Annotated in this window: 55 protein-coding genes and 2 pseudogenes (2 of these 57 only partly in view); 25 read left to right on the top strand and 32 right to left on the bottom strand. The window is 56.1% G+C overall.

The window, feature by feature from the left end; translation table 11 throughout:
- Window positions 1-97, bottom strand: partial view of a hypothetical protein gene (locus ACIOYV_RS10895; protein WP_401323573.1) — the 5' end (the start) only. Its footprint begins 452 nt before the window's first position; 97 of the gene's 549 nt are visible here — the first part of the coding sequence; it begins with the start codon at window positions 95-97; the stop codon falls past the left edge of the window.
- Window positions 98-286: 189 nt separating this feature from the next.
- Between ACIOYV_RS10895 and ACIOYV_RS10890 the strand changes: the two genes are divergently transcribed.
- The 4 genes from ACIOYV_RS10890 (at window position 287) to ACIOYV_RS10875 (ending at window position 2,876) form a co-directional block, all read left to right on the top strand.
- Entirely contained in the window at window positions 287-634 is a 348-nt protein-coding gene (locus ACIOYV_RS10890) for a hypothetical protein (RefSeq protein WP_401323572.1), read from the top strand.
- 30 nt (window positions 635-664) lie between these two features.
- Window positions 665-1,006: a hypothetical protein gene (locus tag ACIOYV_RS10885; protein WP_401323570.1), complete on the top strand. Its 342-nt coding sequence runs from the start codon at window positions 665-667 to the stop codon at window positions 1,004-1,006.
- Window positions 1,007-1,370: 364 nt separating this feature from the next.
- The gene (locus tag ACIOYV_RS10880) at window positions 1,371-1,994 is read left to right on the top strand and encodes a YbhB/YbcL family Raf kinase inhibitor-like protein (RefSeq protein ID WP_401323568.1); all 624 of its coding nucleotides are present in this window, start codon (window positions 1,371-1,373) and stop codon (window positions 1,992-1,994) included.
- A gap of 33 nt (window positions 1,995-2,027) precedes the next feature.
- On the top strand, window positions 2,028-2,876 hold the full coding sequence (locus ACIOYV_RS10875; protein ID WP_401323566.1) for a helix-turn-helix transcriptional regulator: 849 nt from the start codon (window positions 2,028-2,030) through the stop codon (window positions 2,874-2,876).
- A gap of 132 nt (window positions 2,877-3,008) precedes the next feature.
- On the opposite strand, the gene ACIOYV_RS10870 is transcribed toward ACIOYV_RS10875, so the two are convergent.
- Both ACIOYV_RS10870 and ACIOYV_RS10865 read right to left on the bottom strand, forming a co-directional pair.
- A complete protein-coding gene (locus tag ACIOYV_RS10870; protein ID WP_401323564.1) occupies window positions 3,009-5,075 on the bottom strand; it encodes a TonB-dependent receptor family protein in 2,067 nt (688 codons plus the stop codon).
- Window positions 5,076-5,752: 677 nt separating this feature from the next.
- Window positions 5,753-6,058: a helix-turn-helix domain-containing protein gene (locus ACIOYV_RS10865; RefSeq protein ID WP_401323562.1), complete on the bottom strand. Its 306-nt coding sequence runs from the start codon at window positions 6,056-6,058 to the stop codon at window positions 5,753-5,755.
- Window positions 6,059-6,209: 151 nt separating this feature from the next.
- Between ACIOYV_RS10865 and ACIOYV_RS10860 the strand changes: the two genes are divergently transcribed.
- Both ACIOYV_RS10860 and ACIOYV_RS10855 read left to right on the top strand, forming a co-directional pair.
- The gene (locus ACIOYV_RS10860) at window positions 6,210-7,148 is read left to right on the top strand and encodes a hypothetical protein (protein ID WP_401323561.1); all 939 of its coding nucleotides are present in this window, start codon (window positions 6,210-6,212) and stop codon (window positions 7,146-7,148) included.
- 35 nt (window positions 7,149-7,183) lie between these two features.
- Complete coding sequence (locus tag ACIOYV_RS10855) at window positions 7,184-7,624, top strand: hypothetical protein (RefSeq protein ID WP_401323559.1); 441 nt, start codon at window positions 7,184-7,186, stop codon at window positions 7,622-7,624.
- 338 nt (window positions 7,625-7,962) lie between these two features.
- Here the strand turns inward: ACIOYV_RS10855 and ACIOYV_RS10850 are convergent.
- From ACIOYV_RS10850 to ACIOYV_RS10840, 3 genes and pseudogenes are all read right to left on the bottom strand, one after another.
- Window positions 7,963-8,244 (bottom strand): annotated as a pseudogene (locus ACIOYV_RS10850) (thioredoxin reductase); the annotation flags it as partial.
- A 356-nt stretch (window positions 8,245-8,600) separates the two neighbouring features.
- Complete coding sequence (locus ACIOYV_RS10845; protein WP_401323558.1) at window positions 8,601-8,750, bottom strand: hypothetical protein; 150 nt, start codon at window positions 8,748-8,750, stop codon at window positions 8,601-8,603.
- Window positions 8,751-9,091: 341 nt separating this feature from the next.
- Window positions 9,092-9,697 (bottom strand): TetR/AcrR family transcriptional regulator, encoded by a 606-nt coding sequence (locus tag ACIOYV_RS10840; RefSeq protein ID WP_401323556.1) that lies wholly within the window; start codon window positions 9,695-9,697, stop codon window positions 9,092-9,094.
- A gap of 160 nt (window positions 9,698-9,857) precedes the next feature.
- Here ACIOYV_RS10840 and ACIOYV_RS10835 point away from each other — a divergent pair, with 160 nt between their 5' ends.
- From ACIOYV_RS10835 to ACIOYV_RS10820, 4 genes are all read left to right on the top strand, one after another.
- The gene (locus ACIOYV_RS10835; RefSeq protein ID WP_401323554.1) at window positions 9,858-11,027 is read left to right on the top strand and encodes an ATP-NAD kinase family protein; all 1,170 of its coding nucleotides are present in this window, start codon (window positions 9,858-9,860) and stop codon (window positions 11,025-11,027) included.
- Window positions 11,028-11,061: 34 nt separating this feature from the next.
- Window positions 11,062-12,462: an aminomethyl-transferring glycine dehydrogenase subunit GcvPA gene (gcvPA, locus tag ACIOYV_RS10830; RefSeq protein ID WP_401323552.1), complete on the top strand. Its 1,401-nt coding sequence runs from the start codon at window positions 11,062-11,064 to the stop codon at window positions 12,460-12,462.
- Window positions 12,462-14,018: an aminomethyl-transferring glycine dehydrogenase subunit GcvPB gene (gene gcvPB / locus ACIOYV_RS10825; protein ID WP_401323550.1), complete on the top strand. Its 1,557-nt coding sequence runs from the start codon at window positions 12,462-12,464 to the stop codon at window positions 14,016-14,018. The genes gcvPA and gcvPB overlap by 1 nt, the downstream gene beginning before the upstream one ends.
- Before the next feature lie 123 nt (window positions 14,019-14,141).
- Window positions 14,142-15,764, top strand: a complete 1,623-nt coding sequence (locus ACIOYV_RS10820) for an acyl-CoA synthetase (RefSeq protein ID WP_401323548.1) — start codon at window positions 14,142-14,144, stop codon at window positions 15,762-15,764.
- A 148-nt stretch (window positions 15,765-15,912) separates the two neighbouring features.
- Here ACIOYV_RS10820 and ACIOYV_RS10815 read toward each other — a convergent pair whose 3' ends face one another.
- Window positions 15,913-16,530 carry a nuclear transport factor 2 family protein gene (locus tag ACIOYV_RS10815; RefSeq protein WP_401323547.1) on the bottom strand — a complete coding sequence of 206 codons (618 nt, stop codon included), beginning with the start codon at window positions 16,528-16,530 and terminating at the stop codon, window positions 15,913-15,915.
- Window positions 16,531-17,271: 741 nt separating this feature from the next.
- On the opposite strand from ACIOYV_RS10815, the gene ACIOYV_RS10810 reads away from it, so the two are divergent.
- From ACIOYV_RS10810 to ACIOYV_RS10790, 5 genes and pseudogenes are all read left to right on the top strand, one after another.
- A complete protein-coding gene (locus ACIOYV_RS10810) occupies window positions 17,272-19,170 on the top strand; it encodes a potassium transporter Kup (protein ID WP_401323545.1) in 1,899 nt (632 codons plus the stop codon).
- 175 nt (window positions 19,171-19,345) lie between these two features.
- Window positions 19,346-19,645: a CHAD domain-containing protein gene (locus ACIOYV_RS10805; protein WP_401323543.1), complete on the top strand. Its 300-nt coding sequence runs from the start codon at window positions 19,346-19,348 to the stop codon at window positions 19,643-19,645.
- 17 nt (window positions 19,646-19,662) lie between these two features.
- On the top strand, window positions 19,663-20,133 hold the full coding sequence (locus ACIOYV_RS10800; protein ID WP_401324014.1) for a CHAD domain-containing protein: 471 nt from the start codon (window positions 19,663-19,665) through the stop codon (window positions 20,131-20,133).
- 588 nt (window positions 20,134-20,721) lie between these two features.
- Window positions 20,722-20,880, top strand: a pseudogene (locus ACIOYV_RS10795) (LysR family transcriptional regulator); the annotation flags it as partial.
- Window positions 20,881-20,897: 17 nt separating this feature from the next.
- Window positions 20,898-21,929, top strand: coding sequence for a hypothetical protein (locus tag ACIOYV_RS10790; protein ID WP_401323542.1), 1,032 nt, complete (start codon window positions 20,898-20,900; stop codon window positions 21,927-21,929).
- 183 nt (window positions 21,930-22,112) lie between these two features.
- Here the strand turns inward: ACIOYV_RS10790 and ACIOYV_RS10785 are convergent, their stop codons facing one another.
- The 10 genes from ACIOYV_RS10785 to ACIOYV_RS10740 all read right to left on the bottom strand — a co-directional run bounded on the left by ACIOYV_RS10785 (window position 22,113) and on the right by ACIOYV_RS10740 (window position 32,089).
- On the bottom strand, window positions 22,113-22,532 hold the full coding sequence (locus ACIOYV_RS10785) for a TetR family transcriptional regulator (RefSeq protein ID WP_401323540.1): 420 nt from the start codon (window positions 22,530-22,532) through the stop codon (window positions 22,113-22,115).
- The gene (locus ACIOYV_RS10780) at window positions 22,525-24,336 is read right to left on the bottom strand and encodes a tyrosine-type recombinase/integrase (protein WP_401323538.1); all 1,812 of its coding nucleotides are present in this window, start codon (window positions 24,334-24,336) and stop codon (window positions 22,525-22,527) included. Before ACIOYV_RS10780 ends, ACIOYV_RS10785 begins: the two co-directional genes overlap by 8 nt.
- 23 nt (window positions 24,337-24,359) lie before the next feature.
- A complete protein-coding gene (locus tag ACIOYV_RS10775; RefSeq protein WP_401323536.1) occupies window positions 24,360-25,925 on the bottom strand; it encodes a hypothetical protein in 1,566 nt (521 codons plus the stop codon).
- Complete coding sequence (locus tag ACIOYV_RS10770; protein WP_401323535.1) at window positions 25,903-27,075, bottom strand: tyrosine-type recombinase/integrase; 1,173 nt, start codon at window positions 27,073-27,075, stop codon at window positions 25,903-25,905. The genes ACIOYV_RS10775 and ACIOYV_RS10770 overlap by 23 nt, the downstream gene beginning before the upstream one ends.
- Window positions 27,076-27,781: 706 nt before the next feature.
- Window positions 27,782-28,174, bottom strand: coding sequence for a response regulator (locus ACIOYV_RS10765; protein ID WP_401324012.1), 393 nt, complete (start codon window positions 28,172-28,174; stop codon window positions 27,782-27,784).
- A 179-nt stretch (window positions 28,175-28,353) separates the two neighbouring features.
- Window positions 28,354-29,685, bottom strand: coding sequence for a deoxyguanosinetriphosphate triphosphohydrolase (locus ACIOYV_RS10760; protein ID WP_265039988.1), 1,332 nt, complete (start codon window positions 29,683-29,685; stop codon window positions 28,354-28,356).
- Between the two features lie 68 nt (window positions 29,686-29,753).
- Entirely contained in the window at window positions 29,754-30,917 is a 1,164-nt protein-coding gene (locus ACIOYV_RS10755; protein WP_054052072.1) for an EAL domain-containing protein, read from the bottom strand.
- Window positions 30,918-31,045: 128 nt separating this feature from the next.
- Window positions 31,046-31,387, bottom strand: a complete 342-nt coding sequence (locus tag ACIOYV_RS10750; RefSeq protein WP_163913238.1) for a hypothetical protein — start codon at window positions 31,385-31,387, stop codon at window positions 31,046-31,048.
- Window positions 31,384-31,773: a phage holin family protein gene (locus ACIOYV_RS10745; protein WP_054052077.1), complete on the bottom strand. Its 390-nt coding sequence runs from the start codon at window positions 31,771-31,773 to the stop codon at window positions 31,384-31,386. The genes ACIOYV_RS10750 and ACIOYV_RS10745 overlap by 4 nt, the downstream gene beginning before the upstream one ends.
- Before the next feature lies 1 nt (window position 31,774).
- Window positions 31,775-32,089 (bottom strand): YqjD family protein, encoded by a 315-nt coding sequence (locus ACIOYV_RS10740; protein ID WP_054052078.1) that lies wholly within the window; start codon window positions 32,087-32,089, stop codon window positions 31,775-31,777.
- A gap of 306 nt (window positions 32,090-32,395) precedes the next feature.
- Here ACIOYV_RS10740 and ACIOYV_RS10735 point away from each other — a divergent pair, with 306 nt between their 5' ends.
- The gene (locus ACIOYV_RS10735; protein ID WP_401323532.1) at window positions 32,396-33,604 is read left to right on the top strand and encodes an ammonium transporter; all 1,209 of its coding nucleotides are present in this window, start codon (window positions 32,396-32,398) and stop codon (window positions 33,602-33,604) included.
- Here the strand turns inward: ACIOYV_RS10735 and ACIOYV_RS10730 are convergent.
- Window positions 33,601-35,313 (bottom strand): cation:proton antiporter, encoded by a 1,713-nt coding sequence (locus ACIOYV_RS10730; RefSeq protein ID WP_401323530.1) that lies wholly within the window; start codon window positions 35,311-35,313, stop codon window positions 33,601-33,603. The genes ACIOYV_RS10735 and ACIOYV_RS10730 overlap by 4 nt on opposite strands.
- 208 nt (window positions 35,314-35,521) lie before the next feature.
- Here ACIOYV_RS10730 and ACIOYV_RS10725 point away from each other — a divergent pair, with 208 nt between their 5' ends.
- The 3 genes from ACIOYV_RS10725 to ACIOYV_RS10715 all read left to right on the top strand — a co-directional run bounded on the left by ACIOYV_RS10725 (window position 35,522) and on the right by ACIOYV_RS10715 (window position 37,192).
- Window positions 35,522-35,758, top strand: a complete 237-nt coding sequence (locus ACIOYV_RS10725; RefSeq protein ID WP_054052084.1) for a glutaredoxin family protein — start codon at window positions 35,522-35,524, stop codon at window positions 35,756-35,758.
- A 151-nt stretch (window positions 35,759-35,909) separates the two neighbouring features.
- A complete protein-coding gene (locus ACIOYV_RS10720; RefSeq protein ID WP_054614016.1) occupies window positions 35,910-36,230 on the top strand; it encodes a hypothetical protein in 321 nt (106 codons plus the stop codon).
- A gap of 71 nt (window positions 36,231-36,301) precedes the next feature.
- On the top strand, window positions 36,302-37,192 hold the full coding sequence (locus tag ACIOYV_RS10715; protein ID WP_401323529.1) for a pseudouridine synthase: 891 nt from the start codon (window positions 36,302-36,304) through the stop codon (window positions 37,190-37,192).
- Window positions 37,193-37,270: 78 nt separating this feature from the next.
- Here ACIOYV_RS10715 and ACIOYV_RS10710 read toward each other — a convergent pair whose 3' ends face one another.
- Together ACIOYV_RS10710 and mobA are read right to left on the bottom strand one after the other, a co-directional pair.
- Window positions 37,271-37,492, bottom strand: coding sequence for a YgdI/YgdR family lipoprotein (locus ACIOYV_RS10710; protein ID WP_054052090.1), 222 nt, complete (start codon window positions 37,490-37,492; stop codon window positions 37,271-37,273).
- A gap of 77 nt (window positions 37,493-37,569) precedes the next feature.
- Window positions 37,570-38,172, bottom strand: coding sequence for a molybdenum cofactor guanylyltransferase MobA (gene mobA, locus ACIOYV_RS10705; protein ID WP_265039978.1), 603 nt, complete (start codon window positions 38,170-38,172; stop codon window positions 37,570-37,572).
- Window positions 38,173-38,253: 81 nt separating this feature from the next.
- Between mobA and moaB the strand changes: the two genes are divergently transcribed.
- Window positions 38,254-38,793, top strand: a complete 540-nt coding sequence (moaB, locus tag ACIOYV_RS10700) for a molybdenum cofactor biosynthesis protein B (protein WP_401323527.1) — start codon at window positions 38,254-38,256, stop codon at window positions 38,791-38,793.
- A gap of 22 nt (window positions 38,794-38,815) precedes the next feature.
- A complete protein-coding gene (gene glp / locus ACIOYV_RS10695) occupies window positions 38,816-40,003 on the top strand; it encodes a gephyrin-like molybdotransferase Glp (protein WP_401324011.1) in 1,188 nt (395 codons plus the stop codon).
- Window positions 40,004-40,057: 54 nt separating this feature from the next.
- Here glp and ACIOYV_RS10690 read toward each other — a convergent pair whose 3' ends face one another.
- The gene (locus ACIOYV_RS10690) at window positions 40,058-40,321 is read right to left on the bottom strand and encodes a hypothetical protein (protein ID WP_401323525.1); all 264 of its coding nucleotides are present in this window, start codon (window positions 40,319-40,321) and stop codon (window positions 40,058-40,060) included.
- 234 nt (window positions 40,322-40,555) lie between these two features.
- Here ACIOYV_RS10690 and yegS point away from each other — a divergent pair, with 234 nt between their 5' ends.
- Window positions 40,556-41,473: a lipid kinase YegS gene (yegS, locus tag ACIOYV_RS10685; protein WP_401324009.1), complete on the top strand. Its 918-nt coding sequence runs from the start codon at window positions 40,556-40,558 to the stop codon at window positions 41,471-41,473.
- On the opposite strand, the gene ACIOYV_RS10680 is transcribed toward yegS, so the two are convergent.
- The 3 genes from ACIOYV_RS10680 to ACIOYV_RS10670 form a co-directional block, all read right to left on the bottom strand.
- Window positions 41,457-42,116 carry a response regulator gene (locus ACIOYV_RS10680; RefSeq protein WP_401323523.1) on the bottom strand — a complete coding sequence of 220 codons (660 nt, stop codon included), beginning with the start codon at window positions 42,114-42,116 and terminating at the stop codon, window positions 41,457-41,459. The two genes, yegS and ACIOYV_RS10680, sit on opposite strands and share 17 nt — an antisense overlap.
- Window positions 42,113-43,006, bottom strand: coding sequence for a sensor histidine kinase (locus ACIOYV_RS10675; RefSeq protein WP_401324007.1), 894 nt, complete (start codon window positions 43,004-43,006; stop codon window positions 42,113-42,115). The genes ACIOYV_RS10680 and ACIOYV_RS10675 overlap by 4 nt, the downstream gene beginning before the upstream one ends.
- Window positions 43,007-43,520: 514 nt before the next feature.
- On the bottom strand, window positions 43,521-43,991 hold the full coding sequence (locus ACIOYV_RS10670) for a hypothetical protein (protein WP_290024955.1): 471 nt from the start codon (window positions 43,989-43,991) through the stop codon (window positions 43,521-43,523).
- A 443-nt stretch (window positions 43,992-44,434) separates the two neighbouring features.
- Here ACIOYV_RS10670 and ACIOYV_RS10665 point away from each other — a divergent pair, with 443 nt between their 5' ends.
- A complete protein-coding gene (locus ACIOYV_RS10665) occupies window positions 44,435-45,370 on the top strand; it encodes a chemotaxis protein CheV (RefSeq protein WP_133838221.1) in 936 nt (311 codons plus the stop codon).
- Window positions 45,371-45,554: 184 nt separating this feature from the next.
- Window positions 45,555-46,361: an MOSC domain-containing protein gene (locus ACIOYV_RS10660; protein ID WP_401323520.1), complete on the top strand. Its 807-nt coding sequence runs from the start codon at window positions 45,555-45,557 to the stop codon at window positions 46,359-46,361.
- A gap of 73 nt (window positions 46,362-46,434) precedes the next feature.
- Here the strand turns inward: ACIOYV_RS10660 and ACIOYV_RS10655 are convergent, their stop codons facing one another.
- The 8 genes from ACIOYV_RS10655 to ACIOYV_RS10620 all read right to left on the bottom strand — a co-directional run bounded on the left by ACIOYV_RS10655 (window position 46,435) and on the right by ACIOYV_RS10620 (window position 55,775).
- Window positions 46,435-46,719: a pyrimidine/purine nucleoside phosphorylase gene (locus ACIOYV_RS10655; protein ID WP_054614024.1), complete on the bottom strand. Its 285-nt coding sequence runs from the start codon at window positions 46,717-46,719 to the stop codon at window positions 46,435-46,437.
- Between the two features lie 70 nt (window positions 46,720-46,789).
- The gene (locus tag ACIOYV_RS10650; protein ID WP_054052111.1) at window positions 46,790-47,332 is read right to left on the bottom strand and encodes an exonuclease domain-containing protein; all 543 of its coding nucleotides are present in this window, start codon (window positions 47,330-47,332) and stop codon (window positions 46,790-46,792) included.
- A gap of 71 nt (window positions 47,333-47,403) precedes the next feature.
- Window positions 47,404-49,365 carry an acetyl/propionyl/methylcrotonyl-CoA carboxylase subunit alpha gene (locus tag ACIOYV_RS10645; protein ID WP_401323518.1) on the bottom strand — a complete coding sequence of 654 codons (1,962 nt, stop codon included), beginning with the start codon at window positions 49,363-49,365 and terminating at the stop codon, window positions 47,404-47,406.
- Between the two features lie 127 nt (window positions 49,366-49,492).
- Window positions 49,493-50,290 (bottom strand): enoyl-CoA hydratase/isomerase family protein, encoded by a 798-nt coding sequence (locus ACIOYV_RS10640; protein WP_401323516.1) that lies wholly within the window; start codon window positions 50,288-50,290, stop codon window positions 49,493-49,495.
- Entirely contained in the window at window positions 50,287-51,444 is a 1,158-nt protein-coding gene (gene atuD / locus ACIOYV_RS10635) for a citronellyl-CoA dehydrogenase (protein ID WP_265039968.1), read from the bottom strand. Before atuD ends, ACIOYV_RS10640 begins: the two co-directional genes overlap by 4 nt.
- Window positions 51,445-51,467: 23 nt before the next feature.
- Window positions 51,468-53,084 carry a geranyl-CoA carboxylase subunit beta gene (gene atuC / locus ACIOYV_RS10630; protein WP_401323514.1) on the bottom strand — a complete coding sequence of 539 codons (1,617 nt, stop codon included), beginning with the start codon at window positions 53,082-53,084 and terminating at the stop codon, window positions 51,468-51,470.
- A gap of 3 nt (window positions 53,085-53,087) precedes the next feature.
- The gene (locus ACIOYV_RS10625) at window positions 53,088-53,972 is read right to left on the bottom strand and encodes an SDR family oxidoreductase (RefSeq protein ID WP_054052121.1); all 885 of its coding nucleotides are present in this window, start codon (window positions 53,970-53,972) and stop codon (window positions 53,088-53,090) included.
- Between the two features lie 12 nt (window positions 53,973-53,984).
- On the bottom strand, window positions 53,985-55,775 hold the full coding sequence (locus ACIOYV_RS10620; protein ID WP_401323513.1) for an acyclic terpene utilization AtuA family protein: 1,791 nt from the start codon (window positions 55,773-55,775) through the stop codon (window positions 53,985-53,987).
- Window positions 55,776-55,965: 190 nt separating this feature from the next.
- Between ACIOYV_RS10620 and ACIOYV_RS10615 the strand changes: the two genes are divergently transcribed.
- Window positions 55,966-56,571, top strand: partial view of a TetR/AcrR family transcriptional regulator gene (locus tag ACIOYV_RS10615; protein WP_401323512.1) — the 5' portion only. 21 nt of this gene lie beyond the right edge of the window; 606 of the gene's 627 nt are visible here — the first part of the coding sequence; it begins with the start codon at window positions 55,966-55,968; the stop codon falls past the right edge of the window.

Here is a 56,571-nt window from a genome sequence, read left to right as displayed (position 1 = left end):
ATTCTGGAGGAGTGATCGCAAACGCTGCGCTGAGGAAAACAACAGAAAGTCTCAGTGACTTTTTGAGCGAAGCCAGAGGCGTGTAAACATTTATCATGATTCGACCGATTAGAAGTTAGATAATTAGCCGCAAATGGTCCTAAGCCCCCATCCATTCTACCGGAATAAACGAAATCGCTCCTCTCGCAGATAGCACGTCTGGTGGGCCCCAATAGTTTTCTACCTGCACTCGAAAAACATTTGCCGAAATAACGCATTACTTCGTCGCTGGCGCGTACTGCGTGGAATGAGAGAGCCGCGAGCTGGTGCCAACTATTCACCAGAGCAGACCTTAGGAAAAAAAACAGCGCTGGTGATCCAGGCACCTGATGCCTGGATGACCGCCCAGCCGCTGCTTGCGCCCAAGGAATCAGTTATTAAAAAAGCGTTGGTTTGCAGCCTCAAAATGCCTTATCCGCTACCGCATCTCCCCGTGAAATTATGGATAAATCAGCTTGATGTATCTGCACGAGCGTTCATGTCCGCACTAATATTGACTGCAAGAATCGATAAAAATGCAGGTAATTCCGACCATTCGACTTTTCTGCGCGTCTTTATGATGGGCTGGCAGGCCGCTGCGCCTGTTCACGTCTAGACCCATTACAAGAAAAAAAGGTAGTCGCAGATGAACAAGTTGAAAGCCGTTCCCGTGTCGGCGTTAGTGCTGTTCCTGACCGATCGCAGAAGCTTCATGATCATCTCGGGAGGGGTGAACATCTACCCGCAGGAAATTGAAAACCTGTTGGTTACTCATTCCGATGTCGAGGACGTCGCTGTCATCGGTGCGCCTGATGAAGAGATGGGCGAAAGGGTGGTCGCCGTTGTTCAGCCACGGCTCGGTGTCGAAAGCGGACCCGGGCTAGCTGAAGCGCTGCGTAGTTTGTGCGCGAAGGCTTGGGCAGCATCAAATGCCCGCAGCAGTTTGATTTTCGCGCAACACTCCCGCGTGAACCGACCGGGAAGCTGATGAAGCACCTGCTTAAGGTCGAATATGAGGCTCGATAAACTCGAGCACAACGTCTTGCAGCGATGCTTTTAATGGCGAAATCCGCATTACTGGAAACGGCATTTGCAAGGAGGGAATAGGGGACAATCGGCTCATATATTACGCGTGGGGGTAGGCCATTGCAGATAGCGATGATGGTGTAGACATGTGAGCAAGTTGACTGGATCGGTGCGGTTTCTGATTGGCTGTGTCAACGGTGAAACTCACTTCCGCTCTAACATTGCTTCTGCTACTTCTCCAAGGTTTTCAAATACTCAGACCCCGGAGTCGACGCTCAAACTATGAGTCAGGCGACCTATACCTATCCGTTAATTCAGGCCCAACCATGAAACTGACCAGTAACGCATTTGATGACAACGCCACCATACCGGGGGAGTACGCCTTTGCTGTTCCGAACGCGCAAAGCCGCTACAGTCTCTCGACCAACCGAAACCCGCATCTGGCTTGGGCAGACGTTCCGGAAAACACTCAATCATTCGTTCTAATTTGCCACGACCCCGATGTCCCGAGTGTGGGCGATGATGTGAATCAGGAAGGTAAATTTATTGCTGCGTCCTTGCCGCGTGTGGATTTTTACCACTGGTTATTGATCGACGTTCCGGCAAGTCAGCGGGAAATTACGGAAGGGAGCCATAGCACCGGTATCACCCCACGAGGCAAAAACGGCCCGCAAGCAGGTGATGGACAACGCCATGGCCTCAATGACTACACTTCATGGTTTGCATCGGACCCGCAAATGTCCGGCGAATACTATGGGTACGATGGTCCGTGCCCACCGTGGAATGATGAGCGGCTACACCGCTATGTGTTCACCGTCTACGCGCTGGTTGTACCTCGCCTTGCAATACAGGGCCCATTTGACGGCGCCAATGTCCTTAATGCGCTTGAAGGGCATGTACTGGCCAAGGCCAGCCTTACGGGCACCTACACTCTCAATATGAACCTGTAATTCACAGCCAACTTCAGGAAGCACACTCTCTTCATGGATCCAACCGAGTCAGTGACTGACCCCCTCGACGACAGCCGATGGTTGCCATCGGGCGGCACTCTAAAGGCACAGGCTTTGTGCTCGCTTGCAATGCCACGTCTGATGCAGGCTCAGTATGCTACCGACTTCCGCTTTTTTGAGGCAACGCTGCTGGTAGTAATATCGGGCCGTTTAACACTAGGAAGAGATGAAAGAACCTGGGAGTTGGCTGACTCTCACTCCTTGATGGTTGTTGCAAAAAATTCAATTACTAATATCCGAAAAATGCCCGACAAAAATAGTTTGGCGTTTTCCTCTATTTTTTTTACGTTCGCCCCCAGCATCATTACTGAGTTCCACCAACGCTACGGGCACGACGTCAATCCCGGATCTACGGTCTATGATTGCAAAACGACTGATCTGGATGAAGATTTGAATGATGCGTTACAGTTTTGCATTCGAGGAGTTAACTCGCCGACTGTTTCCCAGGCACAACAGACAACCCGGTTGTTGGGACTTCTATTGGCATTGCAAGAGAGGGGCGTCGTATTCCTTCGCCCTTCAGCCCCCGGATTGGTCGAAAGGCTGACCCAACTACTGGCCAAAGCTCCGGAAAAACGCTGGACGGCGGCTGAAGTGGGTCGTGAATTGGCAGTTAGCGAAGCCACTTTGAGGCGGCGCCTCGCAGAGGAAGGTATCAGTTTTAGCGCAGTACTGACCGAGATCAGAATGCACAATGCGATAATGCTCCTACAAACGACGCAGTTTAGTCTTTCACAAATAGCCGACGCGTGCGGATATCGTGCCGTATCGAGATTCTCGATGCGTTTTAAAAGTCGTTTTGGCTTCTCCCCAGCTCGATAAGCAAGGACCCGATTTCTCTGTTTTTTATTCATTTTGCTAGTGCTTGCGACTATCAAGCGGATTCAGTCAACCAGTTCACGAATGAGTTCCAGTTGTTGCTCATTATCAAAATACGGAAAATCCCCCACGGATTTATTCCATCCGCCATTCAAGACCTACGTACATCGATCTTTCATCGCCTGGGAAATAATAAGCGCCATCAATGCCACGAGCATCCGCCACAACGTTAGTCGTTGAGACATATGTGCGGTTTGCGAGATTACGACCATCAACGAACCAGTTGAGCCCTTTTGTTAATTCTCCACCCACGGTCAGGTTCCACAATAGATATCCGTCAGTGGATTTGGTGTTTGCGTGATCAATCCAGGTTTTACCCTTGGATATCTCTACCGCGGGTGCTACGAACAGGTGAGGGGAGAATGCAAATTTTAACTCACTTCGAAGTAGCTGGGGGGGAATGCCTGCCAGTTGATTATTGCCGTAACGCGCGTCATCGTCGAAGCGGAAGTCGTTGTATAGATAATTTGTACGCCAGCGAATCGAGTTGGTTATCGGTAGAGTTGCTCCTAGTTCAACCCCTCGATGGATCGTTCTATCGGCATTGACTGTGCCCAAGTCAACTCCCTGAGCGTTAGTAAGCGATAACAATTCACCCCGAATATTTGCTTGATAAATTGAGACGTCCCACTCCATTTGCTTTGTATGCTTCCTAAAACCTACCTCATAGGTGGTAGCACGCTGCACATCTGCCATCGGAAAATTAGGAGAAACGACCAATTCTCCAAATGGCGGCGCCTCAAAACTTCGGCTTATGTTTGCATAAACCTGTGTGTCTACGTCAGGGCTGTAAATCAATCCGACTTTCGGCGACGTGTTGTTATAATCCGTTTTGTAACCTCTGGATGGCTGGGTGAGGTTATCCATTTCGCGCGTCGCATGGACAGCCTGTAGCCCCCCTTGGACGGCCCAGTGGTCGACGATTCCGTGCGTGTACTCTGTGAAAATTGTTTGCTGACTAGCTTTAAGTTTGTTCTCGCCAGTGCTCCTGCCAGGGTGTCCAGACACATTAGCGAAGCGATCCTCGGTGCCACTCAAGCGCGACATCATTACACCGAATGTAACGCGACGAGGGAGTGATTCGCTCCCCAGTTCGCTAACCACTCTGGTATTAACGCCTACGTCGCGAATCTCTTGATCGAGGATTCCATAAGTCATCGCATGGTAGCGATCCCTGTCTGCAACAAAAGCGGTAGAGATGATTTTAGTTTGCAATCCCGGCTGCCATGTCAACTCGAGAGCGGTGCGGCGCAAGGTATAATTATTTGTTGCACCTAAGCGCGCATAATTAGGCGCGGCTTGTTTGGGGTCTTTATCCATGGCAGCATGAGTCAGTGCGCCTGGCATTTCCATAGTGGTATCAATGTTCGTGTAGTAAAGGCGTGCGGACAAGTTGTCGTCAAGTTGAGCACCAAGATTTCCAAAAAAGCGGTTAGCATGAGTTGCAGAGTGATCACGGTAACCTTCTTGATCATTCGTACCCGCACTGACAAAACCGTCGAGAGTGTTGTTCGCGCCACCTGCCGTGAAATGTGTTAGGTGTTCGCCGAAAGAGCCTTCCTGTACACGCAATGTCATTGGTCGAGCGGTTAATCCAGTAGGCGACACAAAATTCACTGCACCTCCTAAGCTATTGGCGCCGTATTCCAAGGCGTTCGCACCCCGCCACACTTCACTGTATAGAAAGGCTAGAGGGTCAATAGCCTGAAAATCACCACTGCCGTCAGTATGATTTAGCGGCGTGCCATCTTGATACAATTGAATGCCACGCATCAAAAAACCGCGCTGAATACCTGAGCCGCGTATGGAAAAACGTGTCTCGTCACCGTGCCTGCTCTGCACCAATACCCCTGGCGCATACGCCAAGGCATCGGTCAGCGTGCTGGCTCTGCTATTTCGGTAACTATCAGCATCAACCACTGCTGTTCCTCCAGCCCTTTGTGACAGTGCGTCGCGAGCGGCATTAATCGCGTTTGCGGCGTTATCTTCGCTTCGCTGCTCGGCATGTATAGAAATGGCTGGCAGATTGAGTGCCACTGGCTCCGGAGCGTTGCTCGCTATCGCGTAAGTCGAAACGCAGAGAGGCCAGTAAGCGATCAGTGTAGTAGTCGGCTTCTTTATTATACGTGAGATTTTATTCATTGCTGATCACTTAAATTTTTGGTGAAAGGCGCACGCAGGAGTTGAGTTGATATCTACGGTATCAATAAGGTTTTTCGTTGATGCGACGATTATTCTTAATTGCTTGATCGCTAGCGCTGCAGTATTCATTGCAGCAGGACACCCTCGGTGGTGTTTACCTTGAAGCTAAAACCACTATTTATTATGGGTTTTGTAGCCTAGGAAATTTCAGAAGCTAAATTTGCCCGGCAGAAGTCGAACTGCGTGAGCCTTGGAAGCTTCGCCTTAGCTGTAATGACAGAATATTAATGCAGTTTATTCTCTGCGTGATCCTGCGACATTCTGCCGCACAATTAGCACGGACCGTGACGTTTGGTTACTAATGGTTGGGGTGCGACAGAACGTCTCATCTAAAAGTGTTTTGGCTCTAAAGCATTTCTGGGATGAAGCTGAAGAATCGAGTTTTTGCGGCGGGATTTCGATGCTGATAATAACGCTATCACGACGGCGATCAGCTTCAAGCTCGTGGAGCTGTGCTGTTTCGAGAATTACGTTCAGTTTGACGGATTGTTCACGGATGAGGCATCTGCGCCCAAGGCTTTAGAAACGTTCGACAGATCTGCCTAGCTTTAGCAGGAGTCGGCAAACCGCCCGAAGTGTTGGCGAAATAAGCGATCGTTAAAATCAAAGGTGCAGGCCTATTCCAACTTGTAAAGATAGGCCATCAGCTTGGCTTTGTTAGCATCATTAAGGCGGTGAAAGCGCTCGAGCAGATCCGCTTCGTCGTGGTGATAGGCATAAAAATAAGCTGCAGGAAGATCAAGTTCGGTAGCGACGCGTTCGATCAGTTCGGGGGCGGGAACGCGTTTACCCAGCTCATAGCGATTCATCCTCGTGCTAGCCGACGCAGGCTCAAGGCCAATCCGTATCCCCAACTCTTCTTGAGATAGCCCCGCGGATAATCGCGCGTGCTTGAGCCGTATGCAAAGCGTACTGGTGGTCATGACGTCTTCTAGTGAATCAGTGGCGCCATGGTGCAATTTGCTTCTAGTCGAAATGCTACCGTTTTGGTAGTTTTGGCCGGCGATGGCAAAAGAGTGGCTTGGAAGCGCTCAAGTCGCCGCTAACTTGAAGAGCAAGGTAGGGATATTTTTAATGATTATTAAGCAAAAAATGATGCTTGGGCGCCGTGTGCTTGCATTCGTGGTGCCTGTCGGCGGTCTGTTATTAGCCGCCTGCGGCAGCGGCAGTGAAACGCCCAAAGCCAGCAATTCGACGGCGAAACAGGTTTCAGAAAGCGATGCTTCGAGTAATGCAAAGGCAGCTGACAAAGCGCTGCTGCAACAACTGGAGCAGGAAAATGCTCCACGTATGGTGACGTTTTCGGACCCGGGTAGGGCAGAGCCAAATGCCTACCTCGACGCAAAACAACCGATGACCGCTTTTAATTTGTACAACGCCAAACGCGATTGGGCTGAAACCCCTGAAGACATTGCTGACGCCATGGCTGATGCGTTCAACCTTCGTAAAGCGAACCCCGAGCTATATCGTTTGGCTTCCCAAAGGCAGTCCGAAGGCGATGCTTTTAAGAAGAAGGATTTGACCGCTGCGTTGGGCATATTGGTAGCGGAAGAGGCTGCCAAGGTGAAGTCCAACGATCTAGTAAAGCTGAGTTCTGATGACTGGACGCCGATTTCACTAAGCAATTACGACCCACAAGCGAAAGGTTTTCGAATAGATAATTGCTTATTTTCGGACAAGCTGGACTACTCCGATGAAGAGAAGCGCAACGCGACCACCATGGCAAGGGCACCTAAGCTCCGCTGCTATTTGAATCCTGGTCCGACGAGTTACTACATCGGCTTTCAGGGAGGTTCTGATCTACTCCTTGAGGTTTCAGACGAATCACTTGCTCGCCAGATTGAATCCTCTCGAGAAAAGCTAGGCATCGATATCTACGGGTACGTTAAGTCAGTTGAACGTGAGCGATTTGCGGGTGAATTTGGTCCTCAACGATTCGTACTGATAAGTCCTCAGCGCATTGATCTAAAAGACGGTGTGACCGGAAAAACAATCTACTCGAAAAATATTTAATAACTCTTAAGGATTTCTTCGAAGGTGGTTGAAATATGGCACTTATAATTTTAGATGGTGTAATTCAGGAAATCGGTTTCGGTTCAATCGTCGATGGCCAGCGAGTCATTTCGTTCGTGAAATTAAACGGCGTTCGAACGAGAGATATCGTGTGTGATGACTATATGCGTTCGTTTTTGGTGGTAGGCAAAAAAGTGAAGCTTGCTTTAGTTCGGCGTCTGCTAGGCATGAGCATTTTATATTCCGTTAAACTCGAAGACGGAGAAGTTTTTTACAAAGATAAAGGCCTGCCGGTCGTCATGGTGTTCATGCTTGGGGTAGGCTTCTCACTTTTGCTAAGTCCCATATTCATGATGATAATCCATGCCACCCATTCGATCTTGGTCTCCTTACTGATCCTCGTGGGCGCGGGAATGGGGATGGCGTATGTGGTCATGCGGGATCATTTCAAGGCGCGTAAGGTTTTCCAGGTTTGATCTCGCAATAGACTGGTTTTCTAGGATTTCCAATCAGGCTTTTGCGGTGGTGAGATTGTCTTTACCTAGTGCGGTCCTCAGATTTCTCGCGCGCTCGTTGTTTCGATGCCGGCGATTACGCTTGAGAGCCTTTAGGATACTTAGCAGACGTCGCGTCAATTTCTAGGGTATCGCACGCAGGTAATCCTGAGTTCAGGGGCAGGGGAGGGCAAGTCTAAGTGCGCCGGAGGGAGATGCTCATAGGTTGGCTCAAACTTCCCGACGGCGTCGGCTATTGATCGGAAGCAGTCAAATGATGGTTACGTAATTGCTGAACCTACTCAGGATATTATTAGTATTCAGTGAAAGATCAGCGACTGGTGTGCCGCGCCGCCCGTGCGAGCGCCGTCCCCCACTGCGATGTCGACATTGCCTGCGGCTATTGCCGCATCGCCGCAGGCAAACTCACCAGTTACACTTGTTTCGAGCAACGCATCGACTTTGACGAACTGACCCGTCGGCCCGTCTTCAAACGCGCAACCCAGTTGCGCTGCCAATGGGCTGGCCATGCGTGTGCGAGGCTGAGTGAACAGTCCTGTCAGTTTGATCACACGACCGGTAGCAAGTGTCACATCAGCTAATTCCTCGCAAACCGACACGAAGGGTTCGTGCTCTACCGCAACCCACGCTTGGCGAGCAGTGCAAATTGGTCGCCATCCGGCTCGAATACCTCGTTCAAAAACAACGTTGTTGGTCCCCAGTCGAGCAACATCACCGCTAGTGCGGTTGGGTGATCGCCTAAGGCTTTGGTTATGCAGTGCCCGCAGGGTAGGCGAGATTCTATCGACGTGTGCATTGCTGCTGGCGTTGGCTTCTGGCTGGCTCACCTTGCCAAGCGCAAGGTAGCCCTCGCGCATTCTAAGGGTCGAGCTGGTGAATCCGCGCTTACCTTTTAGTCGCCTACGAGAACGGTAAGCGTATTGGCGGGCAGGTGAAGCTAAATAATCTCCTCGGACACCACCGCGCCCGAACCGTTGAGTTGACTGACGAACGACTCCGCGTCCCCTAGCAGTTCTGGCAGATACAGTCCCGACGGATGAGTTGAACGGCCATCGAGGCCCAGCACGGAAGCTAGCGTCAGGACCACACATAGACCTGTCACTCAACGTCAGCGCCTACCCAGCGCGCGTGGTTCTGCCGATAATTCCTCATTAAATACTTTGCTACATGAGGCGCGCCCTGGAAAAACCCAGGGCTTATAACCCTTCGTGCAAGGTGATAGGGTCAGTACCCGAACAAGTATGTCTAATCCCGATGAAGCCAAATACGCAAGAGGTGCGGTAGAGGACGTGCCATATCCAACAGAGGATGTGCATCAGCTGAACAACGCCGTCGATCCACTTGATTGATTATTCAGCCACGGTTTGCAAAGGCTATGTAAGCAGTACCGTTTTGCGTAGAAACGGCGTCTGCCGAATTGCCGGATTCTTACTGATCCGCCGTTTTATTCTCCATTAGCAATCCGGAAGCCAATGCCAGGAAGCTTTCGGCTACATCCTCAGACGCCGTTTGCGGATCCTGGGCATTGGCAATCCACAAGGACGCGCCGAGCAGGGCACCCATGATCAGGCGTGCCGTCGCTTCGGTGTTGACCGCACGGATCGTGCCTTCATCGATCAGCTTCTGGATGCTGCGCTGAGTGCTGCGAATACAGGCATTCTGGCTTGGCCATTGCGACGGGTCGCCCAGCACAGAAGGGCCGTCGAGGAACACAATGCGCTGGATTTCGGGCTCCAGAGACATCTTGATGTAAGCGATCGACTCATCGATAAAGCCGTCCCAGGCCGTGCTCGCCTCCGCAATGATGACCGACAGTCGCGCCATCATCTCTTCATCGATCTGGGCGATGACCGCCTGTAGCAATCCCTTCTTGTCACCAAAGTGATGGTACAACGCGCCACGGGTCAGCCCCGCTTTGGCAGTCAGATCATCCATCGAACTGTCCGCATAGCCCTTCGCAGCGAATGCGTCCCGCGCCGCCTTGATCAGCTTGCCGCGGGTCTCGGTAATCATGTCTGCACGCTTCTGCGCCATCAATCCTGTTCCTATCAAAAAAATAACATTCGCGGCGTATGTGAGTTGACATACGCCGTGTATGTCGTATTGTGGCTGACATACGAGGCGTATGCAATGTGTCTGGGCAGTGTACTGCACAGGTTCTGAAACGCCGTCATTCAGCACAGGATACCGAGCAATGCGTGAGCAGCGCGACTCCGATATTTCACGCCTCAGTGCCAGTCAGGGCAACAAAACCATCGGCCTGATCGTCAACCCTGTCGCCGGCATGGGCGGGCGTGTCGGCTTGAAGGGTACCGATGGTGCTGAAGTCTTGCAGGAAGCGATACGCCGCGGCGCGCGACCGGTCTCAAGCGAGCGGGCCACGCTTGCGCTCAAGCGTCTGGCAGCCTCGGCCACGCCATTTCGATTGATAACCGGAGCAGGGGAGCTGGGCGAAGACATCGCTCGCGCCGCCGGACTTGACCCTGTCGTTGTGTACCGACCATCACCTGGATCGAGCCGGCCCGAAGACACGCGAAAGGCTGCCGTCGTCATGGCAGACGCCTGCGTCGATCTGCTGCTGTTCGCCGGCGGCGATGGGACCGCGCGTGACGTGCTGGAAATGGTCAGCGATCGAGTACCCATCCTTGGCATCCCGACGGGTGTGAAAATGTATTCCGCCGTCTTCGCTACCAATCCGCAGAACGCCGGAAGCCTTGCGGCACGCGTTATGGCTGGCGACTCCAAAGTGCGCTTTCGTGAGGCCGAGGTCATGGACATTGATGAGGCTGCCATGCGCAGCGATCAGGTGTCGGCGCGTCTATATGGCTACGCACTCAGTCCGCACGAGCGTCATATGGTGCAAAACGCCAAGGCCGGTTCCGTCCCCAATGAAAACCTGGCGCTCGACGCCGTGGCCCGACAGGTCGTCCACCAGATGCAAGCTGGCTGGCTTTACCTGCTGGGGCCCGGCACCACCACACGGCGGGTAATGACTGAACTCGGCCTGCCGTCGACCCTGCTGGGCGTCGACGCAGTCATGGACGGCGCGCTGGTTGGAGCCGACCTCAACGAGCAAGCGTTGATCCGCCTTATGGAAGGCCATGCGAACCGGATCATCGTCGGTGTACTTGGCGGCCATGGCAGCTTGTTCGGACGCGGCAATCAGCAGATCAGCGCCGAGGTGATCCGCCGCACCGGGCGCGAAAATATCATCGTGATCACTTCGATGGACAAGCTCATTTCCCTCGACGCCGGCTGCCTGCGCGTCGACACCGGTAACGTCGAAGTCGACGCCATGCTCAGCGGCCATATTCGCGTGCACACAGGACCCGACCGGTCCGTCTTTTTCAGGGTTCGATCCTGATCATTTGTTCCATCCGAAAAACGAGGATAACCCCATGAGTACTCATGTCGCCCACCCCTACATGGCGAACTCTGTTCCCGCACTCAAGCAGGAGATGCTCGACTCGATCGGCGTCGACAGCATCGAGGAGCTGTTCCAGCAAATTCCCGAGGGCCATCGCCTGCAACGTCCGATCAACCTGCCGCCGGCACTGAACGAAAGCGAATTGCGTCGACACCTGGTAAGTACCCTGTCGAAGAACAAAACGTGTGAGCAGAACCTCAACTTTCTGGGCGCCGGCTGCTGGCAGCATCACGTTCCGGCGGCGTGCGACGAGGTTGTGCGCCGCAATGAGTGGCTGACGTCGGTGTTCGGCGAGCCAAGCTCCGACCATGGCCGCAACCAGGCTTGGTTCGAGTTCTGCAGCCAGCTCGGCGAGCTGCTTAACATGGACCTGGTGGGCCTGCCGGTGCGCAGCTGGGGCTGCGCTGCGGGCCACGCCATTCGTATGGCCACGCGCATCACCGGGCGTAACGAGGTGGCGGTGGTCCGTGCCATTGACCCGGAACGGCTTTCGATCATTCGCAACTACTGCGAACCGGTCGACATGCCGAGCCACATTGTTGTACGCCTCGTCGACTATGATCCGGCAACCGGCTTGCTCGATCTTGATCACCTTCGCGCCTCGATCGGCGAGCAAACGGCTGCCGTCTATTTCGAAACCCCGTCCTACTTCGGGGTGATCGAACAACAAGGCGCCGAAATTGCCGCCATTGCCCATGTGGCGGGTGCCGAAGTGATTGTCGGTGTGGACCCTATTTCGCTGGGCGTCCTGGCTGCACCGATCGATTTCGGAGCGGACATCGTGGTGGGTACCACGCAGCCGCTCGGCGTGCATATGAATTGCGGTGGCGGCGTCAGCGGTTTCATCGCGACGCGCGACGAAGAACTTTACGCCCACCAGTACCCAACGCTGTTCATCAGCATCGGCGAGACCACCAAGCCTGGTGAATATGGTTTTGGCCTGAGCCTGTTCGAGCAATCTTCATACGGCTTGCGTGACAAGGGAAACGATTGGACTGGGCACTCGGTGTACATGTGGGCCATCGCCAATGCCGTTTACATGGCAATGATGGGGCCCCAAGGCTTTGAAGACGTGGGCAATGTCATCCTGCAGCGGGCTCACTACGCCACGAAGCTGCTGGCTGACATTCCAGGCGTGCGCGTGACGTTTCCAAGGGGTTTCTTCAAGGAATTCGTGGTGAATTTCGACGCGACCGGACTCAGTGTGAAGGACATCAACAAGCGGCTTCTCGCCCTCGGAATCTTCGGCGGCAAAGACCTGACACAGGACTTCCCGGAGCTGGGCGCCAGCGCCCTCTACTGCGTCACCGAGATTCACACCCAGGCCGATCTCCAGCGTCTGACGGCTGCACTCAAAAAGGTAATCGCATAATGAACATTACACTCAAGGAATACCACGCTCCCGTCTGGAGCGAACCGGTCATTCTGGAGATGGGCTACCCCGGCCGTCGCGGAGTGATCTTTTCTGACGTGGAAGCCGAGGTGCAAGCCGCTGTTGGCAATGCCGACGGTTTGATTCCCGCGAACATGCGCCGCACGCGCAAACCGGCGTTGCCGGAAATGTCCGAGCCCGAGGTGCTGTACCACTACCTGCGTTTGTCGCAACAGACCTTGGGCATGATGAACATCAGTCTGTTCGGCACCTGTACCATGAAGTACAACGCCCAGATCAACGAGGCGATGGCCTGGCGCCCGGAAATCACTCATGTGCATCCGTATCAGGACGAAGACACCCTGCAAGGTGCGCTGGAAGTGGTGCATGGCATGGACACGATCCTGCGCGAGTTGTCCGGGATGGATCAGTTCATCTTCCAGGCGGGCGGCGGTGCCGACGCGGCCTACACCAACTGTGCCGTGACCCGCGCCTACCATGCGTCCCGTGGTGAACTGGCTCAGCGCGACGAGATCATCACCACCATCCAGACTCACCCCAGCAGTGCCGCAACGGCCGCGGCAGCGGGGTTCAAAGTCATCACACTGATGCTCGATGAGAACGGCTATCCGTCGCTCGAATCCCTCAAAGCCGCCGTGTCTAATCGCACCGCAGCGCTGATGGTGAACAACCCCGATGACATGGGCGTCTACAACCCGGAAATCCGCGAGTGGGTGCGGGTGGTGCACGAGGCGGGTGGTCTGTGCTTCTACGACCACGCTAACTTCAACGGCGCGATGACCAAAATCCGTGCCCGAGAACTCGGTTTCGATGCGTGCATGTTCATGTTGCACAAGACGTTTGGCGCACCGAAAAGCGGGGTCGGCGGCCCGGCGGTGGGTGCCTATGGTTGTTCGGCGGAACTCGCGCCGTTCCTGCCGGCGCCGGTGGTGGCGTTCGACGGTGAGCGCTACAGCCTTGATTACGATCGTCCGCAGAGCGCCGGCAAGATCCGTGAATTCTGGGGCAACGTTCCCGTCATCCTCAAGGCCTACGCTTGGTCGCGCGCCATGGGCGCGGAAGGCATGGCCGAAGCGTCCGATATCTCGGTTCTGGCCAACAACTACATGGAAAAAGGTTTGCTGGCGATACGCGGCGTAACCCGTTCACACCCCGAGGCCACAAGTCCGCGGATGGAGATGACGCGCTACAGCCTTGAGCAACTCAAGGAAGACACCGGGGTCGACGTCCACGACGTGCAGAATCGCATGAGCGATTTCGGCATTGATCCGATGTGGAGCAGCCATCACCCGTGGTTGGTGCCGGAGCCTTTCACGCCCGAGGCGGGCGAGATGTATGGCAAGGAGGCGCTGGATACCTGGATCGCCGTGCTCGCGCACATTTCCGACGAGGCCTACTCGAACCCGGAGATCGTAAAGACGTCGCCGCATAACCAGGCGATCCACCGGTTGAAGGCCGCACCACTGGAAGACCCGCTACGCTGGGCGATGACCTGGCGCTCGTACCTGCGCAAAAACAACAAGCAGACTGCCTGAGCCGTTGCAGCGTCCCCGTCGATGAGGCGGGGCGTTATCGAAACCTGATCAGAGCTAACAATCAGCCATCGGAGGTTGCCAGCATCGCTACACGGCTGGCGACTTCCCCACAGGAAAAACGTCATGTCGATTTTCGAAACGGGCCTGGCGCCCTCGTCAGTCAACCATATTGCCCTCTCGCCGCTGAGCTTCATCGAGCGTACGGCCTCTGTCTACGGTCAGTATCCGGCGGTGATCCACGGTGCTGTACGGCGCAACTGGCAACAAACTTATGAACGCTGCCGACGCCTGGCCAGCGCACTCAGTGGGCGAGGCATCGGCAAGGGCGATACGGTGGCGGTCATGCTGCCTAACATCCCGGCGATGCTCGAGGCGCACTTCGGTGTGCCGATGATCGGCGCGGTTCTCAATACCCTGAATATACGCCTGGATGCGCAGGCCATTGCCTTCATGCTGGAGCACGGCGAGGCCAAGGTGTTGATCACCGACCGTGAGTTCCACGCGGTGATCCGTGAGGCCTTGAGCGGACTTTCCAATCCGCCGCTGGTGGTGGATGTGAACGATCCGGAGTACGGCGAAGGCAGTGCCGTCAGCGCGCTGGACTACGAAGCGTTCCTCGCTGAGGGCGACCCGCAGTTCGCTTGGCAATGGCCCGAGGACGAGTGGCAAGCTATTTCCCTCAACTACACCTCCGGCACTACCGGTAACCCCAAGGGCGTGATTTATCACCACCGTGGTGCCTATCTCAATTCCCTGGGTAATCAGATGACCTGGGCCATGGGCAACCACCCGGTGTACCTCTGGACGTTGCCGATGTTCCACTGCAATGGCTGGTGCTATCCGTGGACCGTCACCGCGTTGGCCGGGACTCATGTGTTCCTGCGTCGGGTCGACCCGCAAAAAATTCTCACACTGATTCACGAGCACCAGGTCAGCCATTTGTGTGGTGCGCCGATTGTACTCAATGCGCTGGTCAACCTGCCGGACTCGGCCAAGACCGCCATCGATCATCCGGTCAATGCCATGGTGGCGGGCGCGGCGCCACCGGCCAAGGTCATTGGTGCGGTCGAGCAAATGGGCATCAAGATCACGCACGTCTATGGCCTGACCGAGGTTTACGGCCCGGTGACGGTTTGCGCCTGGCATGCGCACTGGGATGAACAGCCGCTGAACGAGCGCGCGAAGATCAAGTCACGCCAGGGCGTACGCTACCCGACCCTCGAAGGGCTGATGGTCGCCGATCCGCAAACCCTGGAACCCGTGCCTTGCGACGGCACCAGCATGGGTGAGATTTTCATGCGCGGTAATACGGTAATGAAGGGCTATTTGAAAAACGCCGAAGCTACAGCCGAAGCCTTCAAGGGCGGCTGGTTCCATACCGGCGACCTGGCGGTTCGGCACCCCGACGGCTATGTCGAAATCAAGGATCGCCTCAAGGACATCATCATCTCGGGCGGCGAGAACATTTCCACCATCGAAGTCGAAGACGTCCTCTATCGCCACCCGGCGGTATTGGAAGCGGCAGTGGTTGCACGCCCGGATGACAAATGGGGCGAAACACCCTGCGCGTTTATCACGCTTAAAGTCGGGCATGAGGACACGCAAGAGGCTGACGTCATTCAGTTCTGCCGGGAGCATCTGGCGGGTTTTAAGCTGCCCAAAACCGTGGTGTTCGGCGAGCTGCCGAAAACCTCGACGGGCAAGATCCAGAAGTATTTGCTGCGCGATTCGGCCAAGGCACTCTGAAAAGAGCGCCCCTTGGAAACACCTGCGTGGATCGTATGTTGCCCATTGCCGAGATCGGCCCACGCCGGTATGGCAACGGAGCAGGGCTGGGGACGTGCCGGCTCGGCTCTCAGGGTTCCCCCGAGTGTCCGGAACATCCCGCTATCGTTCAGCCGCAATCAGGTGATACTGCTTGTGGACCTTGTCGTGGTCGGGCGGGGAAGGTCGGTAATTCGCAGGGTTCATTGGACTGCGTAGCGTCACCCGCGTCGGTGTCCTCTTGTATCAAGGTATCGCAGGCAAAAAAATCTGCGGGGCGGCACTTCTCGATAGAAGCACCGTTAATATGAAAGGCATACGTTCTGAAAAAAGGCATCTCTGGTCTCCGGGGTAATCCTAATGGCGGGTTGATGTACAGCGGCTGGCTGAGGGCATCTTTCTGCGGTTCACTGGCACCCCAATACAGCCACGTCCAACCGTCACCCTTGCGCTGGAAGATCCCGGTCGCAACATATCGGACGACCGTTGGCTTTTCATTTTCAATCGTGTGTCCGTCGATGCGGATCTGTGCCCAAGCAATGTCCCCGCGCATCCAGGACACCACGAGCCGTGATTCCCAGCGGATGTTCAAAGTGGTCACCCAGGTCACTCCATTCTGTACTGCCTCGGCCCCCATGAAGTTCTCGTCCAGGCCGGAACCGGCGATCGCAACGTCAGGATCGGCGAAGCACTTGGACGTCCGATCCTCGAGTAAAAAAGCCCTGCAGAATTTTCGTAATAAACGCATTGAGAGATTCCCGAGTTGCCGTGTCGGTGATCATGGATGGCGAATGGTATTCGGCGAGGCGTTCGATCATAGAAACTCCTGATTACTTGTGCGTTATTGGGGAGTCTTCGGCTGATGGTGATGTGTCTGTGCGTAGCTTTTGGGACTTCATACGCTGCGTATGTATTATGTTGCTTTGCATACGCTGCGTATGTCAAGTTGCGTGCCGTATGTTTCCTTAAGTCCCAAACGAGGAAGGCGGAGAACTGGTGTAAGCATTTGGAATTGGCGAGAAACACAACTGAGTCCTCTCCGCCGCGGCGGCTAGCGGTGCTGTCGGCCTGAATTGGCTAGTATTTTGGCCACTTAGCACGGTAGCTGTGGTGTTGGGCGCTCCCAGGCCCTAGTGATGTTCCGCAGAACTTGTTGCGAGCAATCACTCAGCAAACAACTGTCGGCGCTGCGCGCCGACAGTGCATCTGCGCGTTTTGCACATTCGGGGCCGATTATTGCCTGAAACCAGGATTGAAAACGAACGATGCCTTACAGTTGGATTCAGCCAATAGTCAGCAAGAACGCCAGATACTTCTGTTGCGGTGCCGCAGTATTTTTACGCTTTCTTTACAGTAGGCATTTCCGTCCACAACGATACTGGCCGCGTTTTTTATAGTGTCCATGCGCTTGGCGTCTTCAAGGGCCGTGGAAAAATTTATGCCCAAGGATGGCGTGAAATTACTCCCTGCTAATTGAGAGAAGCGCCCCTTGAGTGAGACATCCATTCCAAACGAAAACTCTCCATCCAAAACGTCCGGAGTGGGCTTGCTCGTTGCTGCTGTCGGAGTGGTTTACGGTGATATTGGTACTAGCCCCCTCTACACGCTGAAAGAGGTGTTTTCCGGTCACTACGGCGTTCAGGTAAATCATGACGGCGTTCTGGGCATTTTGTCGTTGATCTTCTGGTCATTGATCTGGGTAGTCTCGATCAAATACGTTCTGTTTATCCTGCGCGCAGATAATCAAGGTGAAGGCGGCATCATGGCGTTGACGGCGTTAGCCCGCCGCGCAGCCAATCCCTATCCGCACATGAGCAAGGTGTTGGTTCTGCTCGGCCTGTTTGGTGCGGCACTTTTCTACGGTGATAGCATGATCACCCCTGCTATTTCTGTACTCTCTGCAGTCGAAGGATTACAGCTGGCATTTGACGGAATAGAACACTGGGTGGTTCCTTTGTCGGTGATCGTGCTGGTGGCGCTTTTCTTGATACAGAAACATGGCACGGCTCGAATCGGTATTCTGTTCGGCCCCGTCATGGTGCTGTGGTTTGTGGTGTTAGGCGCGCTCGGCATCCACGGTATTTTGCAGCGCCCCGAGGTGCTACAAGCGCTCAATCCGTTTTGGGCAATTCAGTTTTTTGCGGCTCATCCGGGATTGGGCGTGGCAATTCTCGGTGCCGTCGTGTTGGCACTAACCGGCGCAGAAGCTCTATACGCCGACATGGGCCATTTTGGTCGCAAACCGATTTCACGGGCCTGGTTCATGCTGGTTTTGCCCGGGCTTGTGCTCAATTATTTCGGCCAAGGCGCCTTAATTCTGGAATCGCCTGAGGCTGTACGTAATCCGTTTTACCTGCTTGCGCCCGAGTGGGCTTTGTTGCCGATGGTTGCACTCTCCACCTTGGCAACCATCATCGCCTCGCAAGCAGTGATCTCAGGTGCATTTTCTCTGACGCGCCAAGCCATACAGTTAGGGTATGTCCCGCGTATGTTTATCCAGCATACGTCGAGCCAGGAACAGGGGCAGATCTACATCGGCACAGTAAATTGGTCGCTGATGGTTGGTGTCGTGCTGCTTGTGATCGGGTTCGAGTCGTCCAGTGCATTGGCCGCTGCGTACGGGGTCGCTGTGACGGGTACGATGTTGATCACCACCATCTTGTCTTCAGCCGTTGTGCTGCTGCTTTGGAAAACGCCACGCTGGTTGGCCATCCCCATGTTGATTGGATTTCTGCTGGTTGACGGTCTGTATTTCGCGGCAAACGCACCGAAGATTTTTCAGGGCGGTGCTTTCCCGGTCATTGCCGGCATTGGCCTGTTCATCTTGATGACTACATGGAAGCGGGGGCGAAAAATCATCGTCGAGCGGCTGGACGAGACCGCACTGCCGCTGCCGTTGTTTATCAACAGCATAGGTTCGCAGCCGCCACATCGTGTGCAAGGTACCGCGGTGTTTTTGACGGCCAGGGCCGACGCTGTTCCTCATGCACTCTTACACAACTTGCTACATAACCAAGTTTTGCACGAACAGGTGGTATTGCTCACCGTAGTGTCCGTGGGCAGTCCTCGGGTGAGGGCTGATCGGCGTTTTGAGGTTGAAGCTTATGGCGAAGGCTTTTTCCGGGTCAGCTTGCACTTCGGTTTCATGGAGGAGCCCGACGTACCCATGGCCTTAAGTCTTTGTCATTTAAATGAGCTGGATTTCAGCCCAATGCGCACGACCTATTTCCTCAGCAGGGAAACGGTGATTCCAACCAAGCGCATTGGGATGGCTCGCTGGCGGGAAAGCCTCTTCGCTTTTCTGCTGAAGAACGCCAACAGCAACTTGAAGTATTTCAAATTGCCGCTGAACCGGGTGATTGAACTGGGTACTCAGGTGGAAATGTAAAAACAAGCCCACCTCTTCAGCCTTTTTACTAAGAGGTTCTGTGGTGATTGCTCCTGCAAATTTCTTACCTTCATGGGGGGGCAATGCCCCGCAACAAATCTTGAAGAGGGGGCAATATTTGGTGATCTGCACTTCTGCTAAGCTCGGGACCATACCGTTTCAATGAGGTAGCCCTATGTCATTTGTAGACAAGTTTGTTGCTGAGATATTGGCTCTTCAAGTTTCTTTGTATCACTCCCGTGCTCGACTACAGGCGCGGACTGACGGCGAGGCTTTGCACGACCTCCGAATTGCTGTGCGGCGTGTTAGAAGCCTGCTCCGACCGATGCGTGCCATGTGTGGGATTTCGATGCTCAACAATGCTGCGGCTGAAGTGGGACGGTTGACCACTCCTGCTCGCGATCTGGAGGTGATGATTCAGGAGCTTGAGAGCAGGGGGGGGCGGCCCAGGCGCAGCTCAGAAAAGCACGGTTAGCGGCACATTATTCCAAAATTCTAAAAAGTTCGGCCCTCAAGAGCCTGTTTGTTCAGTTGGATGAGTGGCCTCGTGCCTTTCGTTCAGTGGAAACTAGCGGCGGCTTGAAAAACGCCCAGCCTCTTATTGAAAAGGCACTGAAGAAGCAGATCGACCGGCTGCACTTTGCAGTGGATGACACTGGATTTGATCGGCACGAGCTGAGGATCGTGGTTAAGCAAACTCGCTACTTGACGGAAGCTTTTCCAAAGTTATCACCGCTTTCTCCTAAAGCTACGAGTTCTCTCAAGGCACTGCAATCCGCGTTGGGCTCTTGGCATGACCATTATCAATGGTGCCAAAAGGTGCTGATCGAGTCTGACTTGCGCCCGTTCGAAAAGGTTTGGCGGGGCTGCGCAGAAACAGCGCTGCACAAAGCCGAGGCCCAATTGGTCGATCTGGCGAAACTGCTGCCAAAAACTTCAGACAAAAAAAGCTGGTCAAAGTGACAGAGGAAAATGCAGAAGGCGCTGAATAGCTGAGTATCACTGCCGGAAAGCTACAACGCGCTGACGATTTTTTGTGGGGGGAATGCCTCATCCCAAAGCTCAAGCACAGGTCTATTTATGCTAATAGCAGGGGGTAGGCCGCGTTGACACGATCTTTCCGACTTTTCACGAGAGCTTTGGCTTTTGTGTAGCTGCAATATTTTACCCACAAGGCTTACATCGAGACAGGCAAGCCTAAGGGAGAATTCGCTTCTTCGATTCTTAGCTGTATCACTTGAGTACCTGCGAGCGGTGGTTCACATCGGCCACAAGCTCAATCAGAAACACTTTTGCGTTTTCGGAGTTCGATTATTGAGTCGCAGGCGCTATTGGGGTTATGAAATTGGCACATCTAATGGCGTCTCTCGGTGACGCAACCCCCTTTCTGATTGGTTCGGCGTTCTCGTGGATTGTGGCAGTTGCGCCCAGAGCAGTGCTTGATAAACTACGGAACCTCTCTAACTAACCCACATCGCTACAAATTTCCTGCAAGGCGTGGGATGCTTAATGTCTCGTTAGCCTTCCATGGCTTCTAATTATGAAACGCAAATGGCAGGTCTGAATCCCTTCAAAGCCTCCGAAGTGGCTGCGAGTACCGGCAGCTTCAGCCGGGCCGCCGAGTTGCTCAATCTCACCCAGAGCGCAGTCAGCCGTCAGGTGCGGCATCTTGTGGAACGATTGGGCGAATACCTACTGGGGCGTCGCCACCAAATAGAGACAGATACATGCGACTAATTGACGGCCAGCCGCATTCGGATTCCGGACCTACTTTGAGTGCATACCCGAGTGGCGAAATCCTTAATTCAATTTTTCAAGCGCACGATCTGGTTGACGGTAGGTTAGCTCTGTCACAAATAATGTTCAGAGAGCTGGACTCTGAGATTGAATTTCTGATGGAGCTGCTTCGCAAGCATCGATTAAACAAACGGAAATGGACGATAGATTGGCTCTTCCGCGGTAACGACACCTTTCAGGCCATGGTCAGCGGGCGTGGGGGGCAGTACAGAATCGACATAGCTGCCGGAACGATTCTAGTCGCTCTATCGACTGCCATTGAGCTTTGTGCTCTGGAGGTGGACAGTCCAACTTCCCACCTGGCAGATCAGTACAAAGGGAAGGAGAACTCTATCCAGCTCCTGTTTCCAAACCTGGTGAATCCTGAGGAGGCTGGTTTCGATGCACTGAGTTTAGCGTTGGATGTCTGCCTTCTGCTCTATTTTCACGAGTTGGCTCATGCGATCCATGGTCACTGCGACTATGAACCCAGTATCGATGAGGAGAGGAGAGCGCTGGAGTTCGATGCGGACTTCAACGCGGGCACGATGTTTGGCACTTGGGTGTGGCACCTGCCTGCATCGTATAGGAAGCCTGAATCAGAAGAAGATATGTTCCGGCGACTAATTAGGGCTGCATTTCTTTTAGGGACAATATTGAAAGCTGTATCGGTACCTTCCGCTGAATATCACCTCCCTACCAATCGTGTTCGTAGCTTTTTGGCGGGCGGCGTATTTGCCTTTGAAAGCCTTGGCAAGTCGCCAAAGATCGATGACGTCGCGGAGGGGGATGCTTACTGGGAACAAAAGATCTCCCTGCACTGCGATTCCCTGATCAATGCCCTAAAACGCTCCACTCTGCGAGAATTCAGAGGCACTGAAATCGATATTCAGGAGGATCGCCGACAGATGGAAGAGATCACCGGGGTCGTGCGAGACAGGTTGAAAGATGGGCCACTTATGCGGTTCAGGCTGAAAGCCTGACCTTGGTACCTGGTACTTTTTTCACCTGAGTACGGTGTGCTTTCAACGGCACACCGAAACCGTTGCTAAAGAGCACGCCCCATATGGCCACATTCGCGAGGACCCTCGCGGTATCGGTCAGTTGCGGTCTGGACCGATTAGGGGAGAAAACGAATACAGGCCGAATCTCAATGCATAAATAATTCATTGAGATGGAAAGGGCTTAACGTTATCACTTTGAATTATCGCGTTAAGCTCGCTATTTTTTAGCATCAAGGTGGCGTTATGTGATGCGAGCAAAGCGATTTCCTTTTTGAGCAATGCGATTTCGTCCCTATGGTCCTTGTTGATGCTCCTGAACTCCTTGAGTTTTTTTGCGATGCTGTTTCTTTGCTCTCGCATATCCACGCCCAGTTTTCGGCGTATTAAATCCGCCATATCAGGATGGTGGTTGTGGATAGCGGCTGCGGATATTCCAGTTTCTTCAGCAACGGCAATAATGCTGAGCTTGCGCCCTTTCTCGACTACCCTCGTTCGCCCTTTTTCAATGCGAAGTATCGCCAGTCTGATTTCTTCCCGTCTCCTATCCTTTCTCGTTGGGCTCGGGCTGGGGGGATTACTCATTAGCTCTGTACTCCGGATCAAGTTGTGCAATAACGCTTCTACTGCGCTCCAAATCTCTCTGTGCTCTCGCTCTGCCCGATTCACCGATGTCTAGGAGATCGATCAGTTCAAGCTGTTGAGCCTCTATTTCGCGCCACGCCGGTAGGTGTGTATCATCTGCAAGAAAATTCACACAGCCGCCATCCTTTGCGCATCGAGTCTTCTCGACGCCTTCACCACCGATACAGTTACCTTTGTCGTTTGTACACCAACCAACAGAAGTAGCGCGAATATAGATATTTGTGGCGATCGACTTGACCATCTGAGCCCAATTTTTGTAGGTTTTTATTATTGCCCTATACCTTTGCACGGGTTCTGCTAGTCCGCCAGTCAACGGTGTGGTTTCAAGAAGGAAATGCTCAACTTGGGACTGTTTTTGCTCGCTATAGGCAAATGCCACGTCCTCGAGAAGACTCGCATCATGGTCACCATGTTTTGTATAAGAAATGAGCATGTCGAGACTGGCGTGACCAAAATGCTCTTTCGCATAACGATAGTCGCCATGCCCGCTGCTTACTATGTAATGAGCTAAAGTGGGCCTGAATTGATGAGACGCTAGATTCCAAGTCAAATTGACAGACTGAACAAAATCTTTTAGACGGTAGTTTATAGCGGAATTACTAAAGGTTTGGATACATCCGGTGAAATCCAGGCCGAGGAATATAGAGTCTTTGTTGCGACGAGCGGAAATTAGTGAGTATTCATCAGACCCACTTTCTTCTAGGTCCCTTATTTTTAAGGCTAGTTTATCTCTCAAATCTTGAGTGATTTTCGCCGCAATCTCAGTTGCGTTATGTGTGATTTTGTTAACTATCCATACCCTTGGGAATCCTTCGGCTTCACCACGAATCCAGCATATTGTTTCTCCGTCTTCTGTGGTACTGAAATTGCAATCAGTTTTCAGCGAGAGCAGTTCGTTGGAGCGTATACCTGATGTCGCCAGTATTATAATTATGCATGCAGTGAGGGTTGCCGATACTGTATTTTTCAAGTCCTGCAAGTTTCCGGTAAATCCCGCTTTCTTTAGATTTGCTAGTGAATTAGGTATAGCTAGATAGCGTGCATTTTTTTCCAAATTGCTATGATGGTACGCCCTAAGCTCCAATAAATTATCGGCCGACTCAAGGAGGATTACGGACGCCTTGAGGAGACTGGCGAGAATTTCATCAGGAATTCGTGAAGTTTTAACGTATGCATTAACTACTGACGCTCCTCCGGCGATTAAATACGCGGAGGATGACGGCCATGGTTTCGGCATAGCATCAAGCGAGCCTTCAGTAAGCTCATGCAGAAGTTCAACAGCCATTAGTCTAGTTTTTATGGCACCTGGTGACAGCGGTTTCCCCGTACTGCTAGGAAGATTTTTGAGGGAGTGTACGTAGTTCAGGAAAATTAGCGTGTTTATGCTATTCAGCGATTTGGTGTGATTCTCGACAAAGCGTAGGAAGGGCAGCATGTTTTCGTAAACAGACACTATGGACTTACCACGAGGTGTTTTTCCTCGGCGGCCACGTATAAAACCAAGTATGGCTATTTTGACGGATTGAACAAATTTTAATGGTACTTTAGAAAAGTCAAGTAGTTTGGAGCAGTCGTGCGTCCCTGCGGGAAATATTTCGTCGGGCAGGCGCCAAATCATTTCATAAAAGTAGCTTAAAGGTTTGTGTACCCCTTCCAAGGAAATGTAGTATGTCGCCACAACTGACTCAAAGCTATTGTCTCCAATGCAGGACTTGAGTTCTTTGATAAGAAATGTTTTAAGCATGATGCGATGCTTCCTTCTTTATGTTATTTCCAAGCTGGATGTGGCGTGATACGCGCTTTTGTGAACGTGGCTTCTACCAATTTTTTTTCGAACTTGGGAAGAATGTCATTAGTGATGGTTCTCAAAATTGCGCTGTATGTTTTTTTCCATGCCCAAGCGCCCAAAGTTTTTCTTTGGCGAAGGCAATAAAAGTAAAAGCTGGTTAACCGATAAAGGTCATCCGCAGTGACGACAAAGTTAGAGCAGCTGAAACAACCGAAAACCTGCACGCACAAGCTGCCGTCTTTCGGGGCACGATCACCATTTTTTAGATCAGTACAACTCGCAATGATTGTGGGTTCGTATGTGTAATCGAGGAGTTCCTTAACTCTTACTTCAACCATCGCATGATGCTTTTTTTTTGAATCAGGAGGAGCTTGTAAGTAGTGATCATTGCTAACTTTTACGCTGTGATTCGCGAGTGCGGCAGTAGAGAATGGGTCATAGTTGTTAAGTTTATAAACATTGTTGATCCAAGTTTTTCGCAGTCTCTCATAATTTAAAATCAGTGGCTTGCCATCGGCTGATTTTAGATTATGATTTTTAATCAGCTTTTTTATAGCTACACCAATGGCCGCTTTTGTCAGCGCTTTACCTGATCTCTCTTCATTAGTATTATTAGGCGCAACAAAAATACGAGAAGGAAAGCTGCTTAATTTTCGGCACTCCTCGTTGCGCTCGATGACAGCGTCGAGTACCTTTTCTATGAACGGAGTAGTTTCCGCAAAGTATGGATCGCCTTCGTTATTATCAGGAATAAGTGGAATTGATTGGTTTTTATTGCCTCGGCGTTTATAAAGGTGTAAAAGACGTTTTTGCGGATGAAAAGGGTGCTCAGTTACGGACGTTATATCAATTTCTACAAGTGGCTGTAAATTAGCACCAGTTTTGTCAGCCAGAGTCATGAGGCAGTAACTGAGTTGCTCAGGTGTTAGGGGGCCAACCCCCTTAAGTATTTTTTGCACTTCAGTTGCCAGCGCTTTCTGCAGCGGGACGTGTTCGCAAGGGACATAAGATGTCGCACGCGGTGGTTCGCTTGGATCTTTCCCCGCAAAGCTATTGGCGGGAAACCAAGAAGGGTCAACGCTGAATTCACGCTCTGTCAGTATCGCTTTGACGCGTGAATAGATATGACGTTGTGTGCTTATGGGCATCATCTCTAAAAAATCATAAAAGCTTAATATGAACTCTTTAGTGATATTCTCGCAGTTCAAACTGGAATAATGCTCTGATTTGATTAAGTAGTCGCAACCGTCAAACAGATGTTTAAGACCGCCCACGCAATACGATGCTAAGGTAGTATAGGAGCGGCTTTGCTGGTCCGTATCAATTGCAGAGCTGAGAAGTCTCTGTATAGTGCTGAAGCTTGTAAGTACAATGTCGTCGAATCCCTTGCCCAAGAATTTTTTTGAATCGAATTTTCGTACGCTCGTACTGTTCTCTGGAAATTCGATGCATGGGGCCGCATCGGTAGTCGCTGAGTCGACTTTGAGTTCGATATCAACATCGGCGTCCGATAAATTCGATTTAAAATTCTTGCGATGCCTCATTTACCACCTCTGCGTAGTACTCAGCCAAATTGTTTTGTATGGTATCTAAGACGCTGTCATCTACTAGCTCTATAAAGTGCAGATATATTTCAGTCGTCTTAATGCTCGCATGTCCCATTCTGTCTCTTACGTAGATGAGTGGAACCATGGGAAGATTCATCTTCGTCAAAACGTAGAGCGTATGAGTTGCGTATGTGTGCCGTAGAATATGTGGGTTTAATTTGAAGGGTAGGGATAGCTCCTTGTAAAGGGTATTCAGGCCGCGGCCACCGTTCGCGAAGCGTTTTCCATGCTCAGTTAAGAACAATAGTTTTTTATCTTCTTCATCGTTGCAGAGTGAGGCTCGTGTTTGGCGATCATATTTGACATAGCTCCATAAATCTCTCATTAACGACGCTGGAATATCAACTTGTCGACTTTTATTGTTTTTAGTCTTCATTTCATCGGGGTTCAGTGTAATGCGGTAGTTCATTTTCGCTACTGGATATTCCTTCGGATCGACAATATATTTTGTTGGGAATGTCAGTAGTTCTTGCTTTCTAAGGCCGCATGCTAGGCCTAAGCGTGTTATGAGTTTTAACTCGAGGTTGGCAATGGCCTCCAAGGTGGTGGCGATTTGAATTCTATTGAGGATGCTGATAGTGGTGACACTTGCTTTTCGGCCACTTTTTCGGCCACCGGAGTAACTTTTATCACCTCCGGTAGTATCCTTTTTGACAAGCGCTGATTTGTGATCCTTCAGGAATTCTTTCTCACCCTCCCAAGGTAAGCTTTGGATCCACTGCTGTTTAAGTGCGTACTCATAAAATCGATAAATGATGCGCATACGATCGTTTACTGTGCTCGCTTCCAATCCACACTCAGCCATACTCCAATTGCGGTATTTATCTATAGTTGTGTGCTTAGACGTGCTGTTGGTCACTGTCCAGTCGTACCCGTTAGCCTCGCAAAAACCGAAGTAATCATAAAGAGCCCTCCCATATTGCTCCCATGTATCCGGACTGCCAGCATTGCCTATCTGAGTGCATATATAAATAAGAAAGTTTAAGACGTGCCATTGAATATTCATAAATGCATCAAGCAAGATTGGGAATTTAGGATAGGGAACATCAGAAATTTTAAAGTCGCTTGTGCTGAATATGAGTCTCACTAAGTACACCTGATATGTTTTTTAAAGAGCGAGGTTCTGGTTTTGAAGTGGGTAAAGATGTAACCGTGCTTCAGTTCGTTTGGTGGTTGGAAGTTAGTTTGACTTGATGTTGGTGTCAAACATTTTTTTTGGGCTAGGTTGTGCAAGTTTTGTTGCTTTCAAAGTTTTGTGCTGTTGTTTGCCTTTTAAAACAATCTCACACTTTTATTAATATCCTTGTGTCTCCGGGGTTTGATTGGTGAGTTCTGTAATGTTGACATCCACCTCGATCCATATTTATTGAGTTATTATATGTTTTTTTGGGGAGTAAATTTTTTGCCTCGCATTGGTAAAAGCTTGCTTACGCCGTTAGGATTTTTGGTTTTTCGATGACGCTAGCTATTCACACCCCCTCCGAATGGACCGATTTTTCACTTGGTAGGAGGGGAAGGGCCTATGGAAATCGGAGGATTGGGGGAGAGGATAGGAAAAGTAACAGTTGTTACTCTACCTTTCAGTTAATTGAGAGGGCGCATGAGCGGACAGGTCTATAGTGGTGATATAGGACAATTCCTACAAATGAAAAAGAATAGGACTACGGATCAATAGGGTTTTGAGTGGGGAAATGTGAAAGTTCTGATTGTGTAATCAGAAAGTGACGATGTTTATAGTGCGCATTACACGCGCGATTTATTGGACTTTTCAAGTGCGAGTATTTTGTGCGCTTTTATATTAAGGCCAAGGTCAACAAGTTTCTAAATTCAGTTTGTTTCAGCGGCTTGGTCAAGTATCCCAGCAAGGGTAATCGGTGTTCACTGGCCTGTTTCCTGAGCCCCTCCAGTTCAAAGGAAGTCAGGCTGCTCAGCAGGATCGCCTGCCTGATCATTCCACGGTGACTGGCCAGATGGATCAACTCCAGTCCGGGGAGGTCGGGCAGGCATTGATCGCAGAGCAGAATGTCGAATGGTTGCCGCGCCTCGTGCATCTTTTGCAACGCACCTTCGGCGCTGTCGGTGACGGTCAGTTGAGTGAAGCCGAAACTCTCCAGCAGGCATTGGGTCGCAAAGAGCTGGAAGGGATGATCTTCCACCAACAAGATGCGCCAGTCGTTTTTCAACATGGAAATTGGCATTAAACGGAATTCGTCGCCAGCGGGGAGGGTCGATTATTCGGCGGTCCGACTGGACAATCGATCAGCTTGCTCAGCGCGATACGTAGGGGGATTCGTTGAAACGCAGTTGACGGACGAGCGACTCGATCAGCCGGCCAGAATTATCTGACACGGCTGATCCCGGAGTTTTATCCGTGGATGGAGCGGCCAGTCATTTCCTGGGCCATTTCGCTGGCGTAGCTGTCGGTCATGCCGGCGATGAAATCAATCATGCGCAGGAACGATGTATGCAACGGGCCATTCGGATCGGGCGCGTTGTTACCCAACAGGTCGAGTACCCGACGGCTCTTGAAGGACGGCGTGCGGCCGTTGTGCTGTTCCAGCGCCGCGCCGCAGAAGGCGTTGAGCAGGATTTCCAGCGTGGTGTAGGCACCGATTTCATGCAGCGTCTTGCGCTTGTCCTGGAAGATCTTTTTGCGCGCCATGTCCTTGGCATTCAACACGCAGCGCTTGGCCGGGCCGTGCATGTGTTCGACCAGATCGCCAGGCAACGTGCCGGCCAGCAGCGCATCCTGCTGCTCGACAAAGGCGCGGGCGGCGGCGTTGGTCAGGTGTTCGATGGCCTTGCCGCGCAGGATTGCCAGTTTGCGCCGACGGGAATCTTGCGGGCCGAGCAGGCGATAGGTTTCCGGAATATCGTCGCCCACCAGGTCGAGCAGTAGGGATTCGACTTCGGCGTATTCCAGCAGGTCCATTTCCAGGCCATCTTCGAGGTCGATCAGCGCGTAGCAGATGTCATCAGCGGCTTCCATCAGGTACACCAGCGGGTGACGGGCCCAGCGCTGTTCTTCCAGTTGCGGCAGGCCGAGTTTGTGCGCGATCTGTTCCAGCAGCGGCAGTTCGCTCTGATAGCAGCCGAACTTGTGCTTTTTGTAGCCCAGGGAATCGGCGTGCTTGGCGGTCCACGGGTACTTCAAGTAGGTGCCGAGGGTGGCGTAGGTCAGGCGCGTGCCGCCGTCGAACTGGTGATATTCCAGTTGGGTAAGCACGCGAAAGCCTTGGGCATTGCCTTCGAAATTCAGGAAGTCGTTACGCTCGACCTCGCTCATCGCATCCAGCCAGCCACGTCCGGCGGCCTGCTGGAACCAATGACGGATCGCGTCTTCGCCGGAGTGGCCGAAGGGTGGGTTGCCGATGTCATGGGCCAGGCAAGCCGATTGCACCACCATGCCCAAATCACTCGGTTCGCACCATTCGGGCAGGGCGCTGCGAATGGTTTCGCCCACGCGCATGCCCAGCGACCGACCGACGCAACTGACTTCCAGCGAGTGGGTCAGGCGCGTGTGGATGTGATCGTTGCTGGACACCGGGTGCACTTGGGTCTTGCGCCCCAGGCGGCGGAACGCACCGGAAAAAATGATGCGGTCGTGGTCTTTATGGAAAGGGCTGCGGCCAAGTTCTTCCGGGCTGTGCAGCGGCTTTCCGAGGCGTTCGCGGGTAAGCAGGGTTTGCCAATCCAAGGCTGGTTCTCTCCGTCAAATGACTGATGGCCCAGTGTCCTGTCTCGCCTGCGTGCCTGCAAGCAGAACTACAGCCCGGCGGCGTCGATATCGATGAGCAGCAGGCGCTCGCCGTTGTCGAAAAACTGTCCCGCCGTCAGGCAATACTGGTTACTGGTGGCATCGCGGTAGGTGTTGGAAAGCGTCAGCCGCCGCTCATCCCAACCTTCGGCCAGCAGATGATAGAAGTACGGGCGCCAAGACCAGTTGTGGCCCAGGTAGCGGTTATCGGCTTCCCAGCGGTTGTTGCGCCATTCCAGATTGGGCGTCAGTTGCGTGCCATGGCGATCGCATTGGTAGAAACGCAACAGCCAGGGAAAGGCATTCAGTTGCGGCAAGGCGCTGATGGGCGCGCGGGCCTGGGCCCAATCCTGCAGGATCGCCATCAGCTCGCTGAGTTGCCGGCGCATGACCATCAGTTGCCCGCGTTCAATCAGCTTGCGCTGGACATAGCGTTGGCGCAGTTGGGCGAACTGGTCGACGAAGGCATCAGTGGCGAAGAAATCGGTGTGCGCCCGGGCGAACAGAAAACCCTGCACATAACGTGAACCGCACTCCAGGGCAAAACTCAGTTGGGCTTCGGTTTCCACGCCTTCGGCGATGATCCAGCACCCGGTTTTCTCGGCCATCAGCGCCAGGGCCTTGACCACCTCGCTACTCGGTCCGCCCAGGGCTGCGGCCTGAAACAGGCGCATGTCGAGCTTGAGAATGTCGGGTTGCAGGGCAAGCACGCGATCGAGTTGCGAATAACCGGCACCGAAGTCATCGATGGCAATCCGCGCACCTGCCTGGCGATAACGCGCTACCACTTCGGCCAGGCGTTGGCCATCGCCGCCCAGTTCGGTGATCTCGAAGACGATGCGTTGCGGGTCGACGCCATGCCGGGCCAGTTGCTTGAGACTCGGCAAGGCCTGGTCAGGGCGCAAGCGGCTGATCCAGCGCGGCGACATGTTGAGGCTCAGAAACCATTCCGAAGGTGCTTCGTGCAGACGGCTCAACGCGTTATCACGTATCTGTCGGTCGAGGCGACGCAGGGCGATGGCGGGAGTTCGCGGGTCGGCGAACAGCGGTCCCACGGAGGTCAATTGACCATCGGCCTGGCGCAGTCGACCCAATGCTTCGACGCCCGCGATACGCCCGGTGGCGGTATCGATAAATGGCTGAAAGCAGGCGAGCGGTTGCCCGTCGATCACGAGGCCTCCATAGGTGAGGTTTTGTTTTTGGATTGATCCCGAGGCCGGGTAGGCACGCAGGATTGAACCCCTCGATAAAGAGGTTCAATCCCGGTGGTATTGCAAGAATGCAGCCAGTTAACGACTGATCAGTGTTTGCTCGAGTTGCCCTGCAACACCAGTTTGATCAGCGGCCCCAGACTGGTGCCCAGTTGAACGAGGCGCGTGAGGCTGCTGACGCCGCCGTTCTTGGCGCCCTTGCCGGTCAGGAAACCGAGCAGGGTCACGGCGGCCATGCCCCAGAGCGGAGCGTGCTTGATGCCAAAACCACCTTGCAGGTTTTGTGTCATCCCGCGCACGCGCTGCAGCGGTTGCAACAATTGCCGGGATTCCTGGCGGATTTCCTGGCGATGCATTTCCATGCGCAAACGGATCAGCGCCTTGCGCATTTCCGCGCGCGAGCTGTTGTGCGGCAGTTCAGGCAGGCTCATGGCAGCAGGCGCTCCCGATCATTGGCCAGTTCTTCCAGGGTGCCATGGAAGGGCGAGGATTCATCGAATACCGCAGCCTTGAGGCGCATCCCGCAGAAAATCGCGGCCAGGGTGTAGAACACGCACAGCCCAATGATGGCGGCCAGGCGATAGGTGTCCCAAAACAGGATCATCACCAGCGTCGACAACCCCACCAGCAACAGCAAGGCAAACACCAGCGCCAGGCCGGCAAACAACAACAGGCTGACGGTGCGGGCTTTCTGTTCCTGCAATTCGATGCCGAACAATTCGACATGGCTGTGCAGCAACCCTAGAAACGCCGCACCCAGCCGCCGCGAGGAAGCGCTTGTGCCCGTCGCGGACGGGCCGGATTCGCCGATAGACATATCAGCGACGCGTGGCCAGCAGGCCAATCAGGAAACCCACGCCGGCAGCGATGCCGACCGATTGCCATGGGTTGGCCTGAACGTAATCTTCGGTGGCGGTGACGGCGGCCTGACCGCGCTCGCGCAGCGAGTCTTCGGTCAGTTTCAGGGTTTCGCGAGCACGCAGCAGGCTGTCGTGGATCTGGTCACGCAATTCATCGGCCTGATCGCCGGCGATGGATTTGGTGTGTTCCAGCAACCGTTCAGTGTCGCTGACCAGGGTCTGAAAATCGTTCATCAGGATTTCTTGAGCAGTCTTTGCCTTGATGCTGGCCATGGGTAAATCTCCGTAAGTGGCTTCTGATGCGTTCGAGTATGAGCCTTGGGTGAAGGTTCAGTACAAATGACTGGTACAACTTTTGCTATGTCATGGTGCGTCAGCCCGCGCCGTTGCGCTGTTGCTGGGCATGATTTGAGCAAAACCATAACTCAAATAATCGAAACCCGCGCAAAGGTCATGACCTTGTGCGCCAAAGCGGTTCATTGGAATCAATGCGTTGGTTCCGGGAGGCCGCAACTTGGTGCATGGATTGTCTGCGCGAACTGCTTTGGTGCTTTTTTAGCCTTCAGGTCTGCCAACCCCATGGAAAATCTGCAAAGCGCTGTGGACAGTCTGGTCCATAGCTCCAATACGTTGTTCATTTTGATCGGTGCGGTCATGGTTTTGGCCATGCACGCCGGTTTCGCGTTTCTGGAAGTCGGTACGGTTCGGCAAAAGAACCAGGTCAACGCCTTGTCGAAAATCCTCAGCGACTTCGCGATTTCGACGTTGGCGTATTTCTTTATAGGCTACTGGATTTCCTACGGCGTGACTTTCATGCAACCGGCGGCGGTGATCAACGCCGATCACGGTTACGCTCTGGTGAAATTCTTCTTCCTGCTGACCTTTGCGGCGGCGATCCCGGCGATTATTTCCGGTGGCATTGCCGAGCGGGCGCGCTTCGTGCCGCAGTTGTGCGCGACGGCACTGATCGTGGCGTTCATCTACCCGTTTTTCGAGGGCATGATCTGGAACGGCAACTTCGGTGTGCAAGCCTGGTTGCTGGAACGCTTTGGCGCCAGCTTCCATGATTTCGCCGGCTCGGTGGTGGTTCACGCCATGGGCGGTTGGCTGGCGCTGGCGGCGGTGCTGTTGCTGGGACCACGGCAGGGGCGATATCGCGACGGTCGGCTGGTGGCGTTCGCGCCGTCGAGCATTCCCTTCCTGGCCTTGGGCTCGTGGATTCTGATCGTCGGCTGGTTCGGCTTTAACGTCATGAGCGCGCAGACATTGCAGGGCGTCAGTGGGCTGGTGGCGGTGAACTCGCTGATGGCAATGGTCGGCGGCACGGTGGCGGCGCTGATCGTCGGGCGCAATGACCCGGGCTTTCTGCATAACGGCCCGTTGGCCGGGCTGGTGGCGATCTGCGCCGGTTCCGACCTGATGCACCCGGTCGGCGCGCTGGTGACCGGCGCGATTGCCGGGGCCTTGTTCGTCTGGTGCTTTACCGCAGCGCAAGGCAAATGGCACATCGATGATGTGCTGGGTGTCTGGCCGTTGCACGGTTTGTGCGGTGTCTGGGGCGGGATTGCTTGTGGCATTTTCGGCCAGACGGCACTGGGCGGCCTCGGCGGTGTGAGCCTGATCAGCCAGTTGATCGGCACCTCGCTGGGCGTGATCGTGGCACTGGCCGGTGGCTTCGCGGTGTACGGCACGATCAAGGCATTCCATGGTTTGCGCCTGAGTCAGGAAGAAGAGTATTACGGTGCGGACTTGTCGGTGCACAAGATCGGCGCCGTGAGCCAGGACTAGTTTTCCTCATCGTCGGCACCGGGATAAAACCGGTGCAGCAGGCTGTAGCGGTCATGTCGGACCTGATCGACCCGCTCCTGGACCTGATGCGCCGGCAGCCCCAGCATGATCAGCGCATGGGAGGCGAGCATCAGGCTCGACTCCAGCAACTCCGGCACCACTTCATTGGCGCCGGCGGCTTTCAATTCGGCCCACTGACTGTCGTCCCGGGTGCGCACCAGGATCGGCACACTTGGGTTGTATCGACGTGCTTCCTTGAGGATCAACAGGGCGATATCAGTCTGGTCCACGGCAATCACCAGTAACCGGGCACGCTCCAGCCCCACGGCGGCGAGCAACTCGCCGCGTCGTGAATCGCCATAGTGCACGCTGCTTTCCTCGGCGGCCGCTTCCTGGACCCGCACCGGATCGTTATCCAGGGCGATATAAGGTTGTTGCGCGTTGTGCAGAAAGCGTCCGATGGATTGCCCCACTCGACCGTAACCGCAAATCACCACATGGCCGTGCAATCCGGCGTTGAGAGCGCTGATTTCCTCGAGTTTTGCTTCTTCGTTGGGTTTGCGGTGCAGGCGCGCAGCGATACGTGGCGCGGCGCGCAGCAGCAGTGGCGTGACCAGCATCGAACAGAACGTCGCCGCCAGCAGCAAGCCGCCAAGGTCGGCGGGCATCAATTTGTTCTGTTGCATCTGCGCCATCAAGGCAAAGCAGAACTCGCCGCCCTGGGCCAGCGCCAAGCCACTGCGCCAGGCGGTCTCGCCATCGCTGCCGCGCCATTTGACCAGTAGAGCCACCACACTGCCCTTGATCAGCAGCAGTCCGAGCGTGAGGCCGAGGATCAACAAGCCGTGGCTGGCAAACAGTTGCAGGTCGATCAGCATGCCGATACTGACGAAAAACAGTCCCAGCAGGATGTCGCGGAACGGCCGGATGTCCGCCTCGATCTGATGGCGGTAATGACTTTCCCCCAACAGCATGCCGGCGAGGAACGCGCCGAGGGCGGGGGAGAGGCCAAGCAGATGCGTCAGCCACGCGGTCAGCAGCACAATCACCAGCGCCAGCAGCACGAACAGTTCTGCGGAACGGGACGCGGCGACTTCCTGGAACAATCGGGGCAGCAGCCAGCGACTGGCCAACAGCAGGCCGACAAACAGCAACACGGTCTTGGCCAGTGTCAGGGGCAGCGCCCAATACCAGGCTTGATCGCTGCTGCCGGCGAACACCGGCACCAGGGTCAGCAGCAACACAGCGACCACGTCCTGGAACAGCAGCACACCAATGGCATTCTGGCCGTGACTGCTGAAAATCTCCCCCAGGCTGCCCAGCTCCTTGCTGACGATGGCCGTGGACGACAACGCCAGGCCGGCGCCGAGCAGCAGCGCCGGGGTGACCGACACGCCGAACAGCATCAGCAAGCCCCCCAGCAGCAGCCCGGAAACCAACACTTGCAGGCTGCCGAGGCCGAACACCACCTGGCGCAACGCGAGCATTTTCGACAGGGAAAACTCCAGCCCCAGTGAAAACAGCAAAAACACCACGCCCAGTTCGGCGAGGTCTGGCAGCTCTTCGCTTTCATTCACCCAGTTGAATGCCGTGGGCCCGACCATCAGCCCCACGCAGAGGTAGCCCAGCACGGGCGGCAAACGCAGGCGCCGGAACAGGGCAATGACCACCAGGGAGGAGGCGAGAATGATCAACAAATTGGCAAACACTGAAAACTCCGGTGAAGGGTTCGGGCTACCCAAGCGTAGAGGCAAAAAAAGTCCAGAGCATCGCGCAAACGGGATTGCGCGCAAATGATATGCATCAGGAAATTGCCGAAACCTTTTGAAATTGGCTGGCGGGCCCTTGGGGCGTTGGCTCGACGGTTGATGTCAGCGGGGCCTAGAATGAAAGTCTATTTGAACGGGTCTGTTTGTCATGCCTCCTGAATGTCAGCTGTTCGGCACCTTGGGTTGCCATCTCTGTGAACTTGCCGAAGACGAACTGATGCCTTTGGTCGAGCACGGTTTGATGGTGGAGTTGGTGGATATCGCGGAAAACGAGGATTGGGTCGAAGACTACGGCCTGCGTATCCCGGTGCTGCGGCGCCTGGATACCGGCGCTGAACTGGATTGGCCCTTTGATGCCGAGCAGGTCGTGACGTTCTTGCGCTAGGTCTTCCCCATCCGTCGCGGTGTTGTTTGCGCCATTGGCGAAAAGCAGGTTATTCGGTTACTGTATGTTCATACAGTTATTCGGATTGCCTGCCATGCGTCCTCCTCCTGCGGATTTGGCCAGGTGATCCCGCTAGTCAGAGGGATGAACCGTGGTCAATGTCGAACAATTGAAGAACAGCGTGAACCGGATGTCAGTCGACGTGGTGCGCGAGGCGGTCCTCGAATTGCGTCTGGATGGCCTGGTCACGGAAGGTAAAACCCCCTTCAACAAGCTGCATTTCAACACCTGTTTCGCCGAGATCGAAGCCCTGTTCCAGCGCGCGGGTTATCACCGGCAGCTGGATGTCGTGGGGTATCAGGGCTTGATGTACGCGCTTTACGATCCCGTTCGCTGGGAAGCGGTGGATGTGCTGCGCTGGCTCAAGGAATTCACCGAGGCGGCGGCGCGGACCCAGTCGATACCGGCCTGAGGATTCTCCGCTAGGTTCGCTCCGGCCGCTGTTGGATAATGCCGCCCTGTATTGAGGGTTAGAGCGTTCGTATGTCCACTTCATCGTTTTCCGCTGCACACAGCCAGGCCAGCACCCTCTATTTGCCGCCGGGCCCGTGGCAGACCGTGCTCGATTGCCTGTGCGAGCACTTCGGCGCTATCGGTCGTGAGCAATGGCTGGACCGTATCGCTCGTGGCCGTGTCCTCGACGGCCAGGGACAGCCGATCGCCCTGGACCTGCCGTACAAGGAAGGCCTGCGGATTCATTATTTTCGTGAAGTGCCGGACGAAAAGCCGATCCCGGTGGTCGAGTCGATCCTGTATGCCGACGAACATTTGGTAGTCGCGGACAAGCCGCACTTTCTGCCCGTTACGCCGGCTGGCGAATACGTGGAACAAACCCTGCTGCGACGACTGATCCACCGCCTGGATAACCCGCATCTGGTGCCGTTGCACCGCATTGACCGGCATACGGCGGGGCTCGTGCTGTTTTCGGCCAACCCGCAGACGCGTTCTGCGTATCAGTCGTTGTTTCCGACGCGCCAGATCGAAAAGCGCTACGAGGCGATTGCACGGGCGTTGCCTGAGCTGTCCTTCCCGCTGGTGCATAAAAGTCGTCTCGTGGACGGCGAACCGTTCTTCCGCATGCAGGAAGGCCCGGGTGTCAGCAATACCGAGACGGCGGTCGAGGTCAGGGAGAAAAACGGTGAGCTCTGGCGTTACGGGCTGTACCCGGTCACTGGCAAAAAGCACCAGTTGCGGGTGCACATGACTTCTTTGGGGGCCAGCATCTGCAATGATCCGTTCTATCCGCAGGTACTCAAGGACGTCGAGGATGATTACGCCAATCCCTTGAAGCTGTTGGCCCAAGGGCTGCGCTTTGTGGACCCGGTCACCGGCGAAGAGCGCGCCTTCGAAAGCACCATCACCTTGCAGTGGTGATCGGCAGAGCACTTTTCTTCAGCCACGAAAAAGCCCGCATTTAGCGGGCTTTTCTGTATCTGGTTGTCACCGCAAGGATTACAGGTCCTTAACGGTACGAACCTGATCCTTGTTGATGCGGGTGTGCTTGCCGTCCAACTGTTCGAACTCGTAGAAACCCGACTCTTCATCGAATTTAGGTTGGTCGACGGCCTGGATTTCACGACCATCATTCAAGGTGATCACTGTTGGCGATGCGCAACCGGCGAGGGTAGCGAGGCCCAGTGCGAGCATGAAAGTGGCGAGGGTCCGTTGAGTCATGAGTGTGTCTCCGAATATGAATACTTTTAGTTACTGAGCTTGTAGACGTATGCAACGAGCGCAAGTTCCTTCTCGTGTCAGTCTGACACAGTGTGGTGTGCACTTAACAGTTCTGGTGTGTTCAGGTTGGCCAGCCGAGGGTCGTTGTCCGGGCATTGCAGGGCGGTGGCGCCCAGCTGCCGCATGATTCGCCCCGGGCTGCGCTCGCCTTCGTTCCAGGCATTTTCGAACGCATTTGAAAGGGCCACAGGAATAATGCACAGCAACGGCTCCCAATGGTCACCGTGGCGCAGCATCAGGGGATTGTCCGGGTGTTGTGCGGCGGTTTCGCGCATGCCTTGAAGCAGGGCTGCGTCGATACGCGGCACGTCGCAGGGCAACACCAGCAAATAGGCGTGGCGGGCGGCTTTCAGGCCGGCACGGATACCGGCCAGGGGGCCGGGAAAGTCGGCGTGATCATCAACCACCAGTTGGTCGGCGTAGGGCGCGTATTTTTCCTGGTTTCTGTTGCAGGAGATGATCAAGTCGTCGCTCAGCGCGCGGGTCTTGCGGTGCAGATGGGCAATCAGCGGTTCACCGTGCCACTCGATCAGCCCCTTGTCCTGGCCGCCCATACGCTGGCCACGTCCACCCGCCAGGAGCAGAATTGAACAGGTCGGCAGCGGTGTAGTCGAGGTCATGGCAGCTCTCCATGGGGGCGGCGAAAAATTAAGGCGCTGTGATATAACACCGGGCTGTTTCCCCTACAACTGGAAGAGCCTATGAAAGCCAAGGCTGATGTACCTTTCGCGCCGCTCAACATCGCGGTGTTGACGGTCAGCGATACCCGAACCCTGGAAACCGACACCTCTGGGCAGGTCTTTGTCGACCGCCTGAGCGCGGCCGGTCACAACCTCGCGGAGCGGGTGTTGCTTAAAGATGACCTCTACAAAATTCGCGCGCAAGTCGCCACCTGGATTGCCGAAGATGTGGTGCAGGTCGTGCTGATCACGGGCGGCACCGGATTCACCGGGCGCGACAGCACACCGGAAGCGGTCAGTTGCCTGCTGGACAAGCAGGTCGATGGTTTTGGCGAATTGTTCCGGCAGATTTCCGTGGCCGACATTGGCACATCGACCGTGCAGTCCCGTGCTCTGGCCGGTCTGGCCAACGGCACGCTGGTCTGCTGCTTGCCGGGCTCGACCAACGCCGTGCGTACCGGTTGGGATGGCATTCTTGCCGAGCAACTGGATTCGCGGCACCGCCCGTGCAATTTCGTCCCTCATCTGAAACAGGCAGCCCCCTGTGAATCCCGCGGGTAAGCCCGGCAAGACCGGCAGCTTGATGCCTGTCGAGGTGGCACTGGCGCGCTTGCTGGAAATGGCCGAAGCAGCACCGATCCGCGAGCGTGAACACCTGCCGTTGGCGCAGGTTCAGGGGCGTGTGCTGGCAGAGGATCTGATCTCGACGCTGGACCTGCCTCCCTGGCCCAACAGTGCCATGGACGGTTATGCCTTGCGTCTGGCCGACTGGAGCGGTGAACCGTTGGTGGTCAGCCAGAAGATTTTCGCTGGCCAGGCCCCGCAGCCATTGCAGCCAGGAACCTGTGCACGAATCTTTACCGGTGCGCCGGTGCCTGCCGGTGCCGACTGCGTCGAGATGCAAGAGAACGCCGAGGTCCAGGCGGATGAGCGCGTGCGTTTCACCGAAACCATGACGCCGGGCCAGAACATTCGTCCACAGGGCCAGGAAACCACTGTCGGTGAATTGGTCTTGTCCGCTGGTACGCGCCTGGGTCCTATCGAGCAGGGGCTGGCGGCATCGCTGGGATGTGCCGAGCTGGCGGTGGTGCGCAAGGTTCGTGTGGCGGTGTTGTCCACCGGTGATGAACTGATCGAGCCCGGTCAGGCGTTGGGTCCGGGACAGATCTACAACAGCAATCGTGTGTTGCTTTGCAGCTGGTTGCAGCGTTTAGGCTGCGAGGTGATTGATGCCGGCATTCTTGAGGATGATCTGGCGGTAACGCGTGCTCGCCTGGGCGAACTGAGCAATGTCGACCTGATTTTGTCCACCGGTGGTGTATCTGTGGGTGAGGCCGACTTCCTCGGCATTGCCTTGCGCGAAGAGGGTGAGCTCACATTGTGGAAGCTTGCCATCAAGCCCGGAAAACCGCTGACGTTTGGCCATTTTCGTGGCGTACCGGTGATTGGCTTGCCGGGTAACCCGGCTTCAACGCTGGTGACCTTTGCTTTGTTGGCGCGGCCTTATCTCCTGCGCCGTCAGGGTGTCCAGGAGGTCGAACCGTTGAAGTTTCCGGTGCCGGCAGGGTTCGTCTGGCCCAAGGCTGGCAACCGACGGGAGTACCTGCGTGGGCGCCTCGAGAATGGTCGGGCAATCATCTACAGGAATCAGAGCTCCGGCGTTCTGCGCAGCGCCGCCTGGGCCGAAGGCCTGGTGGAGGTGCTGGAAGATCGCACGTTGATCGAGGGTGAATACGTCAACTTCATCCCCCTGAGTGAAGTCTTGGGCTGATGCCTGTCGACGCAGGGCCGGCTGATCCAGCCGTGCCTTGCGTCACCCTGCCGCTCAATGAGACAGGAGCGTCACGACCTGATCGAACCGGCTGTTGGCGATCCACCCCAGAAGCCCCAGCAACACGGCGCTTGCGCCAGCCAGGTAGGCCAGTCGGTGCTTGATGGATTTGACGTCACCACGCACTTCGTCCATGTCTCGGCGGATGTACTTGAGGTGGGTTTCCAACTCAACGACGCGAGGTTCCATATCTTCTCCAGCAGGTTTTGCGCTGTGTGTGAACTCAGCCTGATGAGCCCTTAGGGCGTTTGCATTCATTGCGTGCACATCCTTGTGTGTTTGTATTTTGATGGTTGAAACCATTAGGCCCAACGTTGGACCAATCACCTGGCTCGGTCAATTGAGCCGATTCCGTATGTTTCGTAAGAAAAAATACCGCGTTGTAGGACCCCGGGCGCCGGGACCCTGAATTAATTCAAGTTTTCCTGACTTTTTTGCGTGTCCGTGCGGTCAACATCTCCCATACGGATTCCAATCATGGGAGTGATGGCAATGGATGAGCGCAAGGCGCTGTTGATTCTGCATGGCAAGCAGGCACTCAATGAGGACGTTCGCGCGGCCGTTGAAGGCAAGCGCAAGCAGGGATGGGAGCTGGCGGTCCGGCTGACCTGGGAGGCCGGCGATGCCGCGCGCCTGGTGAATGAAGCGCTGGCTGCCGGATACACGCAAGTGATTGCCGGGGGCGGTGACGGCACCTTGCGCGATATCGCTGAAGCCATGGCGGCACACCCGAACGAGGCTAGCCTGGTGCTGCTGCCGTTGGGTACCGCGAATGACTTTGCCCGCGCCGCCGGTATTTCCCTGGAGCCCGCTCAGGCACTGGAACTGTTGGACAGTGCTCCGAGCGCCATCGATCTGGGAACCGTTGGCGGACAAGCGTTCCTGAACATGGCCACCGGCGGATTTGGCAGTAACGTCACGGCCAACACCTCGGAGGACCTGAAAAAAATCCTCGGTGGCGCGGCGTATCTGTTCACCGGCTTATCGCGCTTCAGCGAATTGCATGCCGCTTATGGCGAATTGCAGGGGCCGGACTTTCACTGGCGTGGCGAATTACTCGCGTTGGGCATCGGCAATGGCCGACAGGCCGGTGGTGGCCGTGTGTTGTGCCCGGAGGCACTGGTGGACGACGGATTACTGGACATCAGCATTCTGCCGGCGCCTCAGGAAGTGGTCGGCACGTTGAAGAACTTGCTGACCGAGGGCTTCGGCATCGACAACATGTTCGTGCGAGCCCGTTTGCCCTGGGTCGAGATCAAGGTCTCGGAAGGCCTGCATATCAATCTGGATGGTGAACCGCTGGAGGGCGACGACTTGCGTTTCGAAGCGCGTCCGGCGGCATTGCGGGTGCACTTGCCGCCGAACTCGCCGCTGCTCAGCTCAACGCCAGCCCTCAATCGTCCAGGCTGATGATTTGTTCGCGCACGGCGAACAGCACCAGGCCCGCCACGTCGTAGATCTGCAAGCGTTTCATGATCTGCGAGCGGTGGGTTTCGACGGTCTTGATGCTCAGGCCCAGGCCGTTGGCGATTTCCCGGGTGGATTTGCCGCGCACGATCAGCCGCAGGATTTCCAGCTGGCGTGCCGTCAGGTTATGGGAGTTCTGGGTCGGCGCCTGGTTTTTCTGGGTACGGGTCAGCGCCTGGCTGATCACCGTGTGGGCGATGGCCGGGCTCAGGTAGCGCTCGTTGTTGCGCAAGGCGTCCAGGGCGTGTTCGAGTTCAGTCGCCGTGGTGTCTTTGAGTAAATAACCATGAGCCCCGGATTCCAGTGCCTGCATGATCAGCGTCGGGTCGATGTGCATCGACAGGATCAGTACCTTGCTTTGCGGGCGAACCCTTTTGAGGCGCTGCAAGGCTTCGAGGCCGCCGGTCTCCTTCATGGAGATATCCAGCAAGACAATGTCCGGGGACAGTTGCTCGACCATCTCCAGCAGTTGCGAGCCGTCATTTGCCTCGCCGACTACCGCGTAGCCGGGAATATCCAGCACCAGAGCGCGCACGCCTGCCCGGATAAGCGAGTGGTCATCCACCAGAAGTAAATTACAAGTCAACGCATAACCTTATTCGTACTGGCCCGTTCGAGCGCGCGGGGCGCCCAGGGGAAAAGTGCTTCGATTTGAGTGCCTTTGCCTGGCTCGCTGGTCACGGTCAAGGTCCCGCCCAATTGCTCGAGCCGTTCCGACATCCCGGCCATTCCACGTTGTCCCTCGCGTCCGGGGTTGGCCGCGGGCGCGAAACCCAGGCCGTCATCGCTGATCAGCAATGTCAGGCCTTGGGGTAGGCGTTGCACGCGCACCAGCAAATTCCGGGCCTCGGCATGGCGCAAAATATTGGTCACCGCTTCCTGGGTAATCCGGAACGCGGCCACGGCCATTTCTTCCGGAATGCCGGTCAAGCGCTGATGGCATTCCAGGCTCCAGTGCACCGAGGTATTGGCCAGGGTCTTGAGCAAGTGTGCCCGCAGGCTGGCTTCCAGGCCAAGACTGGTCAACTGTCGGGGGTTGAGAATGGCAGAGACGTCGCGCACCTTGGTCAGGGTTTCTTCCAGGGTGTCGCACAGCACCGAGCATTGCCCCTGCAGGTCTTCGGGCAGTCGGCGCTTGAGCCATTCGCTTTGCAGTTTTGCCGCGGTCAGCAATTGGCCGATATCGTCGTGCAACTCGCGGCTGAGCCGATGACGTTCGTTTTCCTGTACTTCCAGAAGCCGGTCGGCCAGCTCTTGAGGTTGGAACTTGATTGATTTGCGCGACAGTCGATGCCCGGTCCAGACACAGGCCAGTGCCGCGATGTTGAGCACCAGCAGGCTCGCCGGCAAGCGAGTGGAGAGGCCATAGACCAGCAAACTGCCAAGCGCCGAGCAGGTACACAGCAACAGCGTGAACCGACGCGCGTTTACTCGGGAAGGTGGCCACGTGGTGATTGACTTGAGGCTGGCGTACATAGCAGATGGAGCCAATGGATGTTCGCTGCGGGTAGACCCGTCATGGTGACTGACGAGTCTCTGTCTGAAAAACTTTTGGGTAAATCACCGACTTCAACGGGGCAAACCAAAGGACGAAATACAGCGTTGAAGTTTAGCGGTTTGCTATCGTCTGGAATCACGGTGCCATTAATTGACGCCAATTAATGGCCGGCATAATACCACTTAAGATACCGTTGGTCGCGTTTGGTATATATGTCTATACAGTCAGGAATTAGGGTGCATGGACGTTGGTTCCATAATGGAAAAAGTTTGGGTTTTTGTCACATGAAGATAGTGAAGGTGCCTGGATTTTATTTTTAAAGTCAGGCATTACCTGAGCCCAAGACAGAAAGTCCGTGCTCGACTGGAATAGTTATTTGTAGTGAGTTGTCGTTGACAGATATGAAATATTCAATTGCGACATGTGCATTCAAATTAATCAGCCGGGTGCGGGCAATAACAAAACCAGCCAACGAATAGTTGTCCGGTAAATTTAAGCTTGCCGTTCCGAGAAGGTCACGAGGGTGAGCGGTTTGGCATGCACGGGAGGTTGAAAGCGACTTTGCCCGACCTGAAAGGCAAACGCTTCGATCAACGATGTCTGCTCGCTTTCATCCAGGCTCAACTGGCCGGTTCTTTGGTCGATGAGTTCGAGTTGCCAGGCCAGCAGCGTCAGGCAATCTTTCAGCGCTTCCAGGGCCAGGTCGTTCAGCACCCTCTGATGCTGGGCATGGTTCAACAAACCATGAATGTGCAGCGAAAACTCCGACACCGCTTCCAGTCCCAAGGCATCGGCCTTGTTTGCCAGCTTGAGCAGGGTGCTGAGCATGCAATCGATTGCGTCCGTATCATGGCTGATCAGTTGCAGATGACTGACGCATTCCTCGGTTTTGGCCAGGAGTGTTTCAGCCTCGACTAGAAACTCGGGAAGCCCTTGAGTCCCCTCTTTATGGTCGTTCGGCATGCTTATCTCCACAACGTCATGTCAGATGGGGGAATGTCGTGTGTGTCGATAATCACGAGTTTTTGCGCGAGCGCACCCCGGCGAGCTGTTGTGCACGCTGGATAACTCGAGAGGGTGGAGGGCCACTGACCTGCGATCGCACACAAAAGCCTGACTCCGTTCATGCAATGAGAATGGCGTCACATTAATGGCTATTGGATATTGCGAATATCAGGTTGGGCCTGATTGTTACTAGGGGAATCCCTTACGCAGGGGAACCTATCGTGCAAACCGAGGTCGCGCGGCGGGGAAAGAAACGTGATGAAAATCACGAGGCCAGTAAAGCATGATGTTAATGTGACATCAATGGCTGAAGATGGCATTTTGTCGGGGGGTCAAGGTCCTGCAATAACAGCCGATAACCCTCTTTAGTGAATTCATCAGAACAAGCCCAGGAGTCATTGATGGCCGGCATTCTCGACACGGTAGACCAACGCACGCAACTGGTGGGTGAGAATCGCCTGGAAATTCTCATGTTCCGGTTGGCCGGGCGACAATTGTTCGCGATCAACGTGTTTAAAGTTCAAGAAGTCCTGCAACTGCCGAAACTGACCTTGATGCCCCAGCGTCATCCGTTTGTCTGCGGCGTGGTCAACCTGCGCGGCCAGACGCTGCCGGTGATCGACCTGTCCCAGGCGATCGGCATGCGTCCTTTGGTGCCAAGCCCGACCAGCACCATTATCGTTACCGAGTACAACCGCTCGGTGCAGGCGTTCCTAGTCGGTGGCGTGGACCGTATCGTCAACATGAACTGGGAAGCCATTCTGCCGCCGCCAACCAGCGCCGGTCGCCAGCATTACCTGACGGCCATAAGCAAGGTCGATGACCAGTTGGTGGAAATCATCGACGTGGAAAAAGTCCTCGCCGAAATCGTCCCGTACAACGCCAAGGTGTCCAAGGAGAAACTCGATGACCCGGTGCTCGAACGCGCCCGTGGTCGTGAAGTGCTGCTCGTGGACGACTCCAACGTGGCGCTCTCTCAATTGCGTGACACCCTCGGCCAGTTGGGCGTGAAGATGCACATCGCCAGCGACGGACTGAAAGCCTTGAACATGCTCAAGGCCTGGGCCGATACCGGCGTGGTCATGACCGACAAACTGCTGATGATCTTCACCGACGCGGAAATGCCGGAGATGGACGGCTATCGCCTGACCACTGAAATCCGTAACGACCCGCGCCTGCGCGGCCTCTACGTGGTCCTGCACACCTCGCTGTCCGGCAGTTTCAACGACTCGATGGTGAAGAAGGTCGGCTGCGACAACTTCCTCTCCAAGTTCCAGCCGGACAAGCTTGTGGATGTAGTGCGCCAGCGCCTGATGCTGGACGAAGTGCCTGCCTGATTCCGGCACGAGCAATCAACCTGTGGGAGCGAGCTTGCTCGCGATAGCGATAGTCCATTCAACATCCCTGTTGACTGCTCCTCCGCCTTCGCGAGCAAGCTCGCTCCCACAGGTTTTTTTTTGCCTTTGATTCAGCGATCAAGCTCGTATAGGGTGACTTTTTTTGCCCACCAGGGAGCAGGCAATGCTGCGTCTGAGCGCGCTTTATCGTTATCCGTTGAAATCCGCCAAGGGCGAGACCCTGCAACAGGTCAGCCTCGACAAACTGGGCCTGGACGGTGATCGACGCTGGATGCTGGTAGATGAGGCCAGCGGGCGTTTCCTGACCCAACGAGCGGTGGCGCAGATGAGCCAGTTGTCGGCGCTGTGGAATGCTGATGGTGGCTTGACCCTCAGTGCGCCTGGCCATTCACCCATCGATATCGCCTTGCCCGGCAACGAGGCGGAACTGCGCGGCGTGACCATTTGGCGCGACACCTTGCGTGTGCCGGATGCCGGCGACGCGGCGGGTGCCTGGGTCAGTCAGTTCATCGGCAAGCCGACGCGGCTGGTGCAAGTACCACTGGATCGCGCGCGCAGCACCCAGGCCGGTTACGGCAAGGACGATGATCAGGTGGCGTTCGCCGATGGTTTCCCGCTGCTACTGATCGGGCAGGCATCGCTGGAAGACCTCTCGAGCAAAGTCGGGCGTCCGCTGGAAATGCTGCGCTTCCGGCCCAATCTGGTGATCGAAGGCAGCGGGGCCTATGCCGAAGATGGCTGGAAGCGCATCCGAATCGGCGATGTCGAGTTCCGGGTGGTCAAGTCGTGCGCGCGGTGCATCCTGACCACCATCGATCCGCAGACCGGTGTCCGCAGCGATGATCGCGAGCCGCTGGCCACGCTGCAAAAGTATCGGGCCGAAGAGGATGGCGCGATGTTCGGCCAGAACCTGGTCAACGACAGCAACGGTCGACTTGAAGTCGGCATGCCGGTGACGATTCTCGAGTAACCCGCGCCATGAACGAAAAATGCCCGTGTCCTTGGACACGGGCATTTTTTTGTCACTGTGAAAACCCAGGGTTTTAGCCGCGGTATTCGCACAGGTAAGCGGTGTCGACGGCCACTTTCAGCTGGAACTTGCTGTTGGCAGGCACGTTGAACTGGCTGCCGGCGGCGAAGGTTTCCCAGTCGCTGCTGTCCGGCAACTTGACGGTCAGGGCGCCGGTTACCACGTGCATGATTTCACGCTGGCTGGTGCCGAATTCGTATTCGCCCGGGGCCATGACGCCGATGGTCGCCGGACCTTCAGCAGTGCCAAAGGCGATCGACTTGACGGTGCCGTCGAAGTACTCGTTGACTTTAAACATGGGCGATTCCTCGAAAAAGGGCTTAAAAGGGCCGGCCAGTATGCACAACGCCCCTTGCGCCGTCACCTTCCTAGATGGGCAGCACCAGCGGTAATAACCGCGCGGTATTGCGTGCGTCCTCCAGCGCCCGGTGTTGCTGGCCGTTGAACTGCATGCCCGCCAGTTGCAGCGCACCGTTGAGCCCCAGCGGCCGTTCCAGTCGCCGCGCCTTGGCGAAACGCTGCTTGAGGTTCATGTGCGGCACCTGGCTCAAGAAACTGTCGAGTTGCAGGCGCTGCCATTCCTGAACCAGTTGCTTGCGGTCGTAATCGCCCCAACTGGCCCAACCGTCCAGGCGCGAATGATGTTGGCCGAGCCAGCGTTCGAACGCCGGCCAGACCTCGGTCAACGGCTGCGCGGTATCGATATTAGCCTGGGTGATGTGGGTCAACTCGCGGCAAAACGGCGTCAGCAACGGCCGACGCGTCGGGCGTACGAAGCGCTGGAATTGATCCAGTTCCCGACCTTTTCGGTCCACCAGGGTGGCACCGATTTCGATGATTTCCATCTCTGTGACTGGCCAGCCGCCCTCATCGGTGGTGGCTTCCAGATCAATGACCAACCAGTGAGGCATCGCAGGGTTCCTGGTATCCGCGTCCTGATAGGGCTTGAGCGTAGCCAAACCCGGCGGATCCGCCTAGCGCCTTATTCGACCTCCAGTAAAATCTGACGATTTTTGACCTGATCGCCGACCCTTACCTGCAAGCGCTTGAGCACGCCGTCGATGCCGGATTTCAACGGATGCTCCATTTTCATGGCCTCCAGCACTACCAATAGCTGCCCTTTGCTGACGGTGCTGCCCTCGCTGACCAGCACGTCGACGATCGCCCCGTCCATCGGCGCCTTGAGCGTGCCGGAGCTGACGCTGGCCTGACTGGTCACTGCAATTTGTGTGCGATCCACCAGCCGCAGGCTGCCGGGGCGGGTGAATAGCCAGAGTTGCCCGGCGTCGAGGCGGTAGGCGTGACGTTGGCGGATGCCATCAATTTCCAGGATGGCGTGCTGCCCGTCGCAGTGGATGATCTTCAGTGTGAGCATCCGATTGCCGACCTTTAGCCGATACGGCTCGCCAGGCACTGCATTCAGCTCTACGCTCCAATTCTGATCTTCCACGCCGATCCGATAGTGCAGCGGCACGCTGGCATTGTTGCGCCAGCCGGCCAACGGCGCGGCGTGTTGCTGTGCTGAAGCTTGATAGAGCAGCGCCGTCGCGATGGCCAGTTCTTCGGCGCTCGGGACGTGGGCATGCAGGCAAGGATGCTCGGCAAAGTGCGTCGGGATAAACCCGGTGCTGAACTCGCCGCTGATAAATTGTGGGTGTTCGAGCAGGCTGGCGAGCAGGCGCTGATTGCTTTGCACGCCCAACAGCACGCTGTCCTGCACCGCGCGCACAAGCTTGCGCCGGGCTTCTTCGCGGGTGGCGCCGTGGGCGATGAGTTTGCCGAGCAGCGGATCGTAGAAGGGGCTGACGTGCTGGCCTTCGATCAGGCCATGGTCGATGCGTACGCCACTTTGCAACGCTGGCTCCCAGGCTACGATACGCCCGGTCTGCGGCAGGAAACCCTGGGCCGGGTCTTCGGCGTACAGGCGTACTTCGATGGCGTGCCCGTTAAGTTGCAGCTGATCCTGTCGCAATGGCAGCGGCAGGCCTTCGGCGACGTGCAGTTGCCAGGCCACCAGGTCCAGGCCGGTGATCAGTTCGGTCACCGGGTGTTCCACTTGCAGTCGGGTGTTCATCTCCAGAAAGAAAAACTGGCCGCGCGCATCGAGCAGGAACTCCACCGTGCCGGCGCCGACATAATTCACCGCGCGCCCGGCCTTGAGCGCCGCTTCGCCCATGGCCTCGCGCAGTTCAGCGGTCATCACCGGGCAGGGCGCTTCCTCGATGATCTTCTGGTGCCGACGCTGAATCGAGCAGTCGCGCTCGCCGAGGTAGATCAGGTTGCCGTGCTGGTCGCCGAACACTTGCACCTCGACGTGGCGCGGATCGATCAGCGCCTGCTCGAGGATCAGTTCATCGCTGCCAAAACCGTGCAGGGCTTCGGAGCGGGCGGTGCGCAGTTGCTCCAGCAATTCATTGGCGTCGTGCACCAGGCGCATGCCACGCCCGCCACCGCCGGCACTGGCCTTGATCATCAGCGGATAGCCGATGCGCTCGGCTTCACGGCTGAGGGTCGCGTCGTCCTGCTCGGCGCCTTGATAGCCGCTGATGCAGGGCACGCTGGCCTGGATCATGGCCAGTTTCGACAGGCGCTTGCTGCCCATCAGCTCGATGGCTTCGGGGCTGGGGCCGATGAAAGTGATGCCGGCCTGTTGGCAGGCGAGGGCGAATTCGGCGTTTTCCGAGAGGAAGCCATAACCTGGGTGGATTGCATCGGCGCCGGTGCGGCGCGCGGCCTCTATGATCGCCGGGATGTTCAGGTAGGACTGCTGCACCGGGGCCGGGCCGATGTTGATGGCTTCGTCGGCGATCTGTACGTGCAGGGCATCGGCGTCGGCGTCGCTGAACACCGCGACGGTGCGATAACCCAGGGCCTGGGCGGTGCGCTGGATGCGGCAGGCGATTTCACCGCGGTTGGCGATCAGGATTTTGCGGAGTCCGGGCATCGGTCGTCTCTCAAGTTATGCGGTGGATGTGATGGCCTCTTCGCGGGCAAGCCTCGCTCCTACAGGGGGGGCGCAAATGTTGGGCACGGCTGAAAACCTGTAGGAGCGAGGCTTGCCCGCGAAGTTTTTAAGTGGCCCACCCCGGTTTTCGTTTTTGCACAAAGGCCATGGTCCCCTCGACACCTTCAACCCCGGTCACCGCTTCGCTGAACCACTCGGCCGCTTGATCCAACAATTCATCGGATGGCTGTCCGGCACTCGCCAACAGCAATTTTTTGGTCAACGCATTCGCCCCCGGTGCGCAGCACAACACATGCGCCAATACTTCTTCGAGGCGTTCGGCCAAGGCTTGCGCGTCATGCTCGACAAAATGCACCAAGCCCATGCGCCGTGCCTGGGTGCCATCGAAGCGTGCCGCCGTCAGGGCCAGTCTGCGTGCCTGGGTCAGGCCGATGCGCTGGACCACGAATGGCGCAATCTGTGCCGGCAACAGACCGAGGCTGGTTTCCGGCAAACCGAATTGCGCCTGATGATCGGCCAGCGCGACATCGCTGACACAGGCCAGGCCAAACCCACCGCCGAGCACCGCGCCTTGCAGCACCGTGATCACCACTTGCGGCGCGTGTTGCACCTCTTGCAGCAACGCACCGAACGCCCGGTTCAAGTCGCGATAGGCTTCCGGACCTTGAGCGCGGGCATTGGCCATGTCCTTGATGTCGCCGCCGGCACAGAAATGCCCACCGGCACCGCTGATCACCAAGGCCCGCACGGCCCGGTCGTCATGCACTGCCACCAGCACCGCGCGCAGTTCGGCGACCATCTGCAAGCTCATGGCGTTGCGGCTTTCTGGACGGTTGAGGGTAATGTGCAGCACGCCGTTGTGCCGTTCGAGCAGCAGCGTCTGGCAATCCGGCAAGCTGCTCATTTCTTTTTCCCCGGCAGGATGCCCATGAGTTTGCAGATGATCCCCAGCATGATTTCGTCGGCGCCGCCGCCAATCGACACCAGCCGCACATCGCGATACGCGCGGGCCACCGGGTTGTCCCACATGAAACCCATTCCGCCCCAATATTGCAGGCAACTGTCGCTGACTTCCCGGCCGAGGCGCCCGGCCTTGAGTTTGGCCATCGACGCCAGGCGCGTGACGTCCTGGCCTTTGATGTACTGCTCGGTGGCCTGGTAGACCAGCGCCCGAAGGCATTCGATTTCGGTTTGCAGTTCCGCCAGGCGGAAATGAATCACCTGGTTGTCGATCAGCGCATTGCCGAATGTCTTGCGCTCCTTACAGTACTCGATGGTGCTGTCGATGCAGTATTCCAGGCCCTTGATCATGTTCGCCGCACCGAACAAACGCTCCTCCTGGAACTGCAACATCTGCATCATGAACCCCGCGCCTTCGTGACCGATGCGGTTGCGCTGCGGGACCCGCACGTTGTCGAAAAACACCTGGGCGGTTTCCGAGCTGCGCATGCCGAGCTTGTCCAGGTGCGAACTCAGGCTGATGCCGGGCGTGTTCATCGGCACCATGATCAGCGACTTGTTGACGTGGGGTTTGTCGTCCGAGGTGTTGGCCAGCAGGCAGATGAAATCCGCGCTCGGCGAGTTGGTGATCCACATCTTGCTGCCGTTGATCACGTAGTCGTCGCCGTCCTTGCGGGCGGTGGTTTTCAGCCCGGCGACATCGGAACCGGCGCCGACTTCCGAGACGCCGATGCAGCCGACCTGCTCGCCAGTGATCGCGGGTCGCAGAAACTCTTCACGCAATTCATCGGAGCCGAAGCGGGCGAGGGCCGGGGTGCACATATCGGTCTGCACGCCGATGGACATCGGGATCCCGCCGCAATGAATGGTGCCGAACTCTTCGGCGGCGACGATCGAATAGCTGTAGTCGAGGCCCATGCCGCCGAATTTTTCCGGTTTGGAAATCCCCAGCAAACCGAGGTCGCCAGCCTTGCGGAAAATCTCATGGATCGGAAAGCGCCCGGCCTTTTCCCACTCCTCGACGTGAGGATTGATCTCGTGATCGACGAACTGGCGAACAGTGCGGCGCAGTGCTTCGTGTTCCTGGGTGAAGATCATTTTTATTGTTCTCCTGAGCGCCGCTAGAAGCGGGCGACACCAAAACTGTTGGCTTGCAGCGGCCGAACCTCGGCCTCATGGCAGATATCCAGCAAATACCCGAGCAACGTCCGGGTGTCCCGCGGATCGATCAACCCGTCGTCCCACAAACTGGCGCTGCCATAAATCGCGGTGGACTGGCTGTCGAGTTTCTGCGCGGTGACCTGCTCCAGCATGTCGAGCATTTTCGGGTCCGGGACCAAACCGTCCTTGAGCTGTTTGGCCTCGGTGACGATCCGCAACACCTTGCCGGCCTGTGCGCCACCCATGACGGCGGTGCGGCTGTTGGGCCAGGCGAAGATGAAGCGCGGGTCGAGTCCGCGACCGCACATCGCGTAATTGCCAGCGCCATAGGAACCGCCGACGACGATGGTCAGTTTCGGCACTCGGGCATTCGCCACTGCCTGGATCATCTTCGCGCCGTGCTTGATCACGCCTTGCTGTTCCGATTCGGTGCCGACCATGAACCCGGTGGTGTTGTGGAAAAACAGCAGCGGCGTCTGGCTCTGGTCGCACAACTGAATGAACTGCGCAGCCTTGCTCGCGCCCTTGGGCGTGATCGGGCCGTTGTTGCCGATGAAGCCACAGGCGCGACCCTGGATTTTCAGGTGGCCGCAAATCGTCTGCTGATCGAACTCGCCCTTGAATTCAAGGAAGTTCGACGCGTCGGCAATCCGCGCAATGATTTCGCGCACGTCGTAGGGTTTTTTCGGATCGTCCGGAATCAGGCCGAGCAATTCGTCGATGGGGTAGAGCGGTTCCTTCCACTGCGGCTCGGGTAGCCACGGCAACTGCTCGTTCCACGACAACAGGCTGACAATCTCGCGCACCAGGCGCACGCCGTCAGCATCGTTTTCGGCCAGGTATTCGGCGGTGCCGGCGGTTTGTGCGTGCATCTCCGCGCCGCCCAGTTCTTCATCGGTGGCGACTTCGCCAGTGGCAGCTTTCAATAGCGGCGGACCAGCGAGAAACAGCTTGGCCTTGCCGCGCACCACCACCACGTAATCCGACAAGCCCGGTTGATACGCGCCGCCCGCAGTGGCCGAGCCATGGACCACAGTGATCTGTGGCAAACCCATGGCCGACATTCGCGCCTGATTGGCAAAGCTGCGCGCACCTTCGATGAAAATCTCGGCGGCGTAATTGAGGTTGGCGCCGCCGCTCTCGGCCAGGGTGATCACCGGCAGTTTGTTTTCCATGGCGATCTGTTGCAGGCGCAGGGATTTTTTCAACCCACTGGGGGAAATGGTTCCGCCCTTGATCGCACTGTTGTTCGCCACCACCAGCACGCGTACGCCGGACACATAACCGATCCCGGCAATCAAGCCGCCGCCGGCGGAACTGCCGTCCTTGTCGTCGTGCAATTTATAGCCGGCCAGGCTCGCCAGTTCGAGGAACGGCGCGCCGGGGTCGAGCAGCAGGTTAAGACGTTCACGGGGCAGCAGTTGGCCGCGCTTGTCGAATTTGGCCTTGGCTTCGGCGGCCTTGTTCAGCAGGTTCTGTTCGAGCTGGCGGACGTGCTCGATGCCCACCAGCATCGCCGCGCGGTTTTGCGCGAACTGTTCACTGAAAGGGTCGATCTGGGACTCGATCACCGGCATGGCTTATTCCTTGTCCTTGAGCACTTCGGGCCGCAGTACATCGGGTAAATAGGCGCGGTGGAAACCGTTGTACGATTCGCTGTTCTGCGCCTTGTGAATTGGCCACGCGCGACCGCCAAGGCTCGCCGCGCCGTCGATACGCAACGTGCTGCCGCTGACAAACGCTGCCGCTGGACTGAGCAAAAACACAATCGCCGCACTGACTTCCGATTCGGTGCCGATCCGCTTGAGCGGCACATGTTCGCGCAGGGTCGGGATTACCGCTTTGAATGCACCTTCGTAGGTGTCCATGCCGCTGGACGCAATCCAGCCCGGCGCCACGGCGTTGACCCGCACCCCGGCGTAACCCCATTCGAACGCCGCAGTCTTGGTCAGGTTGTCCATGCCCGAGCGCGACGCCCCCGAATGGCCCATGCCGGGCATGCCGCCCCACATGTCGGCGAGCATGTTGACGATCGCCCCACCGTGTTTGCTCATGGATTGGTTGAACACTTCCCGGGCCATCAGGAAGCCGCCCACCAGGTTGGTGCGCATCACGGTTTCGAATCCTTTCTGGTTGATCGAGGCCAGTGGTGACGGGAATTGTCCGCCGGCATTGTTGACCAGGCCGTGGATCGGACCGAACAGGCGGATCAACTCGCTGACCAGATGCTTGACCGCTTCTTCCTCGCGAATATCGCAGGTCTTCCAGTCAGCCTTGCCGCCGTCCTCGGCAATCTCGGTGGCGACGTTTCTCAATTTGTCGGCGTTGCGCCCCACCAGCAGCACATGGGCGCCTAGGGCCGCCAGTTCGTGGGCGGTACAACGGCCGATGCCGCTGCCGCCGCCAGTGACAATAATGGTTTGGCCGGCGAACAGATCGGGTTTGAAAATCGAGTCGTAAGCCATGGCAGCGGTCCTCTAGTTGACCTGGTCGGCGATGCGCTGGGGCACCGGAATCTGGATCTCCAGCAGTTGCTGGGCGAAGGCCTTGCCTTGCGGATCGATCCGCAGGCTCGCCACGCCGCCACCGCCGAGGGCGTTTTCCAGCAGGAAATTCAAGCTGTGGGTGCCGGGCAAATACCAGCGCTCGACACGCCCGTGGACCGGATCAAGCAGATGGCTCATCCAGTCGACGATCACCTCCGGCGTCAGCGCTTCGGCAATCCATGGCAGGAACTGCGGATCCCGCGCCATGACCCCGATGTTGCTGTGGTTGCCCTTGTCGCCGGAGCGGGCCACCGCGAGTTTGATCAGCGCGACACTGGCGTCGGCGCGCTCGGTGGGTTTGGGTGGCTCGAACGGCACGGGCAAATCAGCGGGGTCGAGCGCATCGAGGGCGGGCAGGGCACAAGGGTGGCGTTGACCCTTGAGATCAATCTCCAGCGTGCAGGCGGTTTTGTCGATCAGGAACGAGAACAGCCGGATCAGCGGATACACCGTCGGCCGGCCGCCAACGATTCCGGTCAATCCCGGTGCCATGCCGGTGGCGGCCTGGGCGATTTCCCGGGAGAACACGATCAACGCCTGTTTGCTCGGGTGGCGCACGGCGAGTTTGATCACCACTTCGCGGCTGTCCTGGCGCTGGCCGTGGGGGCCGTAGGTGGCCTCGCTGCCGAGCAGTTCGATGTTGACTTCGCTGTAGGGCGCCCAGCCGCGCTGGCTGAAAATCTCCGACGTCTTGTTGATGATCGCCTCGCTGACCCGCCGCGCCTTGTCCACCGCATCGATACCGGCGATCAGGCAACTGGCGGTGCAGCGAAAACCGTCCGGGTAAGTCGCGCTGACCTTGTATTGATCCGTCGGAGGCAGGCCTTTGGCGCCGTGCACCTGCACCGCGTTTTTGCCCTGTTGCTGAAGTTTGACCTGACTGAAATCGCAGACCACGTCCGGCAGCAGATAGGCTCGCGGGTCGCCGATTTCATAGAGCATCTGCTCGCCGACGGTCAGCGGCGTGACCAGCCCACCGGAGCCTTCGGGCTTGCTGACGATGAACTGGCTGTCGGCGCTGACTTCGACGATGGGAAAACCGATGTGCTCGTAGTCGGGCACCTCGCGCCAGTCGGTGAAGTTGCCGCCGGTGCACTGCGCGCCACACTCGATGATGTGCCCGGCCAGCGCGGCCTGGGCCAGTTTGTCGTAGTCGTGCCACGACCAGCCGAATTCATGCACCAGTGCGGCGCTGACCACGGCGCTGTCGACCACCCGTCCGGTTATCACGATGTCGGCCCCCAGACGCATAGCTTCAACGATGCCCGGTGCGCCGAGGTACGCATTGGTCGACACGCACATCGGTGGCAATGGCGCACCGCTGAACATTTCGCGAATGCCCTGGCTGCTGAGCTGTTTGAACTGCGGTTGCAGGTCATCGCCCAGCAGCACGGCGATCTTCAGCGCCACACCGGCCTTGTCGCACGCCGCTTGCAGGGCGGCGGCGCAGGCTTGCGGGTTAACCCCGCCGGCGTTGCTGATGACGCGGATCTTCTGTTCGGCGAGTTGCGGCAACAGGGGGCTGAGCACTTCGATGAAGTCGCTGGCATAGCCGGCCTCGGGATCCTTCATCCGTGCGCCGGCCATGATCGACATGGTGATCTCGGCCAGGTAATCGAACACCAGATAGTCCAGGCGCCCGCCTTGCACCAGTTGCGCGGCGGCGGTCGAGGTGTCGCCCCAGAAGGCACTGGCGCAACCGATGCGGATTGTTTTTGGCACAGTCAACTCCATGCTCAGCTCCGACAGAAGTGCTCCGAGACTACCAAGCAAGCGCTTGGTTTGTAAATGTCGAAAATATCTTCTACCCGAGCGCTTGCTTGGTCGCCCCGGCCAGCTTAAATTGCCCGCGCAACCCCGCTGATTTAGCGGCGAGCGGCGCATCTGACTGAACGACTGTAGGAGAGAACGGGTGGACGAGCAAAAAGCCCTGAGGGTGATGCGCGAATTGGTCGACAACGGCCAATTGACCGACCCGGACAGCGCTCGCGGCAAACTGCTGCAGGTGGCGGCTCATCTGTTCCGCAATAAAGGCTATGAACGCACCACGGTGCGGGATCTGGCCAGCGCGGTGGGCATTCAGTCGGGCAGTATTTTTCATCACTTCAAAAGCAAGGATGAGATCCTGCGCGCAGTGATGGAAGAAACCATTCGCTACAACACCGCGTTGATGCAGGCGGCTTTGGCCGAGGCCACCAACGTGCGCGAGCGGGTGCTGGCGCTGATTCGTTGCGAATTGCAGTCGATCATGGGCGGCAGCGGCGAAGCCATGGCGGTGCTGGTGTATGAATGGCGTTCGTTGTCCGCGGAAGGGCAAGTCCACGTGCTGGCCCTGCGCGACATTTATGAAGAGATTTGGCTGCAAGTGTTGGGCGAAGCCAAGGACGCCGGGTTTATTCGCGGCGATGTGTTCATCACCCGGCGTTTCCTGACGGGCGCCTTGTCCTGGACCACCACCTGGTTTCGCGCAGGCGGCAGCATGAGCCTCGATCAATTGGCCGATGAGGCGTTGATTCTG

The sequence above is a fragment of the Pseudomonas sp. NPDC087342 genome, from assembly GCF_044744265.1.
Lineage (GTDB): Bacteria > Pseudomonadota > Gammaproteobacteria > Pseudomonadales > Pseudomonadaceae > Aquipseudomonas > Aquipseudomonas nunensis.
The sequence above is the reverse complement of the archived record's forward strand: the minus strand, read 5'-3'. Positions and strand labels throughout refer to the sequence as shown.

Coding starts and splice junctions, on each gene's coding strand:
- ACIOYV_RS10890 (WP_401323572.1), top strand. CDS start 287: ATGAGAGAGCCGCGAGCTGGTGCCAACTATTCACCAGAGCAGACCTTA.
- ACIOYV_RS10885 (WP_401323570.1), top strand. CDS start 665: ATGAACAAGTTGAAAGCCGTTCCCGTGTCGGCGTTAGTGCTGTTCCTG.
- ACIOYV_RS10880 (WP_401323568.1), top strand. CDS start 1,371: ATGAAACTGACCAGTAACGCATTTGATGACAACGCCACCATACCGGGG.
- ACIOYV_RS10875 (WP_401323566.1), top strand. CDS start 2,028: ATGGATCCAACCGAGTCAGTGACTGACCCCCTCGACGACAGCCGATGG.
- ACIOYV_RS10870 (WP_401323564.1), bottom strand. CDS start 5,075: ATGAATAAAATCTCACGTATAATAAAGAAGCCGACTACTACACTGATC.
- ACIOYV_RS10865 (WP_401323562.1), bottom strand. CDS start 6,058: ATGACCACCAGTACGCTTTGCATACGGCTCAAGCACGCGCGATTATCC.
- ACIOYV_RS10860 (WP_401323561.1), top strand. CDS start 6,210: ATGATTATTAAGCAAAAAATGATGCTTGGGCGCCGTGTGCTTGCATTC.
- ACIOYV_RS10855 (WP_401323559.1), top strand. CDS start 7,184: ATGGCACTTATAATTTTAGATGGTGTAATTCAGGAAATCGGTTTCGGT.
- ACIOYV_RS10840 (WP_401323556.1), bottom strand. CDS start 9,697: ATGGCGCAGAAGCGTGCAGACATGATTACCGAGACCCGCGGCAAGCTG.
- ACIOYV_RS10835 (WP_401323554.1), top strand. CDS start 9,858: ATGCGTGAGCAGCGCGACTCCGATATTTCACGCCTCAGTGCCAGTCAG.
- gcvPA (WP_401323552.1), top strand. CDS start 11,062: ATGAGTACTCATGTCGCCCACCCCTACATGGCGAACTCTGTTCCCGCA.
- gcvPB (WP_401323550.1), top strand. CDS start 12,462: ATGAACATTACACTCAAGGAATACCACGCTCCCGTCTGGAGCGAACCG.
- ACIOYV_RS10820 (WP_401323548.1), top strand. CDS start 14,142: ATGTCGATTTTCGAAACGGGCCTGGCGCCCTCGTCAGTCAACCATATT.
- ACIOYV_RS10815 (WP_401323547.1), bottom strand. CDS start 16,530: ATGCGTTTATTACGAAAATTCTGCAGGGCTTTTTTACTCGAGGATCGG.
- ACIOYV_RS10805 (WP_401323543.1), top strand. CDS start 19,346: ATGTCATTTGTAGACAAGTTTGTTGCTGAGATATTGGCTCTTCAAGTT.
- ACIOYV_RS10790 (WP_401323542.1), top strand. CDS start 20,898: ATGCGACTAATTGACGGCCAGCCGCATTCGGATTCCGGACCTACTTTG.
- ACIOYV_RS10785 (WP_401323540.1), bottom strand. CDS start 22,532: ATGAGTAATCCCCCCAGCCCGAGCCCAACGAGAAAGGATAGGAGACGG.
- ACIOYV_RS10780 (WP_401323538.1), bottom strand. CDS start 24,336: ATGCTTAAAACATTTCTTATCAAAGAACTCAAGTCCTGCATTGGAGAC.
- ACIOYV_RS10775 (WP_401323536.1), bottom strand. CDS start 25,925: ATGAGGCATCGCAAGAATTTTAAATCGAATTTATCGGACGCCGATGTT.
- ACIOYV_RS10765 (WP_401324012.1), bottom strand. CDS start 28,174: ATGTTGAAAAACGACTGGCGCATCTTGTTGGTGGAAGATCATCCCTTC.
- ACIOYV_RS10750 (WP_163913238.1), bottom strand. CDS start 31,387: ATGAGCCTGCCTGAACTGCCGCACAACAGCTCGCGCGCGGAAATGCGC.
- ACIOYV_RS10745 (WP_054052077.1), bottom strand. CDS start 31,773: ATGTCTATCGGCGAATCCGGCCCGTCCGCGACGGGCACAAGCGCTTCC.
- ACIOYV_RS10740 (WP_054052078.1), bottom strand. CDS start 32,089: ATGGCCAGCATCAAGGCAAAGACTGCTCAAGAAATCCTGATGAACGAT.
- ACIOYV_RS10735 (WP_401323532.1), top strand. CDS start 32,396: ATGGAAAATCTGCAAAGCGCTGTGGACAGTCTGGTCCATAGCTCCAAT.
- ACIOYV_RS10725 (WP_054052084.1), top strand. CDS start 35,522: ATGCCTCCTGAATGTCAGCTGTTCGGCACCTTGGGTTGCCATCTCTGT.
- ACIOYV_RS10715 (WP_401323529.1), top strand. CDS start 36,302: ATGTCCACTTCATCGTTTTCCGCTGCACACAGCCAGGCCAGCACCCTC.
- ACIOYV_RS10710 (WP_054052090.1), bottom strand. CDS start 37,492: ATGACTCAACGGACCCTCGCCACTTTCATGCTCGCACTGGGCCTCGCT.
- mobA (WP_265039978.1), bottom strand. CDS start 38,172: ATGACCTCGACTACACCGCTGCCGACCTGTTCAATTCTGCTCCTGGCG.
- moaB (WP_401323527.1), top strand. CDS start 38,254: ATGAAAGCCAAGGCTGATGTACCTTTCGCGCCGCTCAACATCGCGGTG.
- glp (WP_401324011.1), top strand. CDS start 38,816: ATGCCTGTCGAGGTGGCACTGGCGCGCTTGCTGGAAATGGCCGAAGCA.
- ACIOYV_RS10690 (WP_401323525.1), bottom strand. CDS start 40,321: ATGAATGCAAACGCCCTAAGGGCTCATCAGGCTGAGTTCACACACAGC.
- yegS (WP_401324009.1), top strand. CDS start 40,556: ATGGATGAGCGCAAGGCGCTGTTGATTCTGCATGGCAAGCAGGCACTC.
- ACIOYV_RS10675 (WP_401324007.1), bottom strand. CDS start 43,006: ATGTACGCCAGCCTCAAGTCAATCACCACGTGGCCACCTTCCCGAGTA.
- ACIOYV_RS10670 (WP_290024955.1), bottom strand. CDS start 43,991: ATGCCGAACGACCATAAAGAGGGGACTCAAGGGCTTCCCGAGTTTCTA.
- ACIOYV_RS10665 (WP_133838221.1), top strand. CDS start 44,435: ATGGCCGGCATTCTCGACACGGTAGACCAACGCACGCAACTGGTGGGT.
- ACIOYV_RS10660 (WP_401323520.1), top strand. CDS start 45,555: ATGCTGCGTCTGAGCGCGCTTTATCGTTATCCGTTGAAATCCGCCAAG.
- ACIOYV_RS10655 (WP_054614024.1), bottom strand. CDS start 46,719: ATGTTTAAAGTCAACGAGTACTTCGACGGCACCGTCAAGTCGATCGCC.
- ACIOYV_RS10650 (WP_054052111.1), bottom strand. CDS start 47,332: ATGCCTCACTGGTTGGTCATTGATCTGGAAGCCACCACCGATGAGGGC.
- ACIOYV_RS10645 (WP_401323518.1), bottom strand. CDS start 49,365: ATGCCCGGACTCCGCAAAATCCTGATCGCCAACCGCGGTGAAATCGCC.
- ACIOYV_RS10640 (WP_401323516.1), bottom strand. CDS start 50,290: ATGAGCAGCTTGCCGGATTGCCAGACGCTGCTGCTCGAACGGCACAAC.
- atuD (WP_265039968.1), bottom strand. CDS start 51,444: ATGATCTTCACCCAGGAACACGAAGCACTGCGCCGCACTGTTCGCCAG.
- atuC (WP_401323514.1), bottom strand. CDS start 53,084: ATGCCGGTGATCGAGTCCCAGATCGACCCTTTCAGTGAACAGTTCGCG.
- ACIOYV_RS10625 (WP_054052121.1), bottom strand. CDS start 53,972: ATGGCTTACGACTCGATTTTCAAACCCGATCTGTTCGCCGGCCAAACC.